Origin of the sequence: Klebsiella sp. 18074, assembly GCF_902705905.1 — a bacterium.
Lineage (GTDB): Bacteria > Pseudomonadota > Gammaproteobacteria > Enterobacterales > Enterobacteriaceae > Klebsiella > Klebsiella terrigena.
This window is the reverse complement of sequence record NZ_CACSIS010000017.1, coordinates 56,532-114,202: the sequence shown is the minus strand read 5'-3', so window position 1 is coordinate 114,202 and position 57,671 is coordinate 56,532. Positions and strand designations below refer to the sequence as shown.

Sequence of the window (57,671 nt, the reverse complement as noted above, 5' to 3'; positions counted from 1 at the left end):
GGTGATGCGCAGCAGCACATTGATGGACGGAACGGTCTGGACGGGGGCCGATCCTGAAGGCTACGCCCGCGGCTTTGCGATTCAACGTATGGGGGCATGAGATGAAACACGCGCAAAAAAAGAGTACCCAACCCGCAGTAGCTCGCGCTGAAAAAGCGCCGGGTGAAGTCATTATCCTGCCGCCGGTGCAGGTCCGTCGCCCAACTCCTGCCGTCACGCGCTGGCTGCGCGAAGGCGTCCAGCGGGTGCTGCCGCCGCTGCTGGGGCTGGGGCTGCTCCTGTTCTGCTGGCAGATGGCGGCGATTAACGGCAAAGGCTTCCCGACGCCGCTCAGCACGCTTGATTCGGCGCTGACGCTGTTTGCCGACCCGTTTTATCAGGACGGCCCTAACGACATGGGTATCGGCTGGAACGTGCTGGCATCGCTGCAGCGCGTGGCGGTGGGCTTCGGCCTCGCGGCGCTGGTTGGCATTCCGCTGGGCTTCCTGATTGGCCGTTCGCTGTTCTTCGCCCGCATGTTTAATCCGCTGATCGCGCTGCTGCGTCCGGTCAGTCCGCTGGCCTGGCTGCCAATCGGCCTGCTGCTGTTCCAGAAAGCGGAGCCCGCGTCGAGCTGGACCATCTTTATCTGCTCCATCTGGCCGATGGTGATCAACACCGCCGAAGGCGTCCGGCGTATCCCGCAGGACTACCTGAACGTGGCGCGCGTTTTGCAGCTTTCCGAATGGACGGTGATGCGCCGCATTCTCTTCCCGGCGGTGCTGCCCGCCGTGCTGACCGGGGTGCGCCTGTCGATAGGTATCGCCTGGCTGGTGATTGTCGCCGCTGAAATGCTCACCGGCGGTCTGGGGATTGGGTTCTGGATCTGGAACGAATGGAACAACCTCAACGTAGAAAACATCATTATTGCCATCGTCATTATCGGCGTCGTCGGCCTGCTGCTTGAGCAGGGCCTCATGCTTATCGCCCGCCGCTTCAGCTGGCAGGAAAAATAGGAGTCGCTATGAAACCATTAATTCAGGTACAGGCCGTCAGCCAGCGTTTCAATACCGCCAGCGGCGAGTTTTTGGCTCTGCAAAACGTCTCCTTCGATATCTACGAAGGGGAAACCGTCAGCCTGATCGGCCACTCCGGCTGCGGCAAATCGACGCTGCTGAATCTGATTGCCGGGATTACGCTGCCGACGGAAGGAGGCCTGCTGTGCGATAACCGAGAAATCGCCGGGCCGGGGCCGGAGCGGGCGGTGGTGTTTCAAAACCACTCCCTGCTGCCGTGGCTGACCTGCTTTGACAACGTCGCGCTGGCGGTGGATCGGGTCTTTCGCCGCACCATGAGCAAGGCCGAGCGCCGGGAGTGGATTGAGCACAACCTCGACCGGGTGCAGATGGGCCATGCGCTGCACAAGCGCCCGGGGGAAATCTCCGGGGGAATGAAGCAGCGCGTGGGGATCGCCAGGGCGCTGGCGATGAAGCCAAAGGTGCTGCTGCTGGATGAACCCTTCGGCGCGCTCGACGCCCTGACCCGCGCCCATCTGCAGGACGCGGTCATGCAAATTCAGCAGGCGCTGAACACCACCATCGTGATGATTACCCACGACGTTGATGAGGCGGTGCTGCTGTCGGACCGGGTGATGATGATGACCAACGGCCCGGCGGCGACGGTCGGTGAAATCCTCGATATCAATCTCCCCCGGCCGCGCAATCGCGTGCAGCTGGCGGACGATAGCCGCTATCACCACCTGCGCCAGCAGATCCTGCACTTCCTCTACGAAAAACAGCCGAAAGCGGCGTAGGGGGCGGTGATGAAGCGGCAACTGGTGATTATCGGCAACGGGATGGCGGCCACCCGCTTAGCCCAAACGCTGGCGGCTCGGGGGGACGGCGCGTTTCACATCACGATTATCGGGGATGAACCTTGCCAGGCCTATAACCGCATCCAGCTGTCGCCGGTGCTGGGGGGCGAAAAAACGCTGGCCCAGACGCTGCTGCTGCCCGCGCAGTGGTATCAGCAGCACGACGTGACGGTAAGGACCGGGGAGACGGTTGAGGCCGTCGACGTGCAGGCGCAAACCCTGCGCACCACCCGGGGCGAACTGCGCTGGGATGAGCTGATTTTCGCCACCGGCTCGCAGGCGACGATCCCGCCGCTGGCGGGCGCCGGGCTGCCGCACGTTTACGCCTTTCGCACGTTTGCCGACGTCGAGGCCATTCTGGCGCTTGGCGGTCCGGCGGTGGTGATTGGCGGCGGCGTGCTGGGTGTCGAGGCCGCCGCCGCGCTGCGCCGTTCCGGCGATGAGGTCACTTTACTGCACCGCGGCGAGTGGCTGATGGAGCAGCAAACCGATGCGTTCGCCGGCCAGCAGCTGCAGAGCCAGCTGGAGGCGCGGGGAATTGGCTGCGTGATGGCCTGCCGTATCGCGGCCATTCGCGAGCGTGACGTGGTGCTGGAGGATGGCAGAACCTTCGCCGCCAGCCGCGTGGTGCTGGCAACCGGCGTACGTCCCAATATTGAGCTGGCGCAGCGCAGCGGCCTTGAGTGCCGACGGGGAATTGTCGTCGATCGCCAGATGGCGACCGCGCTGCCGGGCGTCAGCGCGATTGGCGAATGCTGCGAAATTGACGGCCGCACCTGGGGGCTGGTAGCACCTTGCCTGCGCCAGGCCGAAGTGCTGGCCGCAAGGCTGTGCGCGACGCCGGGAGCCGATTTTAGCTGGCAGGACAGCGGTACCCGCCTGAAGGTGACCGGTATTGAGCTGTTCAGCGCCGGAGAGCTGGTTGCCGGCGAACGGGATGAGCAGTGGACCAGCTGGGATCCGCTGGCCCAACACTACCGCCGACTGCTGCTGCGAGACGGCAAGCTGCGCGGCGTTTTATTGCTCGGCGACTGCGCGAACGCGGCGCCGCTGACGGCACAGCTGGGAACCAGCGCGCCGCCGGAATGGCTTTTTGATCCTTCTTCAACGCAGCTGCGCGCTGCAGGACAAATCACTATGACAAAACCTGTTTTGGTGCTGATCGGACACGGCATGGTCGGCCACCACTTTCTTGAGCAATGCGTCAGCCGTAACCTGCATCAACAGTATCGTATCGTGGTGTTCTGCGAAGAGCGCTACGCCGCTTATGACCGGGTGCATCTGTCGGAATATTTCGCCGGCCGCAGCGCGGAATCGCTGTCGCTGGTGGAGGGCGACTTCTTTACCGACAACGGGATTGAGCTGCGCCTCAGCGAACCGGTTGCCGCCATTGACCGTGAGGCGCGGGTGGTTCGCGATGCTCACGGCCATGAAACTCACTGGGACAAGCTGGTGCTGGCAACCGGCTCTTACCCCTTCGTTCCGCCGATGCCGGGCCACGATCTTGACGGCTGCTTCGTCTACCGTACGCTGGACGATCTTGACCGGATTGCCGCCAGCGCCAGCGGGGCGAAGCGCGGGGTGGTGATTGGCGGTGGCCTGCTGGGGCTGGAGGCCGCCAATGCGCTCAAGCAGCTGGGGCTGGAAACCCACGTGGTGGAGTTTGCGCCGAACCTGATGGCGGTGCAGCTGGACGGCCCGGGAGCGGCGATGCTGCGGGAGAAAATTAGCGATATTGGCGTCGGCGTGCATACCAGCAAGGCGACCCAGGGCATCGTGCGCGATGCCGAGGGGCTGACGCTTAATTTTGCCGACGGCGGCTCGCTCAGCACCGATATGGTGGTGTTCTCCGCCGGTATCCGCCCGCAGGATGCGCTGGCGCGCAGCAGCGGGCTGGCGGTGGGTGAGCGGGGCGGTATCTGCATCGACGATCGCTGCGGCACCTCCGACCCGGACGTGCTGGCCATCGGCGAGTGCGCCCTGTGGGAGAATAAAACTTACGGTCTGGTGGCCCCGGGCTACCAGATGGCGAGAACGGCGGCGGCGGATCTGGCCGGAGAAGAGGCGCGCTTCGGCGGGGCGGATATGAGCACCAAGCTCAAGCTGCTGGGGATCGACGTCGCCTCCTTCGGCGACGCTCAGGGGCGTACGCCCGGTAGCCAGAGCTATCAGTGGACCCATGGACCGGAGCAGATCTATAAAAAAATCGTCGTCAGCCAGGATGGCAAAAAGCTGCTTGGCGGCGTGCTGGTGGGCGACGCCAGCGATTACGCCACCCTGCTGCAGATGATGCTCAACGACATGGCGCTGCCGTCGCGCCCGGAAAGCCTGATCCTGCCAGCCCTTGAGGGCAGCGCGCCGAAGGCGCTCGGCGTGGCGGCGCTGCCGGACAGCGCGCAAATCTGCTCCTGCCACAACGTCAGTAAAGGCGATATTTGCCAGGCGGTCAGCGGCGGCGCGGGCGATATGGCGGCGATCAAAAGCTGTACCAAAGCCGCGACCGGCTGCGGCGGCTGCAGCGCGCTGGTCAAGCAGGTCATGGAGTATCAGCTTTCGGCCCAGGGCGTCGAGGTCAAAAAGGACATCTGCGAGCACTTCCCGTGGTCGCGGCAGGAGATTTATCACCTCGTGCGCGTCAACCACATCCGCACCTTTGAACAGCTGATTGCCCGCTACGGCCAGGGGCACGGCTGCGAAATTTGTAAGCCGCTGGTGGCCTCGGTGCTTGCCTCCTGCTGGAACGAATATCTGCTGAAGCCGGCACATTTGCCGCTGCAGGATACTAACGACCGCTACTTCGCCAATATTCAGAAGGACGGCACCTACTCGGTGGTTCCGCGCATGGCGGCCGGCGAGGTGACGCCGGACGGCCTGATTGCTATCGGGCAGATTGCCAAACGCTACCAGCTGTACAGCAAAATTACCGGCGGCCAGCGGATCGACCTCTTTGGCGCCCGTCTGGAAGAGCTGCCGGCCATCTGGCGCGAGCTGGCTGATGCCGGGTTTGAAACCGGCCACGCCTACGGTAAATCCTTGCGCACGGTGAAGTCCTGCGTCGGCTCCACCTGGTGCCGCTACGGCGTGCAGGATTCGACCGGCCTGGCGGTGACCCTCGAACATCGCTACAAGGGCCTGCGCGCGCCGCATAAGATCAAAATGGCGGTCTCCGGCTGCACGCGTGAATGCGCCGAGGCGCAGGGCAAAGATATCGGGGTGATCGCCACCGAGAAGGGCTGGAATCTTTACGTCTGCGGCAACGGCGGCATGAAGCCGCGCCATGCGGACCTGTTTGCCAGCGATATTGACGATGCGACGCTGATCCGCACCGTCGACCGCCTGCTGATGTTCTATATCCGCACCGCCGATCGCCTGCAGCGAACCAGCACCTGGCTGGACAACCTTGAGGGCGGTATCGACTATCTGCGCGAGGTGATCCTCGAGGACAGCCTCGGGATCGGTGAAGAGCTGGAGCAGGAGATGGCGCGGGTGGTGGACAGCTACCAGTGTGAGTGGCAAACCACCCTTAACGATCCGCAGCGCCTGTCGCTGTTCCGCTCCTATGTCAACAGCGAGCAGCCGGACGATGCGGTGCAGCGCCAGCCGCTCCGCGGCCAGCCGCAGCCTGTGGCGGTACCCGTGCTGCATGAAGGCGCACCTTCGGCCCGTCCGTGGCAGGCGATTTGCGATCTCGAGGCGATCCCCGCCGAGGCCGGGATCGGCGCGCGGCTCGGCGAGCGGCAGATAGCGCTGTTCCGCTTTGGCGAGCAGATTTACGCGCTCGATAATCTCGAGCCCGGCAGCGACGCCAACGTGCTGTCGCGCGGGATCCTCGGCGACGCCGGAGGAGAGCCGATCGTCATCTCCCCGCTCTATAAACAGCGCATTCGCCTGCGCGACGGCCGCGCCTGCGACGGCGGCGAGCAGGCGGTACGCGCCTGGCCGGTAAAAGTGGAGAACGGCAAAGTGTGGGTGGGCAACCAGGTTCTGCTGGTGCGCGCGGAGGCTTCCTGATGGCGGAGACTCGAACGACTTGTCCCTACTGCGGAGTGGGCTGCGGCGTGCTGGCTGAGGTCGATGCCGCGGGTCAGGTCAGCGTGCGGGGCGATGCCGGGCATCCGGCCAACCTCGGACGCCTGTGCGTAAAGGGCGCGGCGCTCGGGGAGACCACCGCCCTCGCCGGGCGGCTGCTGACGCCAGAGCTGGATGATAAGCCCGTCGGCTGGTCGCAGGCGCTGGCCGCCGCGGGTTCGCGGCTGCGGGAGATCGTCGACCGCTACGGGCCGCAGGCGGTGGCGTTCTATGCCTCCGGCCAGCTGCTGACCGAGGACTACTACGCCGCCAACAAGCTGATGAAGGGCTTTATCGGCGCGGCCAATATCGATACCAACTCGCGGCTGTGTATGTCCTCGGCGGTGACGGGCTACAAGCGAGCCTTTGGCGCTGACGTGGTGCCGTGCAGCTATGAAGACGTTGAGAACAGCGATCTGGTGGTGCTGGTGGGCTCAAATGCCGCCTGGGCGCATCCGGTGCTTTATCAACGCCTGGTGCAGGCGAAGCGCGACAATCCGCAGCTGCGGGTGGTGGTTATCGATCCCCGGCGCACCGCGACCTGCGATATTGCCGATGTGCACCTGGCGCTGGCGCCCGGCAGCGACGGCGGCCTGTTCGTCGGCCTGCTGAACGCCATTGCCGGTGCCGGACCGCTGGCCGGCGATTTTCGCGACCAGCAGCAGGCGCTGGCGGCAGCGCAGATGTGGGACGTGGCTACCGTCGCCGAATTTTGCGACCTTGAGCCGCAGCAGGTGGCCGATTTTTATCGCGACTTTATCGCCGCGCCGCGCGCCGTCACCCTCTACACCATGGGGATTAACCAGTCGGCCAGCGGCAGCGATAAGTGCAATGCCATCATTAACGTTCACCTGGCGAGCGGTAAATATGGCCGCCCGGGATGCGGACCGTTTTCGTTGACCGGACAGCCAAATGCGATGGGCGGTCGTGAAGTGGGCGGGCTGGCAACCATGCTGGCGGCGCATATGAACTTCGAACCGCAGGATTTACATCGCCTCTCGCGCTTCTGGGGTACCGAACGATTGGCGCAGACGCCGGGGCTGACGGCGGTGGATCTGTTTGCTGCCATCGGGCGCGGCGAGGTGAAGGCGGTATGGATAATGGGCACCAACCCGGTGGTTTCGCTGCCGGATAGCCACGCGGTGAGTCAGGCGCTGGCCGCCTGCCCGCTGGTTATCGTCTCCGACGTTGCCGCTGACACCGATACCGGCCGCTTTGCCCATATTCGTTTTCCGGCGCTGGCGTGGGGTGAAAAGAACGGCACCGTCACCAATTCGGAACGCCGTATCTCCCGCCAGCGCAGCTTTCTGCCGCCGCCGGGCGAGGCGCGGGCTGACTGGTGGATAATCGCCCGCGTCGCGGCCGAGCTGGGCTATAGCGAGGCCTTTGCCTGGCAGCACGCGCACGACGTCTTCAGCGAACACGCCGCGCTGTCAGGGTTCGAGAATGACGGCCAGCGGGCGTTTGATATCGGCGGGCTGGCCAGCCTTAGCCGCGAGGAGTGGGACAACCTGGCGCCGGTATGCTGGCCGGTCAGCCGCAGCACCGCCGCGCTGAACCTGCACCGGGGCTGGCACCGCGATGGCAAGCTGCGCATGGTGCCGGTGACGCCGCAGGGCACCCGTGCCGAAACCGACGCTTTCTATCCGCTGATCCTCAACAGCGGGCGCATCCGCGATCAGTGGCACACCATGACCCGCACCGGAACCGTGCCGCGTCTGATGCAGCATATTGCCGAACCGGTGGTGGAGGTGGCTGCGGCTGATGCCCGCCGCTGGCAGCTGCGGGACGGCGAGCTGGCGCGGATCTGGTCGCGCAACGGCGTCATGGTCGCCAAAGTGCTTATCAGCGACGGGCAGCGCCGCGGCTCGCTGTTTGTACCGATGCACTGGAATAATCAGTTTGCCCGCCAGGGGCGGGTGAATAATCTGCTGGCGGCGGTGACCGACCCGCACTCCGGCCAGCCGGAGAGCAAGCAGGTGGCGGTGGCGATTGCCGCCTGGCTTCCGGCGTGGCACGGCGAGCTGTTCTGCCGTCAGCCGGTTCCGCTGCCGGAATGGCTCCACTGGCGCCGGCGAGCGGCGGTGGGGGTTACGCATCTCTCGCTGGCGGGGGATAAAAGCCCGCGCGCCTGGCTTACCGACTGGTGCCTGCGCCAGGGCTGGCAGGTCCAGATTGCCCAGGCCGGCGCGCTGTGGAATCTGTTGGCGTGGCACGAGGGTGCCCTGATGCTGGGCTGGTGGAGCGATGCCCGCGAACCCGTCGTGGAGAGCGAATGGGTTGTCGCCGCCTTTAGCTCGCCGCCGCCGACGGCCGAGCTTCGCCACGCGCTGCTAAGCGGCAGAAAAGGGGGCGACGTCGCGCCGCGTGGGCGGATCATCTGCAGCTGCTTTAGCGTCGGCGAACGGGCGATCGGCGAGGCTATCGCCGGGGGCTGCCGCACGCCGGCCGAGCTGGGGGAGAAGCTAAAATGCGGCACCAACTGCGGCTCGTGTATCCCGGAACTGAAAGCGCTGTTAACGGAAGATAAGGCCCGGGCGTAAGATTCAGCATATTCCTGAAATTGGTCAAAGGGCTGCGGGCGATGGCAAAAAACGGTAAACTTAGGTTCTGTTGCCACCCTTCGCGAGCTGACGTCATCCGTTTCATGCCCTGGTCATTCCGCCTTACGCCACTTCTCCCCGTACTCCTGCTGCTGGCCGGCGCACCGGTTCGTGCCCTGCAGGGAAGCAATGCTTTCAGCGAGAAACAGACGGCGCTGCCCGATCTCGGCATCGCTCCCCAGCTTGATCAGGATGCGCAGCATTTTGCCGAAATGGCGAAGAAATTCGGCGAAGCCAGCATGAGCGATAATGGCCTTACAACCGGCGAGCAGGCGCGGATGTTTGCGATCGGCAGGATTGGCTCCGAGGTTAGCCAGCAGCTGGAGAGCTGGCTATCGCCGTGGGGCAACGCCAACGTCGATTTGCTGGTGGATAAGGAGGGGCGCTTTACCGGCAGCAAGGGCAGCTGGTTTGTGCCGCTGCAGGATAACGGCGACTTCCTCACCTGGAACCAGTATTCGGTGACCCAGCGCGATAGCGGCCTGGTGGGTAATATCGGCCTGGGGCAGCGCTGGCGGGTTGGAACATGGCTGCTGGGCTATAACTCCTTCTACGATAAGGTGCTGGATGAGCGCCTGGCGCGCGGCAGCATCGGGGCCGAGGCGTGGGGAGAGTCGGTGCGCCTGTCGGCTAATTACTACCACCCGGTGGGGAGCTGGCAGCAGGGCGACAGCCTGACCCAGGAGCAGCGGATGGCAAGCGGCTACGACGTCACGGCCCAGGCGCGGCTGCCGTTTTATCAGCATATTAATACCAGCGTCAGCGTCGAGCAGTATTTCGGCGACAGCGTTGACCTGTTCCATTCCGGGACCGGCTACCATAACCCGGTGGCGGTATCGGTGGGGCTCAACTACACCCCGGTTCCGCTGGTCACGGTGACGGCAAAGCATAAGCAGGGCGAAAGCGGACTCAGTCAGAACAACGTCGGGCTGAATCTGAACTATCGCTTCGGCGTGCCGTTAAAACAGCAGCTGGCGGCCGACGAGGTGGCGATCAGCCGCTCCCTGCGCGGCAGCCGCTACGACAGCCCGGAGCGCGATAATCTGCCGGTGGTCGAGTATCGTCAGCGTAAATCGCTGTCGGCCTATCTGGCGACGCCGCCGTGGGATCTGCAGTCGGGGGAAACGGTGCCGCTTAAGCTGCAGATTCGTAGCCTGCATGGAATTAAGTCGCTGAAGTGGCAAGGGGATACGCAGCTGCTGAGTTTGACGTCGCCGGTAGATGCCAATAGCCCTGACGGCTGGAGTGTGATTTTGCCGGCCTGGAGCGGTGAACCCGGCGCGACCAACCTGTGGCATCTGTCGGTGGTGGTAGAAGATAAAACAGGTCAGCGCGTCTCTTCCAATGAGATCGCACTGGCGCTGACCGAGCCGCTGGTAAAATTCTCGGCCCAGGGCGTGTCCTGGCGAGAACTGCCCTAGAAAACGCGCTCCTGGTGTACCCAAACCGCGGCTTCGACGCGCGATTTCAGCTTCATTTTCTTCAGCATATGCTTAACGTGTACTTTCACGGTGCTTTCGGTTATCTCCAGACGGCGCGCGATCATTTTGTTCGGCAGGCCCTGGGCGATAAGCTTGAGGATATCGCGCTCGCGCGGGGTCAGTTGGCTGATATCGCGGTCCGAGGTGGCGCGGTTGGCGCGCAGACTGGCCGCCAGCACCGGCGTTAACGCCTCGCTCAGCACCATCTCACCGGCAGCCGCCTGCTGCAGGGCCTTAAGCAGATCTTCCGGCTCCATGTCCTTGAGCAGGTAGCCGTCGGCGCCGCGTTTTAAGGCGGTGACCACGTCTTCTTCATGGTTGGAGACGCTGAATACCACCACCCGACCAGAGAGTGATTTCTCGCGCAGCTTATCGAGGGTTTCCAGGCCGTTCATGCCCGGCATGTTGAGATCCAGCAGGATCAGGTCTGGATCCAGCGACTCCGCCAGCGCAATACCTTGTTCGCCGTTGCTGGCTTCGCCGATCACCTGAATGTCGGATGCCATGCTAACCAGCTGTTTAACGCCGGTGCGCAGCATCGGGTGATCGTCAATGAGAAGGATGGTTGCCCGTTCCTGTTGACTCATGGGGTTCTCCTATTGGATTGAAAACGATTTTTCCGGGATAAAAGTGACGACCACTTCGGTACCGCCCGTCTCGCGACGGCGTACCTGGCAGTCTCCGCGCAAGCTCTGGGCGCGATCCCGCATAATAATTAAACCGTAATGGTTACTCCGTTCGGCATGGTCTGGTACGCCGCGGCCATTATCCGCGACCACCAGCCTGACCTGATTATCCCGCAGCGACACGGTTACGGTGACCTCCGTCGCTTTGGCGTGTTTCAACGCATTACTGAGCGCCTCGCGGGCGATTTGCAGCACATGGATCGCCTGGTGCGAGGGGACGAAACGCGGCGGCAGCTGGTAGTCCAGCCTGACCGTAAAGCCGAAGTGGGCGCTATATTCCAGGCAACTGGCTTCCAGCGCCGGACGCAGTCCCGGTTCGATTAACTGTAGCCGGAAGGTGGTCAGCAGCTCGCGCAGCTGTGCCCAGGAGGTATTCAGCTCATTACGAATCTGGCCCAGCAGCCGGCGACTCTCTTGCGGTAAATGTTCTCCCTGCATCTGCAGACAGCTGACCTGCATCTTCATGCAGGAGAGCGACTGGGCAATCGAGTCATGCAGTTCGCGAGCGATAGTGGCGCGCTCCTCCATGACGATCAGCTGCTGCTGATGCTCCTGATGCCTGTCCAGCGCCAGCGTCGAGGTCAGCTGCTCGACCAGGGTATCCACCAGCTGCTGCTGATCGTGGCTCAGATGGCGGCCCACCGGCAGGGTGGCCAGCAGAATGCCGTACTGGTTATGGGCATCAGACAGCCGCCACTTCAGCGTTGCCCCGCCGTCGGGCAGCGGCGGCAGATCTCGCGGACATAAATAACAGCCTTTATCATCGCAGTGAAAATCTGAATGACAGGCGAATTCCTGATGGTTGTCTTCATCTTCGAAGTCATAGACCCTGACTTCAATATCGCGCAGCAGCGTCAGCCCCTGCAGGCCGTTGAGCACCGGCGAGATTCGCTCGCAGAGCGGGGCGCTGGAGTGCAGGCGGCGGTTGGCCTGCCACAAAAAAGCGAGGATTTCGTTTTTCTGCTCCAGACCGGCGGTTTTTTCCTGCACCCGCCGCTCGAGCACGGAATAGCTTTCCGCCAGCTCTTCCGACATGTTATTCAGCGCCATCCCGAGGGTGGCCATTTCATCGCGTCCGCGGATGTGCACGCGCTGGGTAAAGTCGCGATGGCTGATCGCGCGGGCCATCTCCAGCAGCTGTTTCCACGGGCGTAGCAGCCGCGCCCGCAGCCAGACGATGGTGAACAGAAACAGCAGCGCCATGCCGCAGCCTAAGATCCGCTGGATCCAGACAACGTGCCTGATGCGCTGTTCGGTCGTATGGTCAAAGGCGGTGACCAGATGGTCTATCCGGTCGACAAAGCTGGCGACATCGGTGGCGACGGTCGCCTGATTTTGCGCATGCCGCATCCCCGGCGCCAGCTCCTGCTGCCAGTAGTGCTGTAGCGCTTTCAGCTGGTTTTGCTGGCCGTCCCGCAGGGCGGCGTTCTGCAGCTCTTCGCTAAATACGGTGGCGGTCATCTCGTCGATAAGCTTGCCGTCGCTCTCGTTGAGCGGCACCGCGGCCAGCAGGCGATAGCTCTGCATTCTCAGCGAGCCTGCTTTATTAATTGCGTGTGCGCTTCCCTGGACGCCCTGCACCAGCCGCGCGGAGATGCCGATCCCCGTGACGCCAATGGCCGTCGAAAGCAGGACAATCAGCGCCAGTTGATTCACCAGCGTGAGCGGGGTAAAAAGACGTTTTAACATAGAATGCGTGGCTCCTGACCGGCAAACCATCCGGGAGTGGGACCTATTCTCAGATATCCGATGGAGTATACCCATACCTATAAAGGATTACCCCTTAATTGTCGGTGGTAGGTAGCCCGCCAGGAGGGGATCGGTGAAAGCGGGCAGCCTCGTGAAAAACCACACTTTTTTAGGCGAAAATAACTACTCCCTTCGAGTGATGATTTTTTTTTAAGCAAATCGGTGACAACTTTTCCTTTGATTTATATCAACTTACTGCCGCCTGTAATCCCTAATGTATCTGCGGGATATATGAATAATCAGAGGTATATATGAGTCAATCTTCCCTCCCGGAGAAGACTACCACTTCAGTCATCACCGACTGGCGTCCGGAAGATCCTGAGTTTTGGCAGCAGCGCGGTCACCGCGTCGCCAGCCGCAACCTGTGGATCTCCGTGCCGTGTCTTTTGCTGGCGTTTTGCGTTTGGATGCTGTTCAGTGCCGTGGCCGTTAACCTGAATAAGGTTGGCTTTCAGTTTACGACCGATCAGTTATTTATGCTGACCGCGCTGCCGGCGCTGTCTGGCGCGCTGCTGCGCGTGCCTTATGCGTTCATGGTACCGCTGTTCGGCGGCCGCCGTTGGACGGCATTCAGTACCGGGATCATGATAGTGCCTTGCGTCTGGCTGGGCTTCGCGGTGCAGGATACCTCTACGCCGTTCAGCGTCTTCGTTATCATCTCCCTGCTGTGCGGTTTTGCCGGGGCAAACTTTGCTTCCAGCATGGCGAATATCAGCTTCTTCTTCCCGAAACAGAAGCAGGGCGGCGCGCTGGGTATTAACGGCGGTCTTGGCAACATGGGCGTCAGCGTCATGCAGCTGGTTGCACCGCTGGTGGTTTCTCTGTCTATTTTCGCCGTCTTCGGCGGGACCGGCAGCGAGCAGCCGGATGGCTCAATTCTGTATCTCGAAAACGCGGCCTGGATTTGGGTTCCGTTCCTTGTCGTCCTGACTCTGGCGGCATGGTTCTTTATGAACGACCTGTCGGCATCGAAAGCTTCACTCAGGGAGCAGCTGCCGGTGCTCAAGCGTGCGCATCTGTGGATCATGGCGCTGCTATATCTGGCCACCTTCGGCTCGTTTATCGGCTTCTCCGCCGGTTTTGCGATGCTGGCCAAAACCCAGTTCCCGGACGTGCAGATCCTGCACTATGCCTTCTTCGGGCCGTTTATTGGCGCCCTGGCGCGCTCTACCGGCGGGGCTATCTCCGACCGTTTGGGCGGGACCCGCGTTACGTTGATTAACTTCGTGGTGATGGCCATCTTCTGCGGCCTGCTGTTCCTGACGCTGCCAACGCACGGTGAAGGCGGTAACTTTATCGCGTTCTTCGGCGTGTTCATGGTGCTGTTCCTGACCGCCGGGCTGGGTAGCGCGTCTACCTTCCAGATGATTTCGGTTATTTTCCGTAAAATGACCACCGATCGGGTGAAGGCACAGGGCGGTAGCGAAGCGCAGGCGATGCGTGAAGCGGCGACTGATACCGCGGCGGCGCTGGGCTTTATCTCAGCGATCGGCGCGATTGGCGGCTTCTTCATTCCGAAGGCGTTCGGTATCTCTCTGGACCTGACCGGCTCTCCGGCAGGGGCGATGAAGGTCTTCCTCGTGTTCTATATCGCCTGCGTAGTCATTACCTGGCTGGTTTACGGACGTAAGCAGAAGTCCTAAGCGACGAGGTTTACCGGCATAAGGCGCAACCTGATTTGCGCCTTTTTTTTACCCTGCAAATAGTGACAGCATGCTGTCGTGCGGCGGCGCTCCGGCAAGGTGCATCGGTTCAGCAAAATAATCCCCTGTCTTCCGCTCTACCCCTTAATACCTATATGGATATTGCCCGCGCTGCAAATGGCGAGCTTTCTCATAAAAAACCTTTAAAAACAGAAGGATAAGAAATAGAAAAAGATACTACTAAGGTGGTATTCGTCCGTTTTGCCGATGTTCATAAGGCATTTCGTATTGATCGTTATCAATTCTCTTCCTCTTTCATAGCGTTACCTTCGCTGCAAATCCAGCAATGTCGATTTATCAGAGAGCCGTCAGGCTCCAAACAGGAGAAACCCATGAGTAAATTCCTGGACCGGTTTCGCTACTTCAAACAGAAGGGCGAGACCTTTGCCGATGGGCACGGCCAGCTTCTACACACCAACCGGGACTGGGAGGATGGATACCGCCAGCGTTGGCAGCATGACAAAATCGTGCGTTCCACTCACGGTGTGAACTGCACCGGCTCATGCAGCTGGAAAATTTATGTCAAAAATGGCCTCGTCACCTGGGAAACCCAGCAGACGGACTATCCGCGTACCCGCCCGGACCTGCCCAATCATGAACCGCGCGGCTGCCCGCGTGGCGCCAGCTACTCCTGGTACCTCTACAGCGCCAACCGTCTGAAATATCCGCTGATGCGTAAGCGCCTGATGAAAATGTGGCGTGAGGCTAAGGTTCAGCACAGCGATCCGGTTGCGGCATGGGCTTCGATTATTGAAGATGCTGATAAAGCGAAAAGCTTTAAGCAGGCCCGCGGTCGCGGCGGCTTCGTACGTTCCTCCTGGCAGGAAGTGAACGAGCTGATTGCCGCGTCCAACGTTTATACCGTCAAAACCTACGGCCCTGACCGCGTTGCGGGCTTCTCGCCGATCCCGGCGATGTCGATGGTTTCCTACGCTTCCGGCGCGCGCTACCTGTCGCTGATTGGCGGTACCTGCCTGAGCTTCTACGACTGGTACTGTGACCTTCCGCCGGCCTCTCCGCAGACCTGGGGCGAGCAGACCGACGTACCCGAATCCGCCGACTGGTATAACTCGAACTACATTATCGCCTGGGGTTCAAACGTTCCGCAGACCCGTACTCCGGATGCGCACTTCTTTACCGAAGTCCGCTACAAAGGCACCAAAACCGTTGCTATCACCCCTGACTACGCCGAAATCGCCAAGCTGTGCGATCTGTGGCTGGCACCGAAGCAGGGTACCGATGCGGCGCTGGCGCTGGCGATGGGCCACGTTATGCTGCGCGAGTTCCATCTCGACAAACCGAGCCAATACTTTACCGACTACGTCCGCCGCTACACCGACATGCCGCTGCTGGTGATGCTCGAAGAGCGCGACGGCTACTACGCGGCGGGCCGTATGCTGCGTGCCGCCGACCTTATCGATTCGCTGGGCCAGGAAAACAACCCGGAATGGAAAACCGTGGCGATCAACGCCGACGGCAACATGGTTGCGCCGAACGGCTCAATCGGCTTCCGCTGGGGTGAAAAAGGCAAATGGAATCTCGAGCAGCGCGACGGCACATCCGGTGACGAAACTGAACTGCAGCTGAGCCTGCTGGGCAGCCAGGATGAGATCGCGCAGGTGGGCTTCCCATACTTTGGCGGCGAAGGCACCGAACACTTCACCAGCGTTGAGCTGGAGAACATCCTGCTGCATAAGCTGCCGGTAAAACGCCTGCAGCTGGCGGATGGGAGCACCGCTCTGGTGACCACCGTTTATGACCTGACCATGGCCAACTACGGCCTGGAGCGCGGTCTGGACGATGAAAACTGCGCCAGAAGCTACGATGACGTTAAGGCGTACACCCCGGCGTGGGCTGAAAAAATAACCGGCGTTGCTCGGGCCAACATCATTCGCACCGCCCGTGAGTTCGCCGATAATGCCGATAAGACGCACGGCCGCTCGATGATTATCGTCGGGGCCGGTCTGAACCACTGGTATCACCTCGATATGAACTATCGCGGTCTGATCAACATGCTGGTGTTCTGCGGCTGCGTCGGCCAGAGCGGCGGCGGTTGGGCGCACTATGTGGGCCAGGAAAAGCTGCGTCCGCAGACCGGCTGGCAGCCGCTGGCGTTTGCCCTCGACTGGCAGCGTCCGGCGCGTCATATGAACAGCACCTCCTACTTCTATAACCACTCCAGCCAGTGGCGCTACGAGTCGGTCACCGCGCAGGAGCTGCTCTCTCCTCTGGCGGATAAATCGCGCTACACCGGCCATCTGCTGGACTTCAACGTTCGCGCCGAACGTATGGGCTGGCTGCCGTCCGCGCCGCAGCTTGGGACTAACCCGCTGCGCATCGCGGAAGAGGCGAAGAAAGCCGGTATGACGCCGGTTGACTACACCGTGAAGGCGCTGAAAGAAGGCACTATCCGCTTTGCAGCGGAGCAGCCGGAAAACGGTAAAAACCACCCGCGCAACCTGTTCATCTGGCGTTCTAACCTGCTGGGCTCTTCCGGTAAAGGTCATGAATATATGCTGAAGTACCTGCTGGGTACCGAGCACGGTATTCAGGGGATGGATCTCGGCAAGCAGGGCGGCGTCAAGCCGGAAGAAGTGGAGTGGCAGGATAACGGCCTCGACGGCAAACTGGACCTGGTGGTGACGCTGGACTTCCGCCTGTCGAGCACCTGTCTGTACTCCGATATCGTGCTGCCGACCGCAACCTGGTACGAAAAAGACGACATGAATACTTCGGATATGCATCCGTTTATTCACCCGCTGTCTGCCGCCGTCGACCCGGCCTGGGAATCGAAAAGCGACTGGGAAATCTACAAGGGCATCGCGAAGAAATTCTCCGAAGTCTGCGTGGGCCACCTCGGAAAAGAGACCGACGTGGTGACGCTGCCAATCCAGCACGACTCGGCCGCAGAACTGGCGCAACCGCTCGACGTGAAGGACTGGAAAAAAGGCGAATGCGACCTGATCCCAGGGAAAACTGCGCCGCACATTATTCCGGTTGAACGTGATTATCCGGCGACCTATGAGCGCTTTACCTCCATCGGACCATTGATGGAAAAAATCGGTAACGGCGGTAAAGGTATTGCCTGGAACACCCAGAGCGAAATGGATCTGCTGCGTAAGCTCAACTACACCAAGGCAGAAGGCCCGGCGAAAGGCCAGCCGATGCTGGATACGGCGATTGACGCGGCTGAGATGATCCTCACCCTGGCCCCGGAAACCAACGGTCAGGTAGCGGTAAAAGCCTGGGCGGCGCTGAGCGAGTTTACCGGCCGTGACCACACGCATCTGGCGCTGAATAAAGAAGACGAGAAAATTCGCTTCCGCGATATTCAGGCGCAGCCGCGCAAGATTATCTCCAGCCCGACCTGGTCAGGACTGGAAGATGAGCACGTCTCCTATAACGCCGGCTACACCAATGTTCATGAGCTGATCCCGTGGCGTACGCTCTCTGGTCGTCAGTCTCTCTATCAGGACCACCAGTGGATGCGTGACTTCGGTGAAAGCCTGCTGGTGTATCGTCCGCCGATCGATACCCGCTCGGTGAAAGCGGTGATGGGTAAGAAATCAAACGGTAACCCTGAGAAGGCGCTGAACTTCCTGACGCCGCACCAGAAGTGGGGTATTCACTCGACCTACAGCGACAACCTGCTGATGCTGACCCTCGGTCGCGGTGGTCCCATCGTGTGGATGAGCGAAGCGGATGCCAAAGAGATGGGCATTGAAGATAACGACTGGATTGAAGTCTTCAACAATAACGGCGCCCTGACCGCGCGTGCGGTAGTGAGCCAGCGTGTGCCGGCCGGAATGACCATGATGTACCACGCGCAGGAACGTATTGTGAACCTGCCGGGTTCTGAAATTACCGGTCAGCGCGGCGGGATCCATAACTCGGTGACCCGCATTACGCCGAAACCGACGCATATGATCGGCGGCTATGCGCACCTGGCATACAGCTTTAACTACTACGGCACCGTCGGATCGAACCGCGATGAGTTTGTGGTGGTACGTAAGATGAAGAACATTAACTGGCTGGATGGCGAAGGCAATGACCAGGTACAGGAGAGCGTAAAATGAAAATTCGTTCACAAGTCGGCATGGTGCTGAATCTCGATAAATGCATCGGCTGTCACACCTGCTCAGTCACCTGTAAAAACGTCTGGACCAGCCGTGAAGGGACCGAGTACGCATGGTTCAACAACGTTGAAACCAAGCCGGGCCTCGGCTTCCCGACCGACTGGGAAAACCAGGAAAAATGGAAGGGCGGTTGGGTTCGTAAGATCAACGGCAAGCTGCAGCCGCGTATGGGTAACCGCGCGTTGCTGCTGGGTAAAATCTTCGCTAACCCGCATCTGCCGGGTATCGACGACTACTACGAGCCGTTTGACTTTGACTACCAGACGCTGCATAACGCGCCGGCCGATAGCAAAGCGCAGCCGATCGCGCGTCCGCGCTCGCTGATCACCGGCCAGCGCATGAATAAGATCGTCAAGGGTCCGAACTGGGAAGACGATCTGGGCGGTGAGTTCGAGAAGCTGTCGAAAGACAAGAACTTCGAGAACATGCAGAAGGCGATGTACGGCCAGTTCGAAAACACCTTCATGATGTATCTGCCGCGCCTGTGTGAGCACTGCCTCAACCCGGCGTGCGTGGCGACCTGTCCGAGCGGCGCTATCTACAAGCGTGAAGAAGACGGCATCGTACTGATCGACCAGGACAAGTGCCGCGGCTGGCGTATGTGTATCACCGGCTGCCCGTACAAAAAGATCTACTTTAACTGGAAGAGCGGTAAGTCTGAGAAATGCATCTTCTGCTACCCGCGCATCGAAGCGGGTCAGCCGACCGTGTGTTCAGAAACCTGCGTCGGTCGTATCCGCTACCTTGGCGTGCTGCTGTATGACGCGGATGCGATTGAAACCGCAGCGAGCACCGAAAACGAGAAAGATCTCTATCAGCGTCAGCTGGACGTGTTCCTCGATCCGCATGACCCGAAAGTCATCGAGCAGGCGCTGAAGGACGGCGTACCGCAGGGAGTTATTGACGCTGCCCAGAAGTCGCCGGTCTACAAGATGGCAATGGACTGGAAGCTGGCGCTGCCGCTGCATCCAGAATACCGCACGCTGCCGATGGTCTGGTACGTACCGCCTCTGTCACCGATTCAGTCCGCGGCGGATGCCGGCGAGCTGGGAAGCAACGGTATTCTGCCGGACGTGGAAAGCCTGCGTATTCCGGTTCAGTACCTGGCAAATCTGCTGACCGCAGGCGATACCCAGCCGGTGCTGCTGGCGCTGAAGCGCATGCTGGCGATGCGTCACTTTAAACGCGCTGAAAACGTTGATGGCGTAGTGGATACCCGCGCGCTGGAAGAAGTGGGTCTGAGCGAAGCCCAGGCGCAGGAGATGTATCGCTACCTGGCGATTGCCAACTACGAAGATCGTTTCGTGGTACCCAGCAGCCACCGCGAGCAGGCGCGCGACGCCTTCCCGGAAAAAAGCGGCTGCGGCTTCACCTTCGGCGACGGCTGCCACGGTTCGGACAGCCAGTTCAATCTGTTCAATAGCCGCCGCATCGACACTATCGACGTGACCAGCAAAACGGAGCCGCACTCATGATTGAACTCGTGATCGTGTCGCGCCTGCTTGAGTATCCTGACGCTGCCCTGTGGCAGCATCAGCAGGAGATGCTGGAGGCGCTGGCGTCATCGGAAAAATTAGTCGCGGAGGATGCTCGTAAACTGGGCGACTTCCTGCGCTACCTGACCGCCCGGGACGTGCTCGACGCTCAGGCGGATTACAGCGAGCTGTTTGACCGCGGACGGGCGACGTCGCTGTTGCTGTTCGAACATGTTCACGGCGAGTCCCGCGATCGTGGTCAGGCGATGGTCGATCTGATGGCGCAATACGAGCGTCATGGCCTGGAGCTCGACAGCAATGAGCTTCCTGACCACCTGCCGCTGTACCTGGAGTATCTGGCGCAGCTGCCGGAAGATGAAGCTATCGCCGGGCTGAAGGACGTGGCGCCGATTCTGGGTCTGCTAAGCGCTCGCCTGCAGCAGCGCGAAAGCCGCTATGCGGCGCTGTTCGAACTGCTGCTGAAGCTGGCGGATACCCGGGTTGATAGCCAGAAGGTTGCAGAAAAAATAGCCGACGAAGCCCGCGACGATACGCCGCAGGCGCTGGACGCGGTATGGGAAGAAGAACAGGTGAAATTCTTTGCCGATAAAGGCTGCGGCGAGTCAGAAATTGCCGCTCACCAGCGTCGTTTTGCCGGGGCCGTGGCCCCGCAATACTTGGATATCTCTAACGGAGGACCGCAATAATGCACTTCCTGAATATGTTCTTCTTTGACATCTACCCGTACATTGCCGGTTCGGTATTTCTGATCGGCAGCTGGCTGCGCTACGATTATGGTCAGTACACCTGGCGGGCCTCGTCTAGCCAGATGCTGGACCGCAAAGGGATGAACCTGGCGTCTAACCTGTTCCATATCGGGATCCTCGGTATCTTCGCTGGCCACTTCCTCGGAATGCTGACCCCGCACTGGATGTATGAGTCCTTCCTGCCGATGGACGTGAAGCAGAAGATGGCGATGATTGCCGGCGGCGCCAGCGGCGTGATGTGTCTGGTCGGCGGGGGGCTGCTGCTTAAGCGTCGCCTGTTCAGCCCGCGCGTGCGGGCAACCACCACTACCGCGGATATCCTGATCCTCTCGCTGCTGCTCGTTCAGTGCGCGCTGGGTCTGCTGACGATCCCGTTCTCGGCGCAGCATATGGACGGTAGCGAAATGCTCAAGCTGGTAGGCTGGGCGCAGTCGGTGGTGACCTTCCACGGCGGAGCGTCACAGTATCTGGACGGGGTGGCGTTTGTGTTCCGCCTGCACCTGGTGCTGGGGATGACGATGTTCCTGCTGTTCCCGTTCTCCCGCCTGGTGCATATCTGGAGCGCGCCGGTAGAGTACCTGACGCGCAAATATCAGATTGTTCGCGCTCGTCGCTAGTTCAGCTATCGGTTGTATCAAACCCTGCTTCGGCGGGGTTTTTTATTGCTCAGCGCCAGCCCATCTCCCCAGCCCAGATTATTTCCCGCTGCCGCCAGCAGGATCAGCGCGCCTCCGGCCAGCTGCACCGGCGCCAGCGCATGGTCGAAAACCAAATAGTCGACCACGATCGCCACGATCGGATAGATAAAGGAGAGTGAGCCGATCGCTGGCGTAGGCAGCTTCTGGATCGCGCTATAGAGCAGCTGGTACATGATACCGGTATGCACAACGCCGAGGATCAGCAGGTATCGCCAGGGGAACGCAGCGCTAAAATCGGGGAGGTGAACCAGCGGCAGCAGCATAATTGTCCCGACGATGACCTGAATAAAGGCAATATGCTGGGGCGGGAGTGGGCGCAGCTTGCGGGCGATCATCGCCGTTAGCGCGTAGAAAAAAGCGGCGCCAAGAGCCAGCGCAATGCCCGCCGCCAGTTGGCCGCCGTGCGCCTGCATCAGCTCGCTGGAGAGCAGGACCACCACGCCGAAAAAGGCCAGCGCCAGCCAGCCCCATTTAATCAGCGCAACCCGCTCACCTGCCAGTATGCCCATCAATACCAGCATAAACGGCTGGGTATTATAAACAACGGTGGCCATGCCAATAGAAATTCGGGCGTAAGCGGCAAAAAGCAGCAGCCAGTTAATGACCAGGGCGACTCCTCCGATAATTGCCAGCAGCAGCGTGAGCCGCGTGAGCTGGCTGAACGGCTGTCGGCTGAGAGACATGAAGCCCGCTAAGGTCAGCGCGCCAATAAGGCAGCGCCAGAAGACAACATCGATAACCGGCAAACCGGAGAGTAAAACGAACGCGCCAATCGAACCCGAAATTATCATCGCCAGGCTCATTTGCCAGACGCCCGTCACCGTATGTGTCATTTTTCTACCTCCGTTTGCGTATCGCTATTGTCGTTAATCAGATGACAGGTTGATATGCATGATCTAAGGTAAAAACCTGATATCGCTTTTATTTTGCAGGTAAAAAGAGTGGGACACTTAATTGATAATATCGATCGCGCCATTCTGGCCTGTCTGGCGGAAGATGCGCGTATATCGCTAAAGGTGCTGAGCGGACGGGTAGGGCTGACCTCGCCCAGTACCGCCGAGCGGGTGAAGCGTCTGGAAGAGCGCGGGGTGATTCAGGGATATGGCGCCCGGATTAATCTGGCCGCGCTGGGCTATAGCCTGCAGGCGCTGGTGCGCGTCAGACCCTTGCCGGGGCTGCTGCAGAAAGTGGATAAATACATTCAGGCGATGCCGGAATGCATCGAATGTGACAAGGTCACGGGGGAAGATTGCTTTGTGATGCGCCTGGCGGTGAGCGATATTGCGCAGCTTGATACCCTGCTGGATGGCCTGGCAGAACACGCCCAGTGCAACACCTCGATAGTAAAAAGCTCGCCGGTAGCGCGCCGTCTGCCGCCGATGTAGCGCTATCCCGGATGAGGGCGTCTACGTCTTAGCAGGGGTGCTTAGCTGACGCTCGAGTCGAACCTTAGTCGAAGCTTCTCATCCTTCCCGCATGGGCAGAATATGTAACGCTGGCGTTTGTTTGGGAGTGATGAGCTATCGGGAAGTGATGGTGGTGGGGGAAGGATTATTCGCAGCTTTGCTGCTCACCCTCCGGGCCGTTGCCTGCGGCAACGTTCTCTCGCTGACGCTCGAGTCGAACCCTGGTCGAAGCTTCTCATCCTTCCCGCATGGGCAGAATATGTAACGCTGGCGTTTGTTTGGGAGTGATGAGCTATCGGGAAGTGATGGTGGTGGGGGAAGGATTCGAACCTTCGAAGTCGATGACGGCAGATTTACAGTCTGCTCCCTTTGGCCGCTCGGGAACCCCACCAGGGGTAAAATCAAATTGTAGCCATTCAACTGCGTGAATAATGGTGGTGGGGAAGGATTATTCGTCGCTTCGCTCCTCACCCTTCGGGCCGTTGCCTGCGGCAACGTTCTCTCGCTTGCGCTCGAGTCGAACCTCGGTCGAAGATTCTCACCCTTCCCGATAAGTGCAAACCTCGCTAAGGCTCATCGGGGTTACCACATGACTGTGGTGAAGAATGGTGGTGGGGGAAGGATTCGAACCTTCGAAGTCGATGACGGCAGATTTACAGTCTGCTCCCTTTGGCCGCTCGGGAACCCCACCACGGGGTAATGCTAATACTGGCCTGCTTCCTTCTGGGGAAGCGGGGCGCATCATACCAAATGACGCGCCCCTGTAAAGCATTCCGTTGATAAAAATAAACTGGTTGCCTGCTTTTTGCGCGCAAAGACGCAAAGCTAACCAGCTAATTTATCTATCGATTAAAGAATAATCGTTCGGTTGCCGTAAACGAATACGCGCTGCGCCAGCACCTGATACAGAGCACGGCTCAGCACGTTCTTCTCAACATCGCGTCCGGCGCGCATCATATCTTCCGCGGTGTAGGTGTGATCGACATGAATCACGTCCTGCATAATGATCGGGCCTTCATCCAAATTATCGTTTACATAGTGCGCGGTGGCTCCGATGATTTTTACTCCGCGCTCGTAGGCCTGATGATACGGACGTGCGCCAATAAAGGCCGGCAGGAATGAGTGGTGGATATTGATAATCTGGTTCGGGAAGCGAGAGACGAACTCTGGCGTCAGCACGCGCATATATTTCGCCAGCACCACATAGTCCGGTGCTAACGCTTCGATAGCATCGCCCATCTGCTTATCGTGCTCCTCACGCGTCAGGCCTTCATGGCTGACCAGCTGGAACGGAATATCAAAACGTTCAACCAGCGTACGCAGCGTCTCGTGGTTACCGATAACCGCGGCAATCTCCACATCCAGGCCGCCGTAGTTGGCTTTCATCAGCAAATCGCCGAGGCAGTGCGCTTCTTTGGTGACCAGAATGACCACGCGACGACGACCCGCAGGCGTCAGCTCGCGAATCGAACCCTCCGGCAGAGCGCTATCCAAATCGGCCAGCAGAATGGCATCATTGAAAATACCTTCCAGCTCGGTGCGCATAAAGAAGCGGCCGGTTCGATGATCGACAAACTCGTTGTTCTGCACGATGTTCAGCTCGTGCTTGTAGCAAATGTTGGTGATACGCGCGATGAGTCCTTTCTGATCAGGGCAAATAGTGCGTAGTACTTTACGTTGTAATGAATGCATCGCGGGGGAAATCCTGTAGTGTTTGCTATTGCTGACGCCGGTTTATTGGCCGCAGCATTTTTTAAATTTTTTACCTGAGCCACAAGGGCAGGGGTCGTTACGACCAACCAGCGGTCGCGTGCCGTCGATATAGTACCACTGTCCATTTTCTTTTAAGAATCTGGAACGTTCAATAATTACGCCGGAACGGTTATTGTCGTTAAATCGTGCAATAAAGCTGACGAATCCTTCATCGGGATTCCGCCCCTCATCGGCGGCAAAGACGGTCAGCCCCAGCCAGTGCGTTTTGGCAAAACCGCTCTCTAGATCCGCGCGGAACTGCTGCGCCTGGCAAGAGGGGTGCCAGGTTTTAATCAGATAATCGGCATCTTTCATAACAAACGCGCTGTAGCGGGATCGCATCAGCGGTGACGGGCCTGGCGCTGGCAGCGCGCCGTCCAGATAACGCTGGCAACATGCGCTATACTGCAGAGCGCTGCCACAGGGACATAATGGCGACAAAGCGGCCTCCATGGAAAAAGAATGACGGCGCATCGACGCCAAAGTGTTTTATGTTAACTGAGCTGTGGCGATGATGCCATGTTCGCGGGGGAAGGATGTGTATCGGTACTAATGAGAAAGCTTAAGATTGGTCTGGCCTTAGGGGCGGGAGCTGCCCGAGGGTGGTCACATATTGGTGTGATTAAAGCGCTACAGCGAGCAGGTATTGAAATTGACGTTGTTGCAGGATGCTCTATCGGATCGCTGGTTGGCGCGGCCTACGCCTGCAACCGTCTTCCGGTACTGGAAAAATGGGTATGCTCGTTTAGCAACTGGGACGTGCTGCGGTTAATGGATCTCTCCTGGCGTCGCGGAGGCCTGCTGCGCGGGGAGCGGGTATTCAATCAATTTCGACAAGTCCTGCCTACCGCCGAAATTGAACGCTGCGATCGCCGGTTTGCGGCAGTGGCGACCAATCTGAGCACCGGCCGCGAACTGTGGTTTACCGAAGGCGATCTGCATCTGGCGGTACGCGCCTCCTGCAGCATGCCCGGCCTGATGTCGCCCGTTATGCACAATGGCTACTGGCTGGTAGACGGCGCCGTCGTCAATCCCGTCCCGGTCTCTTTGACGCGCGCGCTGGGGGCCGATATCGTCATCGCCGTCGATCTTCAGCACGATGCGCATCTGATGCAGCAGGATTTATGGTCTATCGAGAAGCCGCGAGCTGAAGATGAAAAAGATTTTTCCTGGCATTCGCGCCTGCGCGCGCGGTTGACGGGAATGACCTCCCGGCAGACGACCACCGCTACGCCTACGGCAATGGAGATTATGTCCACCTCTATTCAGGTGCTGGAAAATCGCCTGAAGCGTAACCGTATGGCGGGGGACCCACCGGATATTCTGCTACAGCCCTTTTGCCCACAAATATCTACGCTTGATTTTCATCGCGCCGGTGAGGCGATTGCTGCCGGTCACCAGGCGGTGGAAAAAAAAATGGATGAACTATTACCTTTGGTGCGCGCCTCGGCGTGACGCCCTTGACTTAGACTTCAGTAAATTCTGACAGGCGATAGTGTGAATTGCATGCCAATATTTAATTATCGTCAGCCAGAGGAGAGATCATGACGCAGCCATTGGCGGGGAAACAAATTCTGATCGTTGAAGACGAGCCCGTTTTCCGCACTCTTTTGCACTCCTGGTTAACCTCGCTAGGCGCTACGACCGCGCAGGCTGAGGATGGCGTTGAGGCACTACAAAAAATGGCCGAGTCAAAGCCCGACCTGATGATCTGCGATATCTCGATGCCGCGCATGAATGGGCTACAGCTGGTGGAGTATCTGCGTAACCAGGGCGAGCAGATGCCGATTCTGATGATTTCGGCGACGGAAAATATGGCGGATATTGCTAAGGCGCTGCGTCTTGGCGTGCAGGATGTTCTGCTTAAGCCGGTAAAAGATTTTAACCGCCTGCGTGAGACGGTCTACGCCTGCCTCTATCCCCATATGTTCAGCTCGCGTGTGGAAGAGGAGGAGCGGCTGTTTGAGGACTGGGATGCGCTGGTCAGCGACCCGAACGCCGCGTCCAGGCTGCTGCAGGAGCTACAGCCTCCGGTGCAGCAGGAAATATCGCACTGCCGCATCCACTATCGCCAGTTGGTAACCGCTGACAGGCCAGGCCTGGTTCTCGATATTGCGCCATTATCAGAAAATGATTTGGCATTTTACTGTCTGGATGTCACACGAGCAGGAGATAATGGCGTTCTCGCGGCGCTGCTGCTGCGCGCGCTGTTTAATGGTCTACTTCAGGAACAGCTTGCCCATCAAGGCCAGCGCCTGCCGGAAATGACCGGGTTGTTAAAGCAGGTCAACCAGCTGCTTCGTCAGGCGAATTTGCCGGGGCAATTTCCGCTGCTGGTGGGTTATTACCACAGCGGGTTGAAAAATTTGATTTTGGTATCGGCGGGGTTAAACGGCACGCTCAATACCGGAGAACATCAAATACAGATTAGTAATGGTGTACCGCTTGGCACATTAGGTAATGCTTATCTCAACCAAATTAGCCAGCGCTGCTCCTCGTGGCAGTGCCAAATTTGGGGGGCTGGCGGCCGTTTACGCCTGATGTTGTCTGCGGAATGAACAATTAAGTTTATTTTCACGCTGGTAGGATTACCGCACTCTCTTTGGCAGTGATACTATCGATGGGTTTTATACGTATAAGTCCTAATTCGAGAGAATCCGCACCTTTCAGACCAGGCTTACCTGGATGGGCTGATATACTCGGTGCGTTATTATTATGACTAGTTTAAAAAACATACAGTCCAGGAGATTTCAATGGCTGCCGTTAATTCTAAAGTAAGAAAAGCTGTTATCCCGGTTGCGGGATTAGGCACCAGGATGCTGCCCGCTACCAAGGCTATTCCGAAAGAAATGCTGCCACTGGTAGATAAGCCTTTAATTCAGTATGTTGTTAACGAATGTATTGCGGCCGGGATTACTGAAATTGTTCTGGTAACGCACTCTTCCAAAAATTCTATCGAAAACCATTTCGATACCAGTTTTGAACTGGAAGCAATGCTGGAAAAACGTGTAAAACGTCAGCTTCTTGAAGAAGTCCAATCTATTTGTCCACCGCACGTCACCATTATGCAGGTTCGCCAGGGCCTCGCTAAAGGCCTTGGTCATGCCGTGCTGTGCGCGCACCCGGTCGTGGGCGACGAGCCGGTCGCGGTTATTCTGCCGGACGTTATTCTGGATGAGTTTGAATCCGACCTGAGCCGCGATAACCTGGCGGAAATGATGGCTCGTTTCGACGAGACCGGATCCAGCCAGATTATGGTTGAGCCTGTGGCTGACGTCACTGCCTATGGCGTTGTTGATTGCAAGGGACAGTCCCTGCAGCCGGGTGAAAGCGTGCCGATGGTTGGCGTGGTGGAAAAGCCGAAAGCCGACGTTGCACCTTCCAATCTGGCCGTCGTTGGTCGTTACGTGCTGAGCGCGGATATTTGGCCGCTGCTGGCTAAAACCCCTCCGGGCGCAGGCGATGAAATCCAGCTGACTGATGCCATCGATATGCTGATCGAGAAGGAAACGGTTGAAGCCTACCATATGAAGGGCAAGAGCCATGACTGTGGTAATAAACTGGGCTACATGCAGGCTTTCGTTGAATATGGCGTGCGCCATAAAACGCTCGGCGCAGATTTTAAAGACTGGCTGGAAAAAGCAATCGCTAAGTAATCGTTATCTTTAGATATCAGAGCCGGGGTGCAGGTATTGTTCCCCGGCTTTTTTATCGCCGTAAGTTAAGATAAAAAAAATCCCGCCGAAGCGGGATTTTTCAAATCTGACGATTTATTACAGCAGGAAATCGTCCAGAGATTTGCCCTGCTCATCCATCGCTTTTTTGATCACTGCCGGGGTGCGGCCCTGACCAGTCCAGGTTTTGGTTTCGCCGTTTTCATCAACGTAGCTATATTTCGCCGGACGTGCTGCGCGTTTGGCTTTGGTGCCCGCTTTAACTGCAGCCATGGTGCTCAGCAGTTCATTCGGGTCAATACCATCAGCGATCAGCATTTCACGGTATTGTTGCAGTTTACGAGTACGCTCTTCAATTTCTGCAGCCGCAGCGCTTTCTTCTTCGCGACGTTCGTTAACGACAACTTCTAATTTTTCCAGCATTTCTTCTAGCGTTTCAAGGGTGCATTCTCTCGCCTGCGCACGAAGAGTACGGATGTTGTTCAAAATTTTAAGTGCTTCGCTCATTGTAGTAATCTCAAACTTATATTGTGGGGTGGTTTGTTGAACTAATAATAGAGCGATATAATCAGATGTGCAATAGGGTAGAATGTAAGTAATTCAAAATTACTTGTTATTTGTCCCGGTAATTAATTAATTTAAGTTAAATTTTTCGCGCGAGTTCACATCTTTCTCGCTTATAGCTTAACCGGCACCGCAAGCTAAAACCCTGAGATAGTATGCTTTTCCCAGCGGCCAGGGAGTAAAATTATACTTTGCAGGGATAAATATCCCCCTTCAGTATTAGCGCATTAGTTACAGTGATGTTTAATATAAAACACTGAACAAAATCCGTTATAACCGCCTGTAAAATGCACCGATTCGCACGAAAGGACAACTGCTCCAGCCGGTTGCACCCCGCGGTGAGCGCAAATAACCGATGGCCTGATTGTATTAAGCAGCTTAATCTTGCAGAAGGCGGCTGGCGCAACATACACCTCCCGCCCATCCCTGAAGGGGCCGACAGCGGCAGGAAATATGGTACAATCCCGCCGCGATTAAACACATTGATTGGGGTTATGCTGCCGATGGCACAACTTTATTTTTACTATTCTGCAATGAATGCAGGTAAGTCGACTGCGCTCCTGCAGTCCTCATACAATTATCAGGAACGAGGCATGCGTGCCTTAGTTTATACGGCTGAGATTGATGACCGCTTTGGTTCCGGTAAGGTCAGTTCAAGAATTGGACTCTCATCGCCGGCCCGGCTGTTTAACCCGCGGACTTCATTATTCGCCGAGATTAGCGATGAGCACGCAAAGCAGCCGGTTCATTGTGTATTAGTCGATGAGAGCCAGTTTCTTACCCGTGAGCAGGTGCATGAGCTATCCGAGGTTGTTGATGGGCTGGATATCCCGGTGCTGTGCTACGGCCTGCGTACTGATTTTCGCGGGGAGCTGTTTATCGGCAGCCAGTATTTATTAGCCTGGTCAGATAAGCTGGTTGAATTAAAAACGATCTGTTTTTGTGGCCGTAAGGCGAGTATGGTGCTGCGCCTCGATCGGGAAGGGCGGCCGTACAACGAGGGCGAGCAGGTAGTTATTGGCGGCAATGAACGCTACGTCTCGGTCTGTCGTAAACATTATAAAGAGGCCTTAAAAGAGGGTTCTTTAACGCTTGTGCAAAACAAGCCGCGCTCCTAACCTCCCTCCGTCGACCCCACTCAGGCGCGCACCAGGCGCCTGATGACGTCCTGCTGTAATTCCCGCGTATATTGATGGTCTGTTGCTTCAGCATCGCTCTGTGTCGGTTGTGCGGCCCCAGGAAAAATAGTGGCGATAAAAAAAAGTTCATCGCGCTTTACCGGGGAACGCAGCTTTTATCTCCATAAAAAAGTAGTCGTTATCCCGGTATCCATATGCCATCCTTTTTATCACCTTGATCCTGTTATTCATTCCCTCAAGTACGCTGGTATTCAGACGATGCATGGCACTGGCGATTATGCCGCTCACGTAACCCTTAAGCTTTTCCGCGAAGTGCTGCAATGCCCTGATGCCACTCTCCTGTGACTGCCTGTACCACTCATCCCAGCGTGCTGTGCAACTGCCTTATCCGGCGCATACCACCGCTCTTTCAGCGCTGTTTTCATCATGTACACCGTATTTAACGGCTGGTTCGCCTCCAGCAACTCGGCCAGTTTTACTTCATGTCCAACCGGCAGATTCTCCGGATTGCGCAGTAACAACCAGCGGCTGCGTTTGATGACCTTCCGTGCCTTGCTGTGGTCACGCAACTGATTCGCCTGGTCGACCCTCACGCTGTCGATAACTTCCCGGCCGAACTTCGCCACAACATGGAACAGGTCATAGACCACTTCCGCCTGCGGGCACTGCGCTCTCACCTCCAGGCCCAGCGCTGTGTTCATGTCCATCGCGACAGATTCGATAGCGGCACAACCTTCCTGACCCAGCCAGGTGAAGAACGGGCGGAAGGCCACCCGGTTGCGACCTTCGCCAACCCACAGCACCCGTTTTGTATCCGCATCTATCACAACCGTGGCGTAACGATGGCCTTTAAACAGCGCGAATTCATCCGTTATCAGGCGGCGCAGTGTGTGCCGTTCAGGCTCCCTGAGTTCCCGTTGCAGACGGCGGTAATCGATATTTTTAATGGTGTGCCAGTGCAGACCCGTCAACTGTGCCACATGCTTAATCGGCAATAACTGGGTGAGAGATTCAACCCATGTCGCTAACGCTGCCGTCCCGGCAACCATGAGATGCGCTCAGTGACAACCCCGCAGCGGGAGCAGCGCAGACGGCGGACGGGAAGCTGAAGAGTGACACGCCAGTGGAGTAAATCGCGCTCACGAACCCGGCGGACAGAAACATCATGGACAGCACAGTTGTGCAACCACACCGGCGGCAGGATGGCGTAAGACAGGGGTCAGGCCGGAGCGTAATAAGCAGAGCATCAGGGGCAGGATGCGTAAAGGAATCAACAGTGAAGCCTTCCCGGAACAGGGAAGAAAGATTAGCATTCATGGCAGACGGCGGTTAAGTGGCTGGTGAGTGTTTTGGCGAATACAAAACTAACCACTTTTACCGCCGTTTTCTATGGGTTCACGCTTATCCGCGATGAACCAAAAAAAAGGCCTCATCAAAAGATGAGGCCTCGTGTTGATTACCGGCGTAAATTAAGCGGATTTTTTCGCTTTTTTATCGGCTTTCGGTGCTGCAACGGTCTCTTTCTTCGCGGCAGTTTCGCCTTCGCTGAACTCATTACCGTAGAAGGTATCGAGCAGAATCTGTTTCAGTTCGGCAATCAGCGGATAGCGCGGGTTAGCGCCGGTGCACTGGTCATCGAATGCATCTTCAGACAGCTTGTCAACGTGGGCCAGGAAGTCAGCTTCCTGCACGCCAGCTTCACGGATTGACTTAGGAATACCCAGTTCAGCTTTAATGCTTTCCAACCATGCCAGCAGTTTCTCGATTTTCGCTGCAGTGCGGTCACCAGGTGCGCTCAGGCCCAGGTGGTCAGCAATTTCTGCGTAGCGGCGACGAGCCTGCGGACGGTCGTACTGGCTGAATGCGGTCTGCTTGGTTGGGTTATCGTTCGCGTTGTAGCGGATAACGTTACAAATCAGCAGGGCGTTAGCCAGACCGTGCGGAATGTGGAACTGAGAGCCCAGCTTGTGCGCCATAGAGTGACATACGCCGAGGAAGGCGTTAGCAAACGCGATACCGGCGATAGTCGCTGCACTGTGTACTTTCTCACGTGCTACCGGGTTCTTAGAACCTTCGTGGTAAGATGCTGGCAGGTACTCTTTCAGCAGCTTCAGCGCCTGCAGAGCCTGGCCGTCGGAGAACTCAGATGCCAGTACGGAAACGTAAGCTTCCAGGGCGTGAGTCACAGCATCCAGACCACCGAAGGCACACAGGGATTTCGGCATATCCATGACGAGGTTAGCATCGACAATCGCCACATCCGGAGTCAGCGCGTAGTCTGCCAGCGGATATTTCTGACCGGTCGCATCGTCGGTAACGACCGCAAACGGGGTCACTTCAGAACCGGTACCGGAAGTGGTAGTGACGGCGATCATTTTCGCTTTCACGCCCATTTTCGGGAACTTGTAGATACGTTTACGGATATCCATAAAGCGCAGCGCCAGGTCTTCGAAGTGGGTTTCCGGATGTTCGTACATCACCCACATGATTTTCGCCGCATCCATCGGGGAACCACCGCCGAGGGCGATGATGACGTCCGGCTTGAAGGAGTTGGCCAGGTCTGCACCTTTACGTACCACGGTCAGAGTCGGGTCAGCTTCAACTTCAAAGAACACTTCGGTTTCAACGCCGGATGCCTTCAGCACGGAGGTGATCTGGTCGGCATAGCCGTTGTTGAACAGGAAGCGGTCGGTCACGATCAGCGCGCGTTTGTGACCATCAGTAATCACTTCATCCAGTGCGATTGGCAGAGAGCCACGACGGAAGTAGATAGATTTCGGAAGTTTGTGCCACAACATGTTTTCAGCTCGCTTAGCAACGGTTTTCTTGTTGATCAGGTGTTTCGGACCAACGTTTTCAGAGATGGAGTTACCACCCCAGGAACCACAACCCAGAGTCAGGGAAGGCGCAAGCTTAAAGTTATACAGGTCACCGATACCACCCTGAGAAGCCGGGGTGTTAATCAGAATACGTGCTGTTTTCATCATCTGGCCGAAGAAGGCCACGCGAGCAGGCTGGTTATCCTGGTCGGTGTACAGGCAGGAGGTATGACCGATACCGCCCATCGCCACCAGTTTTTCAGCTTTATTAACGGCGTCTTCGAAGTTTTTGGCGCGATACATTGCCAGGGTCGGAGACAGTTTTTCGTGAGCAAACGGCTCGCTTTCATCAACGTCGGTCACTTCACCAATCAGAATTTTGGTGGTGGCCGGAACGGTGAAGCCTGCCAGTTCGGCAATTTTGCATGCCGGCTGACCAACGATAGCGGCGTTCAGCGCGCCGTTTTTCAGGATGATGTCCTGAACCGCTTTCAGCTCTTTGCCCTGCAGCAGGTAGCCGCCGTGGCTAGCGAAGCGTTCACGAACGGCGTCGTAGACGGAATCAACAACGACAACGGACTGTTCAGATGCACAGATAACGCCGTTATCGAAGGTTTTGGACATCAGTACCGACGCAACGGCACGTTTAATGTCAGCGGTTTCGTCAATAACAACCGGCGTGTTACCTGCACCTACGCCGATAGCCGGTTTACCGGAGCTATAGGCCGCTTTAACCATGCCAGGACCACCGGTCGCAAGGATCAGGTTAATGTCAGGGTGGTGCATCAGGGCGTTGGACAGCTCAACGGAAGGCTGGTCGATCCAACCGATCAGGTCTTTCGGCGCGCCGGCAGCAATAGCAGCCTGCAGAACGATGTCAGCCGCTTTGTTGGTGGCATCTTTAGCACGCGGATGCGGAGAGAAGATGATCGCGTTACGCGTTTTCAGGCTGATCAGTGATTTAAAGATTGCTGTAGAAGTCGGGTTCGTCGTTGGGACGATACCGCAAATAATACCGATAGGCTCTGCGATGGTGATGGTACCAAAGGTATCGTCTTCGGAGAGAATACCGCAGGTCTTTTCATCTTTATAAGCGTTATAGATGTATTCAGAAGCGAAGTGGTTTTTGATCACTTTGTCTTCGATAATGCCCATTCCGGATTCGGCAACGGCCATTTTTGCGAGAGGGATTCGAGCGTCAGCGGCGGCCAGAGCGGCTGCACGGAAGATCTTATCAACTTGTTCTTGAGTGAAACTGGCATATTCACGCTGGGCTTTTTTTACGCGCTCTACAAGTGCGTTAAGTTCAGCGACATTAGTAACAGCCATAATGCTCTCCTGATAATGTTAAACTTTTTTAGTAAATCAGTAGCTCGATTCGACAGTATAGACAGGCGGTTAATAGCTTGCACCTAAATGTTAACGTATCGACTTTTGCTCTGCTGACTTCACCGATTTACTAAAGAAGCTTTATTTCTTTATCCTCAGGTACTGCCGGCTTGCACTCTTTGGTGTGAACAAGATTACTCACTTCTGAGTACGATTTATGTGATTTAGATCAATTTTATGTCAAGCTGACACCTTTCAGCAGGCTATTTTATGACCACTTAGATCAAGTGTAATGAAAAGGTATGCAGAATAAATGAATAAAGCGGCTAAAAGACACAAATGTATAACATACACACTTTATCATTAGGGGATGCATTTTTGAGATGAATTATGCTGTTAAAAAGCGTATCTTCTGCGCGAATATTTTATGACACCCACTGTCAACAGCCATATTTAATGATGCCGCGGAGCGCACTGTGACTCTACCGTTGTTTGATTTTTCAGCTTATTTCAAGTTTTTCATCGGGTTATTTGCACTGGTTAACCCGGTTGGCATCATTCCGGTGTTCATTAGTATGACCAGCTACCAGAGTGCGGCGATCCGTAACAAGACCAACCTGACGGCGAACCTTTCCGTTGCCATCATCCTGCTGACCTCGCTGTTCCTCGGGGACGGTATTTTACAAATCTTCGGTATCTCCATCGATTCATTCCGTATTGCCGGGGGGATCCTCGTCGTCACCATCGCGATGTCGATGATTAGCGGCAAGCTCGGGGAAGACAAACAGAATAAGCAGGAAAAATCAGAGACGGCTATCCGAGAAAGCATAGGCGTAGTGCCGCTGGCATTACCGCTGATGGCCGGCCCAGGGGCGATTAGCTCCACCATTGTTTGGGGAACGCGTTACCACACCGTAGCCCACCTCTTTGGCTTCTCGGTGGCCATCGCGCTGTTTGCCCTGTGCTGCTGGGGAATTTTCCGCATGGCACCGTGGCTCGTTCGCCTGCTTGGTCAAACCGGGATTAACGTGATAACGCGTATTATGGGGCTGCTGCTGATGGCCCTCGGGATTGAGTTTATCGTTACCGGTCTGAAGGCGCTTTTCCCGGGTCTTCTGGTCTGAAGCACCGCGTTGCGCGGGGCCTGAGGCTCCGCGCTTGCTTTATTATTAGCAAAACATATCAATAAAGCGGATACAGACGAGAAGAATAGCTTTCCGTGATGATGTTTTATTTCTTTTCATATCAATTTGTTATCTATTTCCTTCGCGTTCTTCCCTCTCATTTCCGCACTGCCGACACTGTTATTTTCTTCACATCATTCTCTGGTGCTTGCCGTCAGATAATTGAAATGATATTAGTAATTTCATAACAGCGGCAGAGGAATGTGCTAAATAATAACCGATTGTTAAATTTTCGTACAAAAAAGCGCCTTTGCATCCTTTAGCGGGATGCAAAACGACATATTTTTTGTATCTAAATGATAAATAACTACTTTAGCGCACCGTTTGAGGAAGTGACCGGCAAAATCCTGCCGCGGCAGGAGCAATAAAAGAGAATCCGGTAACATATTTGCAAATTGCATTGGCGGATGAGAAAGCCTTTTGGTACTTTCCGGCGTTATCGCTCACTGAATAACAGACGTAAATGAGAATTATTATTAAATAACTCATTGCGTCAAAGCCGCCCCAGGACAGGGGGGTAAAGAATCGACGTCAAGGCTGCCGTTTGAGCGGTCGTAATAAATAAGTCGGTGATAGCAAGCAGTAAAGTCTGACAGCAGCAAAAACTCCTGCACTGTACAGAATCCCGAATAAGGGAAAAAAAAGAGGCTGGTTAAATAGCCAGTAATTATAATGAGTGGAGTAACAACACAATGACCATCATCACCAAAAAAAATCTGGTAGCAGCGGGGATTTTCTCTGCGCTATTTACGGCGAACGTTGCTATGGCAGCAGATGTACCTGCAGGGGTGCAGCTGGCGGATTCACAATCGCTGGTACGTAATAACGGAGCAGAGGTTCAATCTCTGGATCCGCACAAAATTGAAGGTGTGCCTGAATCCAACATTAACCGCGACCTGTTTGAAGGTTTAGTGATTGGCGATATTCAGGGCCACCCGATTCCTGGGGTTGCCGAATCCTGGGATAATAAAGATTTTAAAGTCTGGACCTTCCATCTGCGTAAAGATGCTAAATGGTCCGACGGCACGCCGGTAACCGCACAAGATTTCGTTTATAGCTGGCAGCGCCTGTCCGATCCGAAAACCGCCTCACCGTACGCGAGCTATCTGCAGTATGGCCACGTTGCCAACGTTGATGAAATTATCGCCGGCAAAAAGCCAATCACCGATCTGGGCGTTAAAGCGCTCGATGATAAAACCTTCCAGGTTACCCTGAGCGAGCCGGTTCCTTATTTCTATAAACTGCTGGTGCACCCGTCTGTTTCCCCGGTGCCAAAAGCGGCTATTGAAAAATATGGTGAGAAATGGACTCAGCCGGCCAATATTGTCACCAACGGCGCCTATAAGCTGAAGGACTGGGTCGTTAACGAACGTATCGTTCTTGAGCGTAATACTAACTACTGGGATAACGCGAAAACCGTTATTAACCAGGTAACCTATCTGCCTATTTCTTCAGAAGTCACCGACGTTAACCGCTATCGCAGCGGCGAAATTGACATGACCTATAACAATATGCCGATTGAGCTGTTCCAGAAGCTGAAAAAAGAGATCCCGAAAGAAGTTCACGTTGATCCGTATCTCTGTACCTACTACTACGAAATTAACAACCAGAAAGCACCGTTTACCGACGTCCGCGTGCGTACCGCGCTGAAGATGGCGCTGGACCGCGACATTATCGTTAATAAAGTGAAGAACCAGGGCGATCTGCCGGCATACAGCTACACCCCGCCTTATACCGACGGCATGAAGGTCGTTAAACCAGAATGGTTTACCTGGACTCAGGATAAGCGTAACGAAGAAGCGAAAAAACTGCTGGCTGAAGCCGGATATACCGCGGATAAACCGCTGACCTTTAACCTGCTGTACAACACGTCCGATCTGCATAAAAAGCTGGCCATCGCTGTGGCATCCATCTGGAAGAAAAACCTGGGCGCCAACGTGAAGCTGGAAAATCAGGAATGGAAAACCTTCCTCGATAACCGCCATCAGGGTACCTTTGACGTGGCGCGTGCGGGCTGGTGTGCCGACTACAACGAACCAACCTCATTCCTGAATACCATGCTGAGCGACAGCTCAAACAACACCTCACACTATAAGAGTCCGGCGTTCGATAAAATTATCGCTGAAACGCTGCAAACCAATGATGATGCCAAACGCGCAGATCTGTATGCGCAGTCAGAGCAGCAGCTGGATAAAGACTCTGTCATTGTGCCGGTCTTCTATTACGTCAACGCCCGTCTGGTTAAACCGTGGGTAGGTGGCTATACCGGTAAAGACCCGTTAGATAATATCTACGTTAAAAACCTGTATATTATCAAACATTAATGGCAAGACGTGGGGCAGGCATTGCTTGCCCCACCGTGTCTGAATTCATCGCATACGATAGGCACACGCCAGAAGGTACGGGCAATGTTAAAATTTATTTTTCGTCGCTGTCTGGAAGCGATTCCGACGCTGTTTATTCTTATAACAATCTCTTTCTTCATGATGCGCCTTGCGCCGGGAAGTCCCTTTACCGGCGAACGTACGCTGGCGCCAGAAGTGCTGGCGAATATTGAAGCAAAATACCATTTAAATGACCCCATCATGACCCAGTACTTCAATTATCTGAAGCAGCTGGCGCATGGTGATTTCGGTCCCTCTTTTAAATATAAAGACTATTCGGTGAACGATCTGGTGGCGTCAAGCTTCCCGGTCTCCGCCAAATTAGGCTTTGCCGCCTTCTTGCTGGCGGTGGTTCTCGGCGTGAGCGCCGGCGTTATGGCGGCCCTCAAGCAAAACACCAAATGGGACTATGCGGTGATGGGGGTGGCAATGACCGGCGTCGTCATACCCAGCTTCGTGGTCGCGCCGCTGCTGGTGATGATTTTTGCCATCACCCTGCACTGGCTACCCGGAGGCGGCTGGAACGGCGGGGCGCTGAAGTTTATGATCCTGCCGATGGTGGCGCTGTCGCTCGCCTATATTGCCAGTATCGCGCGTATCACCCGCGGTTCGATGATTGAAGTTCTGCACTCTAACTTTATCCGCACCGCGCGGGCGAAGGGGCTGCCGATGCATCGTATCATCCTGCGCCACGCGCTGAAGCCTGCGCTGCTGCCCGTCCTCTCCTATATGGGGCCGGCCTTCGTCGGGATTATCACCGGCTCGATGGTTATCGAGACTATCTACGGTCTCCCGGGGATCGGCCAGCTGTTCGTCAATGGCGCGCTTAACCGCGACTACTCCCTGGTACTCAGCCTGACGATTCTGGTCGGCGCGCTGACCATTCTGTTTAACGCGATTGTTGATGTGCTGTATGCCGTTATCGATCCGAAGATTCGCTATTGAGGCCGGGGTTCGCCATGATGTTAAGTAAGAAAAACAACGAGGCGCTGGAGAACTTCAGTGAAAAGCTGGAAGTCGAAGGGCGTAGCCTGTGGCAAGATGCCCGCCGCCGCTTTATGCATAACCGCGCGGCTGTGGCCAGCCTGGTGGTGCTGATCGTTATCGCTCTGTTCGTGACCATTGCGCCGATGGTGTCGCAGTTTTCCTACTACGACACCGACTGGGGCATGATGTCCAGCGCGCCTGACACGGCGTCCAGCCACTACTTCGGTACCGACTCATCAGGTCGCGACCTGCTGGTGCGCGTTGCTATCGGCGGGCGTATCTCGCTGATGGTTGGCGTTTCCGCCGCGCTGGTGGCGGTGATCCTCGGTACGCTCTACGGCTCGCTTTCCGGCTATCTCGGCGGTAAGGTCGACTCCGTCATGATGCGTCTGCTGGAGATCCTCAACTCTTTCCCGTTTATGTTCTTCGTTATCCTGCTGGTGACCTTCTTTGGCCAGAACATACTGCTGATCTTCGTCGCCATCGGGATGGTTTCCTGGCTGGATATGGCGCGTATTGTGCGCGGCCAGACGCTGAGCCTGAAGCGCAAAGAGTTTATCGAAGCGGCCCAGGTCGGCGGCGTCTCGACCTTCAGTATCGTGACGCGTCACATCGTGCCTAACGTCCTGGGCGTGGTGGTGGTGTATGCCTCGCTGCTGGTGCCGAGCATGATCCTGTTCGAATCCTTCCTGAGCTTCCTCGGTCTGGGTACTCAGGAGCCGCTCAGCAGCTGGGGAGCGCTGCTGAGCGATGGCGCAAACTCAATGGAAGTGTCGCCGTGGCTGCTGCTGTTTCCTGCGGGGTTCCTGGTGGTAACGTTGTTCTGTTTTAACTTTATCGGCGATGGCCTGCGTGATGCCCTCGACCCGAAAGACCGCTAAGGAGCGCCGTCATGAGCATAATTGAAACGGCAAAAGCGCCGCAGGCGCAGCAACAATCCGGGCTGCTGCTGGATGTTAAAGATCTCCGCGTGACCTTTAAAACGCCGGATGGCGACGTCACCGCGGTCAACGACCTCAACTTTAACCTGCGGGCCGGGGAAACGTTAGGCATCGTGGGTGAGTCGGGCTCCGGTAAGTCGCAGACCGCCTTTGCGCTGATGGGGCTGCTGGCCGCCAACGGCTATATCGGCGGCTCGGCGACCTTTAACGGCCGGCAGATCCTTAACCTGCCGGAGCGCGAGCTGAATAAGCTGCGCGCCGAGCAGATTTCGATGATTTTCCAGGACCCGATGACCTCCCTGAACCCGTATATGCGGGTCGGCGAGCAGCTGATGGAGGTTCTGATGCTGCACAAAGGGCTGGGGAAAGCCGAGGCCTTTGAAGAATCAGTGAAGATGCTGGATGCGGTCAAGATGCCGGAAGCGCGCAAGCGGATGAAAATGTATCCGCATGAGTTTTCTGGCGGGATGCGCCAGCGCGTGATGATCGCTATGGCGCTGCTGTGCCGGCCAAAGCTATTGATCGCTGATGAGCCGACGACGGCGCTGGACGTGACGGTACAGGCGCAAATTATGACCCTGCTGAATGAACTTAAACGTGAATTCAATACGGCGATCATTATGATTACTCACGATCTGGGCGTGGTTGCCGGGATCTGTGACAAAGTTCTGGTGATGTACGCCGGCCGCACCATGGAGTACGGTCACGCGCGTGACGTCTTTTATCATCCGTCGCATCCGTACTCTATCGGCCTGCTGAATGCGGTTCCGCGCCTGGACGCCGAAGGCGATGCGCTGTTAACCATCCCAGGCAATCCGCCAAACCTGCTGCGCCTGCCGAAGGGCTGTCCGTTCCAGCCGCGCTGTCCGCATGCGATGGAGATTTGTAATAGCGCTCCGCCTCTGGAGGAGTTTGCCCCTGGCCGCCTGCGTGCCTGCTTTCAACCGGTGGGAGATCTGCTATGAACGCCGTGACTGAACAAAGAAAAGTCCTGCTCGAAATCGCCGATCTAAAAGTCCACTTTGATATTAAAGATGGCAAGCAGTGGTTTTGGCAGCCGTCTAAAACGTTGAAGGCGGTTGATGGCGTAACGCTGCGTCTGTATGAAGGCGAAACGCTGGGCGTGGTGGGTGAGTCCGGCTGCGGTAAATCGACCTTTGCCCGCGCGATTATTGGCCTGGTGAAAGCGACCGAGGGCCGGGTAGCGTGGCTTGGCAAAGATTTGCTGGGCATGAAGCCGAATGAGTGGCGCGACGTGCGCAGCGATATTCAGATGATTTTCCAGGATCCGCTGGCGTCGCTGAACCCGCGCATGACCATTGGCGAGATTATTGCCGAGCCGCTGCGCACCTATCATCCGAAAATGTCGCGTCAGGAAGCGCGCGATCGGGTGAAGGCGATGATGATGAAGGTTGGCCTGCTGCCAAACCTGATTAACCGCTATCCGCACGAGTTTTCCGGCGGCCAGTGCCAGCGTATCGGTATTGCCCGCGCGCTGATCCTTGAGCCTAAGCTGATTATCTGCGATGAGCCGGTGTCGGCGCTGGACGTGTCGATTCAGGCCCAGGTGGTCAACCTGCTGCAGCAGCTGCAGCGCGAAATGGGCCTGTCGCTGATCTTTATCGCCCATGACCTGGCGGTGGTGAAGCACATCTCCGATCGCGTGCTGGTGATGTACCTCGGGCACGCGGTGGAGTTGGGCACCTACGATGAGGTGTACCACAACCCGCTGCACCCTTATACCAAAGCGCTGATGTCTGCGGTGCCGGTTCCCGACCCGGATCTGGAAAAAAATAAAACCATCCAGCTGCTGGAAGGCGAGCTCCCTTCGCCGATTAATCCGCCGTCGGGATGCGTTTTCCGCACGCGCTGTCCTCTTGCCGGGCCGGAATGCGCTAAAACGCGGCCGGTACTGGAAGGAAGTTTCCGTCATGCGGTTTCCTGCCTGAAGGTAGACCCGTTATAATCTCCGGGGCTGACGCTGGTCAGCCCTTTTTTTTGCGAGGTTAACGTGGCTGTCAATATTCACGCCGCCCGTCAGCGGCTATTTCATGTGCTCTTCGATCAGCATCAGCGATCCGGGCGCCGCTTTGAAGGGCTGTGCGGCGTTTTTGCGCTCCTCAGCGTGGTGGTTATTTTTGTCGAGTCGGGTCTGGGGACTCAGTACCACCTGACCGTTGATGAATGGCATATTTTCGTCTGGCTGGAGCTGTTTGTTACCGCCGTTTTTACTCTCGAATATATTCTGCGCATCATCAGCTGGCCCAATCCGCTCAGGTATATTTTCAGCTTCTGGGGGCTGATTGATTTAGCGACGATTTTACCGCTGTACGTGATGTGGCTGTGGCCGGAAATAAGCATTAACTACGTCTTTGCCTGGCGCGCGATGCGTGCGATCCGAGCCTTGCGTATTCTCAAACTGCTGCGCTTTATGCCGTCGTTGAATATCTTCTGGGCGGCTATCGTCAGCGCCCGCCATCAGCTGATACTGTTTTACTCATTTATTGCCATTGTGATGGTTATCTTTGGCTCGCTGATGTATCTGATTGAGGGGCCGCAGTACGGGTTCACCACGCTTAATGCTTCGGTATACTGGGCTATCGTGACGATCACCACGGTAGGTTATGGCGATATCACGCCGCACACGCCGCTGGGAAGAATTCTCGCATCGGTGCTGATATTAATCGGCTACTCCATTATCGCCATCCCAACCGGCCTGATTACGACCCATATGACCACCGCCTTTCAGAATCGCCGCAGCCAGCGGATCTGCCAGAACTGTCAGCACGGGCCTCATGATAAAAACGCGCGCTACTGCAACGCCTGCGGGAGTGCGCTTGCGCAGCAGGCGGACGGGTAAATAAAAATGCCTGCCGGTCGTTAAACGGGCAGGCATTTTTCAGGCCAGCAGAGACCGGAATAAAATCTTATTCACGCCACAAAATATGGCACAGCTTGTGATCTTTCTCGCGGCACAGCAGGACGCGGGCGAAGATATCGTTGATTTCGCCACCGTCGGTGTCGGCAAGACCAATCACCACCTCGGCGAAGAAATCCGGGTTGAGATCGAAATCGACGTGCTCTTCCCAGTCCTCTGCCGGGTCAAAGAGCTCGGCGCCGCCGCGCTCTTCAAACTGCAGGTTAAACAGAATGACATCCGCGGGGTCGAGGTTGTCGACCGCCAGCTCGAGAAAGATATCGTAAGCCTGCTCAAGCGTTTCATCTTCGGTCAGGCGATTGTTTAAATCCATATCCATGATAGCTACCCGGTTAACATCTGATTGGCACGTTTTACAGCAACGGACTGAAGAAGTAAAACAGTCGCTCCGCTATCCGCTGCCAGAGCGGACGTTTTAACCATAAGCGGGCGTCGAGCAGGCGCGAGCGGGAGATATAATCATCCTGGACTGCCGCCAGATCGCTGCCAAAACCGGCATCATCAATAACCAGCGTAATCTCGAAATTGAGCCACAGGCTGCGCATATCGAGATTGACGGTCCCCACCAGGCTCAGCTCGCCGTCGACCAGTACGCTTTTGGTGTGCAGCAGCCCGCCTTCAAACTGATAAATTTTCACCCCGGCTGCCAGCAGCTCGGTAAAGAAGGCCCGGCTGGCCCAGCCGACGAGCAGCGAGTCGTTCTTGCGCGGCAAAATGATGCTGACATCAACCCCACGCTGGGCGGCGGTGCAGATCGCGTGCAGCAAATCGTCGCTGGGCACGAAGTAGGGGGTGGTCATGATCAGATGTTCTTTGGCGGAATAGGCGGCGGTCAGCAGCGCCTGGTGAATCAAATCTTCCGGGAAACCTGGGCCCGAGGCGATGGTATGGATGGTATGTCCGCTGGCCTCCTCAAACGGCATAATATTGAGGTCCGGCGGCGGCGGCAGGATCCGTTTACCGGTTTCGATTTCCCAGTCGCAGGAGTAAACGATACCCATCGCCGTGGCGACAGGGCCCTCCATGCGCGCCATCAGATCGATCCACTGGCCAACGCCGGAATCCTGCTTAAAGAAGCGCGGGTCAACCATATTCATACTGCCGGTGTAGGCAACATAGTTATCAATCATGACCATTTTGCGGTGCTGACGCAGATCCATCCGGCGCAAAAACACGCGCATCAGATTAACCTTCAGCGCTTCGACCACCTCGATGCCGGCGTTGCGCATCATCGCCGCCCACGGGCTGCGGAAGAAGGCGACGCTGCCGGCGGAGTCCAGCATTAAGCGGCAGTGCACGCCGCGTCTGGCGGCGGCCATTAGCGATTCTGCAACCTTATCGGCCATCCCGCCGGGCTGCCAGATATAAAACACCATCTCGATATTATGGCGAGCCAGCTGAATATCGCGGATCAGCGCCTGCATGACGTCATCAGACTCGGTGAGCAGCTGCAGCTGATTGCCCTTGACGCCGGCGATCCCCTGGCGGCGCTCGCAGAGTTTAAACAGCGATTCGGCGACCGGGCTATTATCGTCGGCAAAGATATGCTTGCAGGCCTTGAGATCGTTGAGCCACTTGGCGGTGGAGGGCCACATTGCCCGCGCCCGTTCGGCCCTGCGCTTGCCGAGATGGAGTTCACCAAACGAGAGATAGGCAATAATTCCGACCAGAGGAAGAATATAAATAACCAGCAACCACGCCATTGCTGAAGGGACGGCGCGCCGTTTCATCAATATGCGTAATGTTACACCGGCGATCAGTAACCAGTAACCGAGGATGACTAGCCAGTTCACCACCGTGTAAAAGGTTGTCATAGATGAAAAATCCTTTTGAATGACTCTATTTTATGAGTTTACGCATCAACATCCATCTGGCAAATAAAAACGCAGCGAAAGCGTTGGTCAGCCGGATTCATAGGCCTATAATACAGGCTGTTTTTCACTTGTAGAGTAGTAGCAATGAAGCGTAGTAGAACGGAAGTAGGGCGCTGGCGCATGCTAAGACAGGTGAGCCGCCGTAAATCACGCTGGCTGGAGGCCCAATCGCGCCGCAATATGCGCATCCTCGCCATCCGCAAGGAGCTGGTGAAACGACAGCGTCATTCCCTGTTGTTCGTCTTCACTGAGTACTGAGATCGCTGAGTACTGAGATCGCTGAGTACTGAAATAAAAGGCACCGCATGCGGTGCCTCTGTGTTTTTGACGGCGGCTGGCCCTAAAATACCTTTTTGTAAGGCTTCACCGCGACGTTCTGGTACACCCCGGCAGCAATATAAGGGTCGTCGTTGGCCCATGATTGCGCTGCTTCCAGTGATTCAAACTCGGCAATAACCGTTGAACCGGTGAACCCCGCAGCGCCAGGTTCGTTGCTGTCTACGGCAGGCATTGGCCCGGCGGTCAGCAGACGACCTTCATCATGTAGCAGTTGTAAACGCGCCAGGTGGGCGGGACGGACCGACGACCGCTTTTCCAGAGAATCGGCGATGTCTTCAGCGTAGATTACGTAAAGCACGGCAAGGCTCCTTATCAATAAATGGGCGAATCACGTTAAGTGAATCCGGCCTTGACTGCAATGCAAAGATGCTAAGCGGGTCAAAATGCCCGCTGCCGGGCTTTTTTTTTAGCGGAAAGACAGCTAATTTTGATGCAAGCCAATAAGGCTTATTGAATATGATTGCTATTTGCATTTAAAATCGGGGCATCATTTTTCAACTGAAACGACTATGAGCGCAATGACCATTGATTTACCTCGCCGCTTCCCGTGGCCGACGCTGCTGTCCGTGACTATCCACGGTGCCGTTGTGGCGGGGTTGCTTTATACCTCGGTACATCAGGTTATTGAACGGCCATCTCCCTCCCAACCGATCGAGATAACCATGGTGGCTCCTGCGGATCTCGAGCCTCCTCAGGCTGCACAGCCGGTCGTGGAACCGGTGGTTGAGCCGGAGCCAGAACCCGAACCTGAAGTCGTGCCAGAGCCGCCGAAGGAAGCGCCGGTAGTGATTCATAAGCCTGAGCCGAAACCCAAGCCGAAGCCAAAACCGAAGCCGAAGCCGGAGAAAAAGATCGAGCAGCCGAAGCGTGAGGTTAAGCCTGCGGAAACGCGTCCGGCATCGCCGTTTGAAAATACCAACACTGCGCCAGCGCGTACGCCGCCATCCACATCCACGGCCGCCGCGAAGCCAACGGTTACCGCACCGAGCGGCCCGCGGGCGCTCAGCCGTAACCAGCCAACTTATCCGACTCGCGCCCAGGCGCTGCGTATTGAAGGTGTGGTGCGCGTGAAGTTTGACGTCACGCCGGACGGCCGCCTGGACAACGTTGAGATCCTTTCCGCGCAGCCGGCGAATATGTTTGAGCGTGAAGTGAAAAGCGCCCTGCGTAAGTGGCGCTACGAGCCCGGCAAACCGGGCACCGGCGTGACGATGACCATTAAGTTCCGTCTTAAAGGCGTTGAGATCAACTAACCGCCGTCAATAAGGCCCCTTACGGGGCCTCCTCTGCGAACACATCGTCGAGCGCTTTTTGCGCCGTCACGAGGTGCTGACCGCCGAACAAGATAGCCCGGTTGAAGAGCGTATAGAGTTGATAAATGGGCTGGCGATCGAGGAACCCGGACGGCAAAGGCGAGACCGACTGATAGCCGTCGTATATTTGCGGCGGCTGCTCAGGATGCAGCGGCAGCATGGCGAGGTCGCACTCTCGGTCTCCCCAGTAGCAGGCCGGGTCGAAGATATAGGGTCCGTCCGGCCCCAGAGCGCAGTTGCCGGACCAGAGATCGCCGTGCAGTAAAGAGGCCTGAGGCTGATGGCCGCTGAGGCGCTGCTGCACGTACTCAACAATGGTATCGATATCGCCGAAATGGAGCCCTTTCTCTGCCGCCAGCTCAAGCTGCCAGCCGATGCGCTGCTCGGCAAAGAATGTTGACCAGCGGCGTTGCCAGGCATTGGGTTGGGGAGTCGTGGAAAGGTCATTATCAAAATCGAGCCCAAACTGCGGCTGATCGCTCCACTGATGCAGATGCGCGATTTGCTGACCGAGCAGAAAAGCGTTGTGCGCGTCGAGCGGGCGAGGGGGCAAATACTCCATCACCATAAAGCTGTAGTCGCGATCGTTGCCGACGGCAAACACTTGCGGTACGTGAACGGTTTTACTCCGCGACAGCAGCTCGAGCTGATCTGCCTCAGCGGTAAAGATAGGCAGTAGCTCACGTTCGTCACATTTCACGAAGTAGTCCTTCCCACCGAAGCGCAGGTGCCATGCTGCGTGGATTTCTCCTCCGGGCAGTTCGTTTCGCAGTTCGATTTCAGCTGCTTCAGTATGCCACTCGCTTAACAAATTGCTGATAGCCTGCCACATGCCGTCTCTCCCCATGTTTTCCACCATTTCATAAGGTTAGCGCATAACCTCGGCGTAAAATTCGAACTGACGCACAACTGACGCTTTCCACCGCGCCAATCGCACTTATTGAGCTTCCAGCCACTGAGGAAATGTGGTTACCGTGACTTCAGCAGGCCGCCCCAGCGCCGTTTCCGCCAATCCCGCGCTCAGGGCCTGCACCTCTTGCGCACTTTGCGGGGAAACCAGGCCAAAGGTGTTGGTTCCCAGCTCGTGAGGTTTTCCCTCGTCGTCATTCAGTACAAGGGTGAAACCTGCGCGGGTAAGGTGATTGCTCAGCTCGTTAATCTCGGTAAGCGTCTCTTCGTGAAAACGGATCGTCACGACATGGGTTTGAATTTCGGTGCTCATTTTACACCCCGTTGTTATCCATGGAATTTTCAGCATAGACCATGCTGGTCATTTGGCGACTCCTTCTGCCTGAGCAGAGGGAAGGGATTAGCGATCGCACAAATAGGCGTAAATTTTATGCGTGTTCTCCTGCGAGCAGAGGCGGGTGCCCTGATTGACGGTAGCGGCGCTGCCCGCCGCGACGCCAAAGCGCACCATGTCCTCAAGTCCGGCATCTTCGGCGAGGCGCAGGGTCATCGCGCCCACCATGCTGTCGCCTGCGCCGACGGTGCTTTGGCTTTTCATCGGCGGTGGGACAACCTGTACGCTGCCGCTGCTATCGACACCCAGCGCCCCCTGCGGGCCGAGGGAGACGACGACTCTTCGGGCTTTGCCCGAGCGGATCAGCTCCTGCGCCGCCTGTCGAACGTCGTTCGGCTGGCTCAGATCGCGCTGGACGAGCGCGCTCAGCTCTTTTTGGTTAGGTTTGACGAGCTCAATGTTACCGACTTCAAGCGCGGCCGCGAGCGCTTCTCCGGAGCTGTCGATAATGCAGCGCAGCTGGCGCAGCTGCGCTTTTTTTACCAGCTGGGTCAGGTTTTCAATATCGATCCCCGGCGGCAGACTGCCGCTGATCACCAGCAGCGAGCCGGGCTCGATCGCCAGCACCTTCTCCTCGAGAAGGCGGAACTCCTGCTGGGTTAGCGCCGCGCCGGGCATCACGAAGCGATATTGTTCTCCGCTTGAATCAACGTGGACGTGCAGATTTTGCCGCGTCCAGTCGCCGGTCTCGACGGTTTCTACGGGGACCTGCTCATTGGCAAGTAGGGCGGTGAGATGTTCCCCGGTTGCGCCACCGGCGGGGAAAATTGCCGTGGCGTGGCCGCCGAGAAAGGTAATTGCGCGGGCGACGTTAATGCCGCCGCCCCCGGGTTCGAAAACCGGTGCGCTGCAGCGTAGTTTACCTTCCGGATAGATCTGTGGAGTCTGGGTAGCGCTGTCGAGCGAAGGAGCCAGAGTAAGCGTATAAATTTTGGTCATCAAATCTCCTCCATGATACGAGTCGGCTGTTCTTTTTTTAAGCATGGCACTTCTTATTGCTAAGGGAAAGCATACGCGGCGGGGATTTGTCGGGAAGAGGCTATTTTCATTATAAAATAAAGATAGTTCTGAGGGCCGTCTTATTCAAAAAATGAAAGAGTAATTGATTGCTATGTTAATCGTGCTTTTTTATAATTTACTGCCTTTCATTGGACCAGCAGCAGCGATCCTCGCGAAAGTTTCCGGGACCATCTGGGTCTCTCTTTTTGTTGTACGGACTCTAAATTAAATGAAGCTTTTGAAGACAGTACCCGCAGCGGTTATGCTGGCGGGGGGGCTATTTGCGTCTGCGTGCGCAATGGCCGACGATTCCGTTTTTACTGTTATGGATGACCCTTCCACTGCCAAAAAACCTTTCGAAGGTGCTGTTAACGCCGGCTATCTGGCGCAGTCCGGAAATACGAAAAGTTCCTCAATGACCGCGGATTCTACGCTCACCTGGTATGGTAATACGACAGCATGGTCGCTGTGGGGTAACGCCAGCAACACCTCGTCTAACGACCAGCGCTCTTCCGAGAAGTACGCGGTCGGCGGGCGTAGTCGTTATAACGTGACTGACAGCAACTACCTGTTCGGTCAGGCCAGCTGGCTGACCGACCGCTATAACGGCTACCAGCAGCGCGATGTGCTGACCGCCGGTTACGGTCGTCAGATTCTGAACGGGCCGGTGCACAGCCTGCGTTTTGAATTTGGTCCTGGCGTGCGCTATGACGAATATACCGATGGCGATAATGAGACTCAGCCGCTGGGCTATGCCTCAGGCACCTGGGCATGGCAGATGACAGATAACGCCAAATTCACTCAGGGCGTTTCCGTGTTCGGTTCCGAAGATACCACGCTAAACTCAGAAAGCGCGCTCAACGTCGCTATCAACGCCCACTTTGCGCTGCGTGTTGCCTATAACGTGACCTGGAACTCCCAGCCGCCGTCATCGGCGCCGGAGCACACCGACCGTCGTACGACGCTGTCGCTCGGCTATAAGATGTAATATTTTCAGGCCGGTTATTCCGGCCTGATTGTTTTAAATTTAGCAATAAGTGACATTATTATTTTTGGTCTTTTGTTTTGTTTTTTATAAAAAGAAAATAGCCTCCATAATTTCCTCACAATTGATTATCTTGATAAATATTTAACTTTTTTGACACGAATAGCTAAATATTTAGTCGGACAAAAATGTGATCTGGATCTATACTATCCGTCACAGGCAGAGATGATGTCTTTGCTCGAAATCCTTACGTAAATAAGAGAATCATCACTATGAAAAATAGCAAAATCGCAACTGCGGCCGTGATGCTGTGCGCGCTCTCGTTCGGCGCCTTAGCCGCTAATCCAGTCCCACAGCCAGGCAGCAAGGACCATACCCAGGTCGGCATTGCTAAAGCGACCGACGTTGAAGCAGGCTCAAATATTGCCCCGGGATCGCAGTCAACGGGTCAGACTATGGACGATGCTTTTAATGTTCATAAACTCGTTGCCGGTGAATGGTCCTGATATTTCATTCTGCCGTCGGACTGTCTCTTATATTTTTAGAAATATAAAACCGGGTAAAGATGTACCGGTTTGACAGGCATATGTTTGGCTCCGCGTTTTGATTTTGCCCGCTACTTACTACCACACGTAAGCAATACGGCGCGGGCGCTTATTTTTGTCCTTTTTATCTCAACCCGTCGTCCCTTGCGATCTTTGGTCCCATCCTCCTTGTTTTATCATTAATAGCAGCCATTTAGTGGGTTGTGACTTTTATCACGCACTAATGATGTGTAAACTAAAGCCCGGTGTTATCAGCAGGCGACTGCAGGTGAGAACGGTGGGGTTAACCTCGTGCTCATATTTTCGCAGAGTGAAGCGGGAGCTCGGTCTGAACTTGTTGATAATTATGATTATATTGTTTTGTATGTGCTCTTTCGTGTGGGGCACCACTGCAAATAAGGACATGAAATGCCTGTAATTACGCTTCCTGATGGCAGCCAACGCCATTTTGACCACGCGGTTAGCCCGCTTGACGTTGCCCTCGACATCGGCCCTGGCCTGGCGAAAGCCACCATCGCTGGCCGTGTGAACGGCGAGCTGGTTGATGCCTGCGATCCCATCGAAAACGATGCAACGCTTTCTATCATCACCGCTAAAGATGAAGACGGCCTGGAGATTATTCGTCACTCCTGCGCGCATCTGTTAGGTCATGCGATTAAGCAGCTGTGGCCGAACACCAAAATGGCTATCGGCCCGGTTATCGATAACGGCTTCTATTATGATGTTGATATCGATCGTACGCTGACCCAGGAAGACCTCGACGCGCTCGAAAAACGTATGCACGAGCTTGCCGAGAAAAACTACGACGTCATCAAGAAAAAAGTCAGCTGGCATGAGGCGCGTGAAACCTTCGTGCAGCGCGGCGAGACCTATAAAGTGTCGATCCTTGATGAGAATATTGCTCATGATGACAAGCCCGGCTTGTATCATCATGAAGAGTACGTCGACATGTGCCGTGGGCCGCACGTGCCGAACATGCGTTTCTGTCATCATTTCAAACTGATGAAAACCGCTGGCGCCTACTGGCGCGGCGATAGCAACAATAAGATGTTGCAGCGTATTTATGGCACCGCGTGGGCGGATAAAAAGGCGCTCAACGCCCATCTGCTGCGCCTGGAAGAAGCATCTAAGCGTGACCACCGTAAGATCGGTAAGCAGCTTGACCTGTATCATATGCAGGAAGAAGCGCCGGGTATGGTATTCTGGCACAACGATGGCTGGACTATCTTCCGTGAACTGGAAACTTTCGTCCGCTCTAAGCTGAAAGAGTACCAGTATCAGGAAGTCAAAGGCCCGTTTATGATGGACCGTGTGCTGTGGGAAAAAACCGGCCACTGGGACAACTACAAAGATGCGATGTTCACCACCTCTTCTGAGAACCGTGAGTACTGCATCAAGCCGATGAACTGCCCGGGTCACGTGCAGATCTTTAATCAGGGCCTGAAATCCTACCGCGATCTGCCGCTGCGTATGGCGGAGTTCGGTAGCTGCCATCGTAACGAGCCGTCAGGCGCGCTGCATGGCCTGATGCGCGTTCGTGGCTTTACTCAGGATGACGCGCATATTTTCTGTACTGAAGAGCAGGTGCGTGATGAAGTTAACGCCTGTATTCGTATGGTCTACGATATGTACAGCACCTTTGGCTTCGAAAAAATCGTCGTCAAGCTCTCAACTCGTCCGGAAAAACGTATCGGAAGCGACGAGGCCTGGGATCGTGCTGAGGCGGATCTGGCAGTCGCGCTGGAAGAAAACAATATCCCATTTGAGTATCAACTGGGTGAAGGCGCGTTCTACGGTCCAAAAATTGAATTTACTTTGTATGACTGCCTCGATCGTGCATGGCAGTGCGGAACGGTACAGCTGGACTTCTCTCTGCCGCAGCGTCTAAGCGCCTCTTATGTAGGTGAAAGCAACGAGCGACAGGTGCCGGTAATGATTCACCGTGCTATCCTTGGTTCTCTGGAGCGCTTTATTGGCATCCTGACCGAAGAGTTTGCCGGCTTCTTCCCAACCTGGCTTGCGCCAGTGCAGGTAGTGGTCATGAATATTACTGATTCTCAGGCCGATTACGTTAACGAATTGACGCGTAAACTACAAAATGCGGGAATTCGTGTAAAAGCGGACTTGAGAAATGAGAAGATTGGCTTTAAAATCCGCGAGCACACTTTACGTCGTGTCCCGTACATGTTGGTCTGTGGCGACAAAGAAGTCGAAGCCGGTAAAGTAGCCGTGCGTACCCGTCGCGGGAAAGACCTCGGCAGCATGGACGTAAATGAAGTGATCGAAAAGCTGCAACAAGAGATTCGCAGCCGCAGTCTTCAACAACTGGAGGAATAAGGTATTAAAGGCGGAAAACGAGTTCAAACGGCGCGTCCGAATCGTATTAATGGCGAAATTCGCGCGCAAGAAGTTCGCTTAACAGGTCTGGAAGGCGAGCAGCTTGGTATTGTGAGTCTGAGAGAAGCTCTGGAAAAAGCTGAAGAAGCCGGAGTAGACTTAGTCGAAATCAGCCCTAACGCCGAGCCGCCGGTTTGTCGTATCATGGATTACGGCAAATTCCTCTATGAAAAGAGTAAGTCTTCTAAGGAACAGAAGAAAAAACAAAAAGTTATCCAGGTTAAGGAAATTAAATTCCGACCTGGTACCGATGATGGCGACTACCAGGTAAAACTCCGCAGCCTGGTTCGCTTTCTGGAAGAGGGTGATAAAGCTAAGATCACGCTGCGTTTCCGCGGTCGTGAGATGGCTCACCAGCAGATCGGTATGGAAGTGCTTAACCGCGTCCGTGACGATCTGAGTGAACTGGCAGTGGTCGAATCCTTCCCATCGAAGATCGAAGGCCGCCAGATGATCATGGTGCTCGCTCCGAAGAAGAAACAGTAAGGCCTTCAAGTAGCAATTCCTGTGGAGCCCTTGGGCCTCGCAGGGATTGTTCGCCTACGTTTCGTTTATTAACAATGCGAAGTGGAAGTTATTAAAATGCCAAAAATTAAGACCGTACGCGGTGCTGCTAAGCGCTTCAAAAAAACCGGTAAAGGTGGTTTTAAGCACAAGCACGCTAACCTGCGTCACATTCTGACCAAAAAAGCTACCAAGCGTAAACGTCACCTGCGTCCGAAAGCCATGGTTTCCAAAGGCGATCTGGGCCTGGTAATCGCGTGCCTGCCGTACGCATAAGTCGTTAACCCTTTTAACTTTTTAATTAGAATAGATACAGGAGAGCACATATGGCTCGCGTAAAACGTGGTGTAGTTGCCCGTGCACGTCACAAGAAAATTTTGAAACAAGCTAAAGGCTACTACGGTGCGCGTTCTCGCGTATACCGCGTTGCCTTCCAGGCTGTTATCAAAGCAGGTCAGTACGCTTATCGTGACCGTCGTCAGAAAAAGCGTCAGTTCCGTCAACTGTGGATTGCGCGTATCAACGCAGCAGCACGTCAGAACGGTATTTCTTACAGCAAATTCATCAACGGTCTGAAAAAAGCCTCTGTTGAAATTGACCGTAAGATCCTGGCTGACATCGCAGTATTCGACAAATTAGCGTTCACCGCTCTGGTCGAAAAAGCGAAAGCAGCTCTGGCATAAGCCAGTTGAAAGAGGGAGCTTGTCTCCCTCTTTTTGTTTCAACACTATCAATACATTGACTTTTATTGCTGTAAGCTTTTCAATACAGGTCTTACGTTTCGTGTCAGACAAGGTAATGCAAGCATGAATGCTGCTATTTTCCGCTTCTTTTTTTACTTTAGCACCTGAACTCAGGAGGCTAGCGCGTGAGAAAAGAAACGAAAAACAGCGCCAGAAAGCCTCCCACCGTGGAGGCTTTTTTCGTATATGAACACTCGTTCTATTTCAAGCTGCAGGTGCGCGGCTTAATGCGCGTCATCCCGCCGGAGTCTTCGTGCTGGATAACGGCTTAATCCGCTGCCTGCGACTCGAAATAGTCAGAGCAAAATAATGACCATAACCGGTGTCTGCACCGACATAATGAGGAAAACCATGTCACATCTCGCAGAGCTGGTTGCCAGTGCGAAGGCAGCCATTAATGAGGCATCAGATGTTGCCGCGCTGGACAACGTCCGCGTGGAATACCTGGGAAAGAAAGGGCATCTGACCCTTCAGATGACGACCCTGCGTGAGCTGCCGCCAGAAGAGCGCCCGGCTGCAGGCGCGGTGATCAACGAAGCCAAAGAGCAGGTCCAGCAGGCGCTCAACGCGCGTAAAGCCGATCTGGAAGGCGCCGCGCTGAATGCGCGTCTGGCCGCTGAGACCATTGACGTCTCGCTGCCGGGGCGTCGGGTCGAAAACGGCGGCCTGCATCCGGTTACCCGCACTATTGACCGCATCGAGAACTTCTTCGGCGAGCTCGGCTTTACGGTGGCAACCGGTCCGGAGATCGAAGATGACTACCATAACTTCGATGCGCTGAATATCCCGGGCCACCACCCGGCGCGCGCTGACCACGATACCTTCTGGTTTGATGCCACTCGCCTGCTGCGTACCCAGACTTCCGGCGTGCAGATCCGTACCATGGAACATCAGCAGCCGCCGATTCGTATTATCGCCCCTGGCCGCGTTTATCGTAACGATTACGATCAGACCCATACCCCGATGTTCCATCAGATGGAAGGCCTGATTGTTGATAAGAATATTAACTTCACCAACCTGAAAGGGACGCTGCACGACTTCCTGCGTAACTTCTTTGAAGAAGATCTGCAAATTCGTTTCCGTCCGTCCTACTTCCCGTTTACCGAACCCTCTGCTGAAGTTGACGTCATGGGTAAAAACGGCAAGTGGCTGGAAGTGCTCGGCTGCGGCATGGTGCACCCGAACGTCCTGCGCAATGTCGGCATCGATCCGGAAGTCTATTCCGGCTTCGCCTTTGGGATGGGCATGGAGCGTCTGACCATGCTGCGCTATGGCGTAACCGACCTACGCGCGTTCTTCGAAAACGATCTGCGTTTCCTCAAACAGTTTAAATAAGGGCAGGACAGAACAATGAAATTCAGTGAACTGTGGTTACGCGAATGGGTTAATCCGGCGATCGACAGCGAAGCCCTGGCGAATCAGATTACGATGGCCGGCCTCGAAGTTGACGGCGTTGAGCCGGTTGCCGGCAGCTTCAACGGCGTTGTCGTCGGTGAAGTCGTCGAGTGCGGCCAGCACCCGAATGCTGACAAGCTGCGGGTGACCAAAATTAACGTTGGCGGCGAACGCCTGCTGGATATCGTGTGCGGCGCGCCGAACTGCCGCCAGGGTCTGAAGGTTGCGGTTGCTACTATCGGCGCCGTACTGCCGGGCGACTTCAAAATTAAAGCGGCAAAACTGCGCGGCGAGCCTTCCGAAGGGATGCTGTGTTCGTTTTCCGAGCTGGGTGTTTCCGACGATCATAGCGGAATTATCGAACTGCCGGCAGATGCGCCGATTGGTACCGATATCCGTGAATATCTGAAGTTTGACGACAACACCATCGAAATCAGCGTGACGCCGAACCGTGCCGACTGTTTAGGTATCATCGGCGTCGCTCGCGACGTGGCAGTACTGAATAAAGAGCCGCTGAACGCGCCGGAAATCACGCCGGTTGCGGCGACGATTGCCGATACGCTGCCCATCACCGTTGACGCACCGGACGCGTGCCCGCGCTACCTGGGACGCGTTGTTAAAGGCATCAATATTAAAGCGCCCACTCCGCTGTGGATGAAAGAGAAGCTGCGTCGCTGCGGCATCCGCTCCATTGATGCGGTGGTGGATGTCACCAACTACGTTCTTCTCGAACTCGGCCAGCCGATGCACGCCTTTGACCGCGATCGCATCGAAGGCGGCATCGTGGTGCGGATGGCGAAAGAGGGCGAAACGCTGGTGCTGCTGGATGGTTCCGAAGCTAAGCTTGACGCTGACACCCTGGTTATCGCAGACCACCAGAAGGCGCTGGCGATGGGCGGCATCTTTGGCGGCGAGCACTCCGGCGTGAACGACGAAACGCAGAACGTGCTGCTGGAGTGCGCATTCTTCAGCCCGCTGTCTATCACCGGTCGCGCGCGCCGTCACGGCCTGCACACCGATGCCTCCCACCGCTATGAGCGTGGGGTCGACCCGGCGCTGCAGCACAAGGCCCTGGAGCGTGCAACCCGCCTGCTGATCGATATCTGCGGCGGCGAAGCCGGCCCGGTGATCGACGTGACCAACGACGCGACCCTGCCGAAGGCGGCAACCATTACCCTGCGCCGTAGCAAGCTGGATCGCCTGATTGGCCATCACATTGATGATGCTCAGGTCAGCGATATTCTTAGCCGCCTGGGTTGTGACGTGACCGCGGGTGAAGGCCAGTGGCAGGCCGTTGCGCCGAGCTGGCGTTTTGACATTGCGATCGAAGAAGATCTGGTTGAAGAAGTTGCCCGCGTATACGGCTATAACAACATTCCTGACGAACCGGTACAGGCTGGCCTGATTATGGGTACCCACCGCGAGGCGAACCTGTCGCTTAAGCGCGTGAAAACCCTGCTCATCGACAAAGGCTATCAGGAAGTTATTACCTATAGCTTCGTTGACCCGAAAGTGCAGCAGCTGATTCACCCGGGTGAAGAGGCGCTGATCCTGCCAAGCCCAATCTCCAGCGAAATGTCGGCTATGCGCCTGTCGCTGCTGACCGGCCTGCTGGGCACCGTGGTATATAATCAGAACCGTCAGCAGAGCCGGGTGCGCATCTTTGAGAGCGGTTTACGCTTTGTTCCTGATACCGAAGCTCCGCTGGGGATCCGTCAGGACGTGATGCTGGCCGGCGTAATTTGCGGCAATCGCGTTGATGAGCACTGGAACCTGGCAAAAGAGTCCGTCGATTTCTATGATTTAAAAGGCGATCTGGAGTCCGTTCTCGACCTGACCGGTAAATTATCCGCCATTGAATTCCGCGCAGAAGCGAACGCCGCGCTGCATCCGGGACAGTCGGCAGCGATTTATCTGAAAGGTGAACGTATTGGTTTCATTGGGGTTGTTCATCCTGAGCTGGAACGTAAACTGGATCTGAACGGTCGCACTTTGGCGTTTGAGCTGGAGTGGAACAAGCTTGCAGACCGCGTGGTGCCTCAGGCGCGCGAGATTTCTCGTTTCCCGGCTAACCGTCGCGACATCGCGGTCGTCGTCGCTGAAAACGTACCCGCAGCTGATGTTTTGACCGAGTGTAAGAAAGTTGGCGTAAATCAGGTAGTTGGCGTAAACTTATTTGACGTGTACCGCGGTAAAGGCGTTGCAGAGGGCAGTAAGAGCCTTGCAATCAGCCTAATCCTTCAGGATACCAGCCGTACACTCGAAGAAGAGGAGATTGCCGCTACCGTCGCCAAATGTGTAGAGGCATTAAAAGAGCGATTCCAGGCCTCATTGAGGGATTGAACCTATGGCGCTTACAAAAGCTGAAATGTCAGAATATCTGTTTGATAAGCTTGGGCTTAGCAAGCGGGATGCCAAAGAACTGGTAGAGTTGTTTTTCGAAGAGGTTCGTCGTGCTTTGGAAAACGGAGAACAGGTAAAACTCTCCGGGTTCGGCAACTTCGATTTGCGTGATAAAAACCAGCGCCCGGGTCGTAACCCGAAAACGGGGGAAGATATTCCGATTACAGCCCGGCGTGTGGTGACCTTCAGACCCGGCCAGAAACTTAAAAGCCGCGTCGAAAACGCTTCGCCCAGAGACAAATAATCTGAACTAACTAAAAAGGCCGCTGATGCGGCCTTTTTTCTTTTCGTTTTCAGGATCAGGCTTTTACGGCAGTGACCATCACTTCGACGAGAATATCCGGGCGCGCCATCTCTGCCTGGACGGTCGCGCGCGCCGGGCTGTGGCCTTCCGGCAGCCAGGCAACCCAGGCTTCGTTAAAACCGGCAAAATCGCGGGAGATATTTTTCAGCCATACCTGCGCGGAAAGAATGTGCCCGTTGTCGCTACCGGCCGCAGCCAGCAGGGCGTCGATTTTCTCTAAGACTTCCCGCGT

49 protein-coding genes, 2 tRNA genes, 2 other RNA genes, 1 pseudogene and 1 other annotated feature (2 of these 55 cut by a window edge) are annotated in these 57,671 nt (G+C 56.1%); of the genes and pseudogenes, 35 read left to right on the top strand and 19 right to left on the bottom strand.

What is annotated here, in order from left to right; translation table 11 throughout:
- The 6 genes from GVK32_RS17650 to GVK32_RS17625 form a co-directional block, all read left to right on the top strand.
- Positions 1 to 100 carry the final stretch of a CmpA/NrtA family ABC transporter substrate-binding protein gene (locus GVK32_RS17650; RefSeq protein WP_159871222.1) on the top strand. It extends 1,157 nt beyond the left edge of the window, so only the last 100 of its 1,257 coding nucleotides appear in the window; its start codon lies off the left edge, out of view; its stop codon occupies positions 98 to 100.
- A 1-nt stretch (position 101) separates the two neighbouring features.
- Positions 102 to 995: a nitrate ABC transporter permease gene (ntrB, locus tag GVK32_RS17645; RefSeq protein ID WP_159871219.1), complete on the top strand. Its 894-nt coding sequence runs from the start codon at positions 102 to 104 to the stop codon at positions 993 to 995.
- Between the two features lie 8 nt (positions 996 to 1,003).
- Positions 1,004 to 1,792, top strand: coding sequence for an ABC transporter ATP-binding protein (locus GVK32_RS17640; protein WP_041146090.1), 789 nt, complete (start codon positions 1,004 to 1,006; stop codon positions 1,790 to 1,792).
- A gap of 9 nt (positions 1,793 to 1,801) precedes the next feature.
- Positions 1,802 to 5,863 carry a nitrite reductase large subunit NirB gene (nirB, locus tag GVK32_RS17635; protein WP_159871216.1) on the top strand — a complete coding sequence of 1,354 codons (4,062 nt, stop codon included), beginning with the start codon at positions 1,802 to 1,804 and terminating at the stop codon, positions 5,861 to 5,863.
- A complete protein-coding gene (locus GVK32_RS17630) occupies positions 5,863 to 8,463 on the top strand; it encodes a nitrate reductase (RefSeq protein ID WP_159871213.1) in 2,601 nt (866 codons plus the stop codon). The genes nirB and GVK32_RS17630 overlap by 1 nt, the downstream gene beginning before the upstream one ends.
- A 104-nt stretch (positions 8,464 to 8,567) precedes the next feature.
- Positions 8,568 to 9,944, top strand: a complete 1,377-nt coding sequence (locus tag GVK32_RS17625) for a YchO/YchP family invasin (protein WP_159871210.1) — start codon at positions 8,568 to 8,570, stop codon at positions 9,942 to 9,944.
- On the opposite strand, the gene narL is transcribed toward GVK32_RS17625, so the two are convergent.
- Both narL and narX read right to left on the bottom strand, forming a co-directional pair.
- On the bottom strand, positions 9,941 to 10,591 hold the full coding sequence (gene narL, locus GVK32_RS17620) for a two-component system response regulator NarL (RefSeq protein WP_041146087.1): 651 nt from the start codon (positions 10,589 to 10,591) through the stop codon (positions 9,941 to 9,943). The two genes, GVK32_RS17625 and narL, sit on opposite strands and share 4 nt — an antisense overlap.
- 9 nt (positions 10,592 to 10,600) lie before the next feature.
- Positions 10,601 to 12,379 (bottom strand): nitrate/nitrite two-component system sensor histidine kinase NarX, encoded by a 1,779-nt coding sequence (narX, locus tag GVK32_RS17615; protein ID WP_159871207.1) that lies wholly within the window; start codon positions 12,377 to 12,379, stop codon positions 10,601 to 10,603.
- A 311-nt stretch (positions 12,380 to 12,690) separates the two neighbouring features.
- Between narX and GVK32_RS17610 the strand changes: the two genes are divergently transcribed.
- The 5 genes from GVK32_RS17610 (at position 12,691) to narI (ending at position 21,137) form a co-directional block, all read left to right on the top strand.
- A complete protein-coding gene (locus tag GVK32_RS17610) occupies positions 12,691 to 14,082 on the top strand; it encodes a NarK family nitrate/nitrite MFS transporter (RefSeq protein WP_132514035.1) in 1,392 nt (463 codons plus the stop codon).
- 392 nt (positions 14,083 to 14,474) lie between these two features.
- Complete coding sequence (locus GVK32_RS17605; protein ID WP_159871204.1) at positions 14,475 to 18,218, top strand: nitrate reductase subunit alpha; 3,744 nt, start codon at positions 14,475 to 14,477, stop codon at positions 18,216 to 18,218.
- On the top strand, positions 18,215 to 19,753 hold the full coding sequence (narH, locus tag GVK32_RS17600; RefSeq protein ID WP_159871201.1) for a nitrate reductase subunit beta: 1,539 nt from the start codon (positions 18,215 to 18,217) through the stop codon (positions 19,751 to 19,753). Before GVK32_RS17605 ends, narH begins: the two co-directional genes overlap by 4 nt.
- Positions 19,750 to 20,460, top strand: a complete 711-nt coding sequence (gene narJ, locus GVK32_RS17595; protein ID WP_159871198.1) for a nitrate reductase molybdenum cofactor assembly chaperone — start codon at positions 19,750 to 19,752, stop codon at positions 20,458 to 20,460. The genes narH and narJ overlap by 4 nt, the downstream gene beginning before the upstream one ends.
- On the top strand, positions 20,460 to 21,137 hold the full coding sequence (gene narI, locus GVK32_RS17590) for a respiratory nitrate reductase subunit gamma (protein ID WP_159871195.1): 678 nt from the start codon (positions 20,460 to 20,462) through the stop codon (positions 21,135 to 21,137). Before narJ ends, narI begins: the two co-directional genes overlap by 1 nt.
- Before the next feature lie 17 nt (positions 21,138 to 21,154).
- Here the strand turns inward: narI and GVK32_RS17585 are convergent, their stop codons facing one another.
- A complete protein-coding gene (locus GVK32_RS17585; protein ID WP_159871192.1) occupies positions 21,155 to 22,051 on the bottom strand; it encodes a DMT family transporter in 897 nt (298 codons plus the stop codon).
- Positions 22,052 to 22,159: 108 nt separating this feature from the next.
- Here GVK32_RS17585 and GVK32_RS17580 point away from each other — a divergent pair, with 108 nt between their 5' ends.
- Complete coding sequence (locus GVK32_RS17580; protein ID WP_159871189.1) at positions 22,160 to 22,603, top strand: Lrp/AsnC family transcriptional regulator; 444 nt, start codon at positions 22,160 to 22,162, stop codon at positions 22,601 to 22,603.
- A 149-nt stretch (positions 22,604 to 22,752) separates the two neighbouring features.
- Here the strand turns inward: GVK32_RS17580 and GVK32_RS17575 are convergent.
- From GVK32_RS17575 to GVK32_RS17550, 6 genes are all read right to left on the bottom strand, one after another.
- A non-coding RNA gene (locus tag GVK32_RS17575) (RtT sRNA) lies at positions 22,753 to 22,884 on the bottom strand.
- Between the two features lie 46 nt (positions 22,885 to 22,930).
- A tRNA-Tyr gene (locus GVK32_RS17570) sits at positions 22,931 to 23,015 on the bottom strand.
- Between the two features lie 41 nt (positions 23,016 to 23,056).
- A non-coding RNA gene (locus GVK32_RS17565) (RtT sRNA) lies at positions 23,057 to 23,187 on the bottom strand.
- 43 nt (positions 23,188 to 23,230) lie between these two features.
- Positions 23,231 to 23,315 (bottom strand) — tRNA-Tyr (locus GVK32_RS17560).
- A gap of 158 nt (positions 23,316 to 23,473) precedes the next feature.
- A complete protein-coding gene (gene purU, locus GVK32_RS17555; RefSeq protein WP_041146078.1) occupies positions 23,474 to 24,316 on the bottom strand; it encodes a formyltetrahydrofolate deformylase in 843 nt (280 codons plus the stop codon).
- A 42-nt stretch (positions 24,317 to 24,358) separates the two neighbouring features.
- Complete coding sequence (locus GVK32_RS17550; protein ID WP_159871186.1) at positions 24,359 to 24,817, bottom strand: YchJ family protein; 459 nt, start codon at positions 24,815 to 24,817, stop codon at positions 24,359 to 24,361.
- A gap of 111 nt (positions 24,818 to 24,928) precedes the next feature.
- On the opposite strand from GVK32_RS17550, the gene rssA reads away from it, so the two are divergent.
- The 3 genes from rssA to galU all read left to right on the top strand — a co-directional run bounded on the left by rssA (position 24,929) and on the right by galU (position 28,032).
- Positions 24,929 to 25,831, top strand: a complete 903-nt coding sequence (gene rssA / locus GVK32_RS17545) for a patatin-like phospholipase RssA (RefSeq protein WP_123708310.1) — start codon at positions 24,929 to 24,931, stop codon at positions 25,829 to 25,831.
- Positions 25,832 to 25,920: 89 nt separating this feature from the next.
- Positions 25,921 to 26,934, top strand: a complete 1,014-nt coding sequence (gene rssB / locus GVK32_RS17540) for a two-component system response regulator RssB (RefSeq protein ID WP_159871183.1) — start codon at positions 25,921 to 25,923, stop codon at positions 26,932 to 26,934.
- 195 nt (positions 26,935 to 27,129) lie between these two features.
- Complete coding sequence (gene galU / locus GVK32_RS17535) at positions 27,130 to 28,032, top strand: UTP--glucose-1-phosphate uridylyltransferase GalU (protein WP_045858929.1); 903 nt, start codon at positions 27,130 to 27,132, stop codon at positions 28,030 to 28,032.
- Positions 28,033 to 28,149: 117 nt separating this feature from the next.
- Here galU and hns read toward each other — a convergent pair whose 3' ends face one another.
- Positions 28,150 to 28,557 (bottom strand): histone-like nucleoid-structuring protein H-NS, encoded by a 408-nt coding sequence (gene hns, locus GVK32_RS17530; protein ID WP_041146073.1) that lies wholly within the window; start codon positions 28,555 to 28,557, stop codon positions 28,150 to 28,152.
- A 560-nt stretch (positions 28,558 to 29,117) separates the two neighbouring features.
- Between hns and tdk the strand changes: the two genes are divergently transcribed.
- Positions 29,118 to 29,732 carry a thymidine kinase gene (gene tdk / locus GVK32_RS17525; protein ID WP_159871252.1) on the top strand — a complete coding sequence of 205 codons (615 nt, stop codon included), beginning with the start codon at positions 29,118 to 29,120 and terminating at the stop codon, positions 29,730 to 29,732.
- Positions 29,733 to 29,879: 147 nt separating this feature from the next.
- On the opposite strand, the pseudogene GVK32_RS17520 reads toward tdk, so the two are convergent.
- Positions 29,880 to 31,070, bottom strand: a pseudogene (locus tag GVK32_RS17520) (ISL3 family transposase).
- A gap of 152 nt (positions 31,071 to 31,222) precedes the next feature.
- Positions 31,223 to 33,901, bottom strand: coding sequence for a bifunctional acetaldehyde-CoA/alcohol dehydrogenase (adhE, locus tag GVK32_RS17515; protein ID WP_159871180.1), 2,679 nt, complete (start codon positions 33,899 to 33,901; stop codon positions 31,223 to 31,225).
- Positions 33,902 to 34,377: 476 nt separating this feature from the next.
- Here adhE and GVK32_RS17510 point away from each other — a divergent pair, with 476 nt between their 5' ends.
- From GVK32_RS17510 to GVK32_RS17480, 7 genes are all read left to right on the top strand, one after another.
- Positions 34,378 to 35,025: a YchE family NAAT transporter gene (locus GVK32_RS17510; protein WP_076947656.1), complete on the top strand. Its 648-nt coding sequence runs from the start codon at positions 34,378 to 34,380 to the stop codon at positions 35,023 to 35,025.
- 752 nt (positions 35,026 to 35,777) lie between these two features.
- On the top strand, positions 35,778 to 37,409 hold the full coding sequence (gene oppA / locus GVK32_RS17505; protein WP_159871177.1) for an oligopeptide ABC transporter substrate-binding protein OppA: 1,632 nt from the start codon (positions 35,778 to 35,780) through the stop codon (positions 37,407 to 37,409).
- A gap of 84 nt (positions 37,410 to 37,493) precedes the next feature.
- On the top strand, positions 37,494 to 38,414 hold the full coding sequence (gene oppB, locus GVK32_RS17500) for an oligopeptide ABC transporter permease OppB (RefSeq protein ID WP_159871174.1): 921 nt from the start codon (positions 37,494 to 37,496) through the stop codon (positions 38,412 to 38,414).
- A 14-nt stretch (positions 38,415 to 38,428) separates the two neighbouring features.
- Entirely contained in the window at positions 38,429 to 39,337 is a 909-nt protein-coding gene (gene oppC, locus GVK32_RS17495; protein WP_159871171.1) for an oligopeptide ABC transporter permease OppC, read from the top strand.
- A gap of 11 nt (positions 39,338 to 39,348) precedes the next feature.
- Positions 39,349 to 40,362 (top strand): ABC transporter ATP-binding protein, encoded by a 1,014-nt coding sequence (locus GVK32_RS17490; protein ID WP_041146067.1) that lies wholly within the window; start codon positions 39,349 to 39,351, stop codon positions 40,360 to 40,362.
- Positions 40,359 to 41,363, top strand: a complete 1,005-nt coding sequence (gene oppF, locus GVK32_RS17485) for a murein tripeptide/oligopeptide ABC transporter ATP-binding protein OppF (protein ID WP_159871168.1) — start codon at positions 40,359 to 40,361, stop codon at positions 41,361 to 41,363. Before GVK32_RS17490 ends, oppF begins: the two co-directional genes overlap by 4 nt.
- Positions 41,364 to 41,408: 45 nt before the next feature.
- Complete coding sequence (locus GVK32_RS17480) at positions 41,409 to 42,257, top strand: ion transporter (RefSeq protein WP_159871165.1); 849 nt, start codon at positions 41,409 to 41,411, stop codon at positions 42,255 to 42,257.
- A gap of 67 nt (positions 42,258 to 42,324) precedes the next feature.
- Here GVK32_RS17480 and GVK32_RS17475 read toward each other — a convergent pair whose 3' ends face one another.
- Both GVK32_RS17475 and cls read right to left on the bottom strand, forming a co-directional pair.
- Positions 42,325 to 42,654: an HI1450 family dsDNA-mimic protein gene (locus tag GVK32_RS17475; protein ID WP_041146064.1), complete on the bottom strand. Its 330-nt coding sequence runs from the start codon at positions 42,652 to 42,654 to the stop codon at positions 42,325 to 42,327.
- Positions 42,655 to 42,688: 34 nt separating this feature from the next.
- On the bottom strand, positions 42,689 to 44,149 hold the full coding sequence (cls, locus tag GVK32_RS17470; RefSeq protein WP_159871162.1) for a cardiolipin synthase: 1,461 nt from the start codon (positions 44,147 to 44,149) through the stop codon (positions 42,689 to 42,691).
- A gap of 144 nt (positions 44,150 to 44,293) precedes the next feature.
- Here cls and GVK32_RS17465 point away from each other — a divergent pair, with 144 nt between their 5' ends.
- The gene (locus GVK32_RS17465; RefSeq protein WP_095102028.1) at positions 44,294 to 44,467 is read left to right on the top strand and encodes a YciY family protein; all 174 of its coding nucleotides are present in this window, start codon (positions 44,294 to 44,296) and stop codon (positions 44,465 to 44,467) included.
- A gap of 82 nt (positions 44,468 to 44,549) precedes the next feature.
- Here the strand turns inward: GVK32_RS17465 and GVK32_RS17460 are convergent, their stop codons facing one another.
- Positions 44,550 to 44,846, bottom strand: coding sequence for a YciI family protein (locus GVK32_RS17460; RefSeq protein WP_041146062.1), 297 nt, complete (start codon positions 44,844 to 44,846; stop codon positions 44,550 to 44,552).
- A 211-nt stretch (positions 44,847 to 45,057) separates the two neighbouring features.
- Here GVK32_RS17460 and tonB point away from each other — a divergent pair, with 211 nt between their 5' ends.
- The gene (tonB, locus tag GVK32_RS17455) at positions 45,058 to 45,801 is read left to right on the top strand and encodes a TonB system transport protein TonB (protein WP_123708302.1); all 744 of its coding nucleotides are present in this window, start codon (positions 45,058 to 45,060) and stop codon (positions 45,799 to 45,801) included.
- A 19-nt stretch (positions 45,802 to 45,820) separates the two neighbouring features.
- Here tonB and GVK32_RS17450 read toward each other — a convergent pair whose 3' ends face one another.
- The 3 genes from GVK32_RS17450 to pfkB form a co-directional block, all read right to left on the bottom strand.
- Positions 45,821 to 46,693 carry a fructosamine kinase family protein gene (locus GVK32_RS17450; RefSeq protein ID WP_159871159.1) on the bottom strand — a complete coding sequence of 291 codons (873 nt, stop codon included), beginning with the start codon at positions 46,691 to 46,693 and terminating at the stop codon, positions 45,821 to 45,823.
- A gap of 105 nt (positions 46,694 to 46,798) precedes the next feature.
- Complete coding sequence (ghoS, locus tag GVK32_RS17445; protein WP_159871156.1) at positions 46,799 to 47,083, bottom strand: type V toxin-antitoxin system endoribonuclease antitoxin GhoS; 285 nt, start codon at positions 47,081 to 47,083, stop codon at positions 46,799 to 46,801.
- Positions 47,084 to 47,170: 87 nt separating this feature from the next.
- Positions 47,171 to 48,103, bottom strand: coding sequence for a 6-phosphofructokinase II (gene pfkB / locus GVK32_RS17440; protein ID WP_159871153.1), 933 nt, complete (start codon positions 48,101 to 48,103; stop codon positions 47,171 to 47,173).
- Positions 48,104 to 48,392: 289 nt separating this feature from the next.
- Between pfkB and GVK32_RS17435 the strand changes: the two genes are divergently transcribed.
- The 10 genes from GVK32_RS17435 to ihfA all read left to right on the top strand — a co-directional run bounded on the left by GVK32_RS17435 (position 48,393) and on the right by ihfA (position 57,379).
- A complete protein-coding gene (locus GVK32_RS17435) occupies positions 48,393 to 49,151 on the top strand; it encodes a YdiY family protein (RefSeq protein ID WP_159871150.1) in 759 nt (252 codons plus the stop codon).
- Positions 49,152 to 49,420: 269 nt separating this feature from the next.
- A complete protein-coding gene (locus tag GVK32_RS17430; RefSeq protein ID WP_123708299.1) occupies positions 49,421 to 49,654 on the top strand; it encodes a hypothetical protein in 234 nt (77 codons plus the stop codon).
- 447 nt (positions 49,655 to 50,101) lie between these two features.
- Positions 50,102 to 52,030 (top strand): threonine--tRNA ligase, encoded by a 1,929-nt coding sequence (gene thrS / locus GVK32_RS17425; RefSeq protein ID WP_041146055.1) that lies wholly within the window; start codon positions 50,102 to 50,104, stop codon positions 52,028 to 52,030.
- Between the two features lie 3 nt (positions 52,031 to 52,033).
- Entirely contained in the window at positions 52,034 to 52,576 is a 543-nt protein-coding gene (gene infC / locus GVK32_RS17420) for a translation initiation factor IF-3 (RefSeq protein WP_049267827.1), read from the top strand.
- 96 nt (positions 52,577 to 52,672) lie between these two features.
- Positions 52,673 to 52,870 (top strand): 50S ribosomal protein L35, encoded by a 198-nt coding sequence (rpmI, locus tag GVK32_RS17415; protein ID WP_001124225.1) that lies wholly within the window; start codon positions 52,673 to 52,675, stop codon positions 52,868 to 52,870.
- 50 nt (positions 52,871 to 52,920) lie between these two features.
- Positions 52,921 to 53,277, top strand: a complete 357-nt coding sequence (gene rplT / locus GVK32_RS17410) for a 50S ribosomal protein L20 (RefSeq protein WP_004102963.1) — start codon at positions 52,921 to 52,923, stop codon at positions 53,275 to 53,277.
- Between the two features lie 118 nt (positions 53,278 to 53,395).
- Positions 53,396 to 53,521 (top strand) — a sequence feature (Phe leader region).
- The gene (gene pheM / locus GVK32_RS28945; RefSeq protein WP_001386830.1) at positions 53,401 to 53,445 is read left to right on the top strand and encodes a pheST operon leader peptide PheM; all 45 of its coding nucleotides are present in this window, start codon (positions 53,401 to 53,403) and stop codon (positions 53,443 to 53,445) included. (Overlaps the previous feature by 45 nt.)
- 167 nt (positions 53,522 to 53,688) lie before the next feature.
- Positions 53,689 to 54,672: a phenylalanine--tRNA ligase subunit alpha gene (gene pheS / locus GVK32_RS17400; protein WP_041146054.1), complete on the top strand. Its 984-nt coding sequence runs from the start codon at positions 53,689 to 53,691 to the stop codon at positions 54,670 to 54,672.
- Positions 54,673 to 54,687: 15 nt separating this feature from the next.
- Positions 54,688 to 57,075 (top strand): phenylalanine--tRNA ligase subunit beta, encoded by a 2,388-nt coding sequence (pheT, locus tag GVK32_RS17395; RefSeq protein ID WP_159871144.1) that lies wholly within the window; start codon positions 54,688 to 54,690, stop codon positions 57,073 to 57,075.
- Positions 57,076 to 57,079: 4 nt separating this feature from the next.
- Positions 57,080 to 57,379, top strand: coding sequence for an integration host factor subunit alpha (gene ihfA, locus GVK32_RS17390; RefSeq protein ID WP_004102960.1), 300 nt, complete (start codon positions 57,080 to 57,082; stop codon positions 57,377 to 57,379).
- Positions 57,380 to 57,434: 55 nt separating this feature from the next.
- Here the strand turns inward: ihfA and GVK32_RS17385 are convergent, their stop codons facing one another.
- A protein-coding gene (locus GVK32_RS17385; RefSeq protein ID WP_159871141.1) for a RidA family protein crosses the window boundary here: on the bottom strand, positions 57,435 to 57,671 show its 3' portion. The gene runs 117 nt beyond the window's last position; 237 of the gene's 354 nt are visible here — the last part of the coding sequence; its start codon lies beyond the right edge, outside the window — the gene reads right to left on this strand; it ends in the stop codon at positions 57,435 to 57,437.

Excerpts from the sequence above, each read along its gene's own strand:
- ntrB (WP_159871219.1), top strand. The coding sequence starts at position 102 with ATGAAACACGCGCAAAAAAAGAGTACCCAACCCGCAGTAGCTCGCGCT.
- GVK32_RS17640 (WP_041146090.1), top strand. The coding sequence starts at position 1,004 with ATGAAACCATTAATTCAGGTACAGGCCGTCAGCCAGCGTTTCAATACC.
- nirB (WP_159871216.1), top strand. The coding sequence starts at position 1,802 with ATGAAGCGGCAACTGGTGATTATCGGCAACGGGATGGCGGCCACCCGC.
- GVK32_RS17630 (WP_159871213.1), top strand. The coding sequence starts at position 5,863 with ATGGCGGAGACTCGAACGACTTGTCCCTACTGCGGAGTGGGCTGCGGC.
- GVK32_RS17625 (WP_159871210.1), top strand. The coding sequence starts at position 8,568 with ATGCCCTGGTCATTCCGCCTTACGCCACTTCTCCCCGTACTCCTGCTG.
- narL (WP_041146087.1), bottom strand. The coding sequence starts at position 10,591 with ATGAGTCAACAGGAACGGGCAACCATCCTTCTCATTGACGATCACCCG.
- narX (WP_159871207.1), bottom strand. The coding sequence starts at position 12,379 with ATGTTAAAACGTCTTTTTACCCCGCTCACGCTGGTGAATCAACTGGCG.
- GVK32_RS17610 (WP_132514035.1), top strand. The coding sequence starts at position 12,691 with ATGAGTCAATCTTCCCTCCCGGAGAAGACTACCACTTCAGTCATCACC.
- GVK32_RS17605 (WP_159871204.1), top strand. The coding sequence starts at position 14,475 with ATGAGTAAATTCCTGGACCGGTTTCGCTACTTCAAACAGAAGGGCGAG.
- narH (WP_159871201.1), top strand. The coding sequence starts at position 18,215 with ATGAAAATTCGTTCACAAGTCGGCATGGTGCTGAATCTCGATAAATGC.
- narJ (WP_159871198.1), top strand. The coding sequence starts at position 19,750 with ATGATTGAACTCGTGATCGTGTCGCGCCTGCTTGAGTATCCTGACGCT.
- narI (WP_159871195.1), top strand. The coding sequence starts at position 20,460 with ATGCACTTCCTGAATATGTTCTTCTTTGACATCTACCCGTACATTGCC.
- GVK32_RS17585 (WP_159871192.1), bottom strand. The coding sequence starts at position 22,051 with ATGACACATACGGTGACGGGCGTCTGGCAAATGAGCCTGGCGATGATA.
- purU (WP_041146078.1), bottom strand. The coding sequence starts at position 24,316 with ATGCATTCATTACAACGTAAAGTACTACGCACTATTTGCCCTGATCAG.
- rssA (WP_123708310.1), top strand. The coding sequence starts at position 24,929 with ATGAGAAAGCTTAAGATTGGTCTGGCCTTAGGGGCGGGAGCTGCCCGA.
- rssB (WP_159871183.1), top strand. The coding sequence starts at position 25,921 with ATGACGCAGCCATTGGCGGGGAAACAAATTCTGATCGTTGAAGACGAG.
- galU (WP_045858929.1), top strand. The coding sequence starts at position 27,130 with ATGGCTGCCGTTAATTCTAAAGTAAGAAAAGCTGTTATCCCGGTTGCG.
- hns (WP_041146073.1), bottom strand. The coding sequence starts at position 28,557 with ATGAGCGAAGCACTTAAAATTTTGAACAACATCCGTACTCTTCGTGCG.
- tdk (WP_159871252.1), top strand. The coding sequence starts at position 29,118 with ATGGCACAACTTTATTTTTACTATTCTGCAATGAATGCAGGTAAGTCG.
- adhE (WP_159871180.1), bottom strand. The coding sequence starts at position 33,901 with ATGGCTGTTACTAATGTCGCTGAACTTAACGCACTTGTAGAGCGCGTA.
- oppA (WP_159871177.1), top strand. The coding sequence starts at position 35,778 with ATGACCATCATCACCAAAAAAAATCTGGTAGCAGCGGGGATTTTCTCT.
- oppB (WP_159871174.1), top strand. The coding sequence starts at position 37,494 with ATGTTAAAATTTATTTTTCGTCGCTGTCTGGAAGCGATTCCGACGCTG.
- oppC (WP_159871171.1), top strand. The coding sequence starts at position 38,429 with ATGATGTTAAGTAAGAAAAACAACGAGGCGCTGGAGAACTTCAGTGAA.
- GVK32_RS17490 (WP_041146067.1), top strand. The coding sequence starts at position 39,349 with ATGAGCATAATTGAAACGGCAAAAGCGCCGCAGGCGCAGCAACAATCC.
- oppF (WP_159871168.1), top strand. The coding sequence starts at position 40,359 with ATGAACGCCGTGACTGAACAAAGAAAAGTCCTGCTCGAAATCGCCGAT.
- GVK32_RS17475 (WP_041146064.1), bottom strand. The coding sequence starts at position 42,654 with ATGGATATGGATTTAAACAATCGCCTGACCGAAGATGAAACGCTTGAG.
- cls (WP_159871162.1), bottom strand. The coding sequence starts at position 44,149 with ATGACAACCTTTTACACGGTGGTGAACTGGCTAGTCATCCTCGGTTAC.
- GVK32_RS17465 (WP_095102028.1), top strand. The coding sequence starts at position 44,294 with ATGAAGCGTAGTAGAACGGAAGTAGGGCGCTGGCGCATGCTAAGACAG.
- tonB (WP_123708302.1), top strand. The coding sequence starts at position 45,058 with ATGAGCGCAATGACCATTGATTTACCTCGCCGCTTCCCGTGGCCGACG.
- GVK32_RS17450 (WP_159871159.1), bottom strand. The coding sequence starts at position 46,693 with ATGTGGCAGGCTATCAGCAATTTGTTAAGCGAGTGGCATACTGAAGCA.
- ghoS (WP_159871156.1), bottom strand. The coding sequence starts at position 47,083 with ATGAGCACCGAAATTCAAACCCATGTCGTGACGATCCGTTTTCACGAA.
- pfkB (WP_159871153.1), bottom strand. The coding sequence starts at position 48,103 with ATGACCAAAATTTATACGCTTACTCTGGCTCCTTCGCTCGACAGCGCT.
- GVK32_RS17435 (WP_159871150.1), top strand. The coding sequence starts at position 48,393 with ATGAAGCTTTTGAAGACAGTACCCGCAGCGGTTATGCTGGCGGGGGGG.
- GVK32_RS17430 (WP_123708299.1), top strand. The coding sequence starts at position 49,421 with ATGAAAAATAGCAAAATCGCAACTGCGGCCGTGATGCTGTGCGCGCTC.
- thrS (WP_041146055.1), top strand. The coding sequence starts at position 50,102 with ATGCCTGTAATTACGCTTCCTGATGGCAGCCAACGCCATTTTGACCAC.
- rpmI (WP_001124225.1), top strand. The coding sequence starts at position 52,673 with ATGCCAAAAATTAAGACCGTACGCGGTGCTGCTAAGCGCTTCAAAAAA.
- rplT (WP_004102963.1), top strand. The coding sequence starts at position 52,921 with ATGGCTCGCGTAAAACGTGGTGTAGTTGCCCGTGCACGTCACAAGAAA.
- pheS (WP_041146054.1), top strand. The coding sequence starts at position 53,689 with ATGTCACATCTCGCAGAGCTGGTTGCCAGTGCGAAGGCAGCCATTAAT.
- pheT (WP_159871144.1), top strand. The coding sequence starts at position 54,688 with ATGAAATTCAGTGAACTGTGGTTACGCGAATGGGTTAATCCGGCGATC.
- ihfA (WP_004102960.1), top strand. The coding sequence starts at position 57,080 with ATGGCGCTTACAAAAGCTGAAATGTCAGAATATCTGTTTGATAAGCTT.